Here is a 57,671-nt window from a genome sequence, read left to right as displayed (position 1 = left end):
TGTACGATCGCACCCGCTATCAACTGGATCAGCTACGGCATTTGAACCAGGCGAAAGATGAGTTTCTCAGTACCGTCAGCCATGAGTTGCGGACACCGCTCACCAGTATGACGATGGCGATCCGCATGTTACGACAAGTGGGCTTGTCCAGCGAGCGTAGCATCCGTTATTTAGACATTTTGGAACAGCAATGCGCTCAGGAAACCAATCTTATCAACGACTTGTTGGGACTGCAGGAATTGGAATCGAATCAGGTTGCGGTTCAGCTGCAAGAAATTGATTTAAAAGCGTTGATACAGGATCTGATCAGGCAGTTTCAACAAAAGTGGTCGTCCAAGGGGCTGACCTTAGAAACGAAGCTACCCAAGCGATCGCTACGCCTATTGAGCGATCGCGATAGCCTGCGGCGGGTTCTGTTTGAACTCCTGACAAATGCTGGCAAATACTCCAACCCCAACAGTCGCGTTCAACTCCATGTCACGCAAAGCAAAAATTCACCGAGCGATCAGATTATCGTGACGGTTAGCAACGTTGGACAGGGCATTGCACCTGATGAATTGCCCCTTATCTTTGAAAAATTCAAACGCTGTCAGGGTGCGACTCAAAATGCCGTGCAGGGCACTGGTTTAGGCTTGGCACTTGTAAAATCTTTAGTGCAGCACTTGAATGGTGATATCACTGCCTCCAGCCGCGTGACTGAAGATGCACACACCTACGAAACTTGTTTGACGCTCATCTTGCCGCAAACCCTTACCCACCATGAATTGCCTTAGACGAGATTGCATGGGCTCATATAACCATCGTGACAGCAGAGCCTGCTCAATCTATTGCCGGCGCTGTTCTAACCAGTAAACTTGAAATATCAGAGAAATAGCAGACGGCTCGGCTTACGACATGAAGTCATCGGCCTTTGTGAATTTGGACTCCGGACTCCCTCCCCGCTCCTGGAACAAGTAAGCAGTCAGTACTATTCAGGACAGCATTCTTTCTGAACGGTTAGGCTAAATGGAATATAGTCGATAGTATGCTCAAGTCCGCCACGCCTAAGTCACTTCGTTGGCAACGTGCTAAGCAGTCGCTGCTGGCACGGCAGACAGACATCTTTCTGTCCGCAGCGCGGTTGATGGGCTATTTGTGGTGGGATGGCACGATCGCCCGTCGGTTTCCGCAGCATCGCAATCGACGCGCCCAGTGGTTAGTGGGCACACTGCTTGATTTGGGCCCCACGTTTATTAAGATCGGGCAAGCGCTTTCCACACGAGGCGACCTGTTGCCGCCAGAATACATTCAAGCACTGGGTCAACTTCAGGATCGAGTGCCTCCCTTTGCTGCTGATGACGCAATTGCCACCATTGAAGCTGAACTGGGTGGTTCGCTTTATACCCTCTATGGAGATTTTGACCCTGTACCGATCGCGGCAGCTAGCCTGGGGCAAGTGCACAAAGCGCAACTGCATACGGGTGAAGAGGTGGTTATTAAAGTACAGCGCCCCGGACTTGAAACACTATTTGACCTGGATTTCAGGGTGTTGCGGCGCTTGCTCCGGTTTTGTCAGCGCTATCTCCCTATGACACGGGAATATGACCTGGATGCCATCTATGAAGAGTTTGCCCAGGTGCTGTACCAGGAAATCGACTACGTGCAAGAGGCGATCAATGCCGATCGTTTCCGTCATAATTTTCGTGACCACGCCCGCATTGTTGCCCCAAAGGTGTACCCGAAATACACCACCAAGAAAGTGTTGACGATGGACTATGTGCCAGGCATCAAGATTAACGATCGTCAAAGCCTGGAAGCAATCGGCATCAATGTTAAAGAAGTCAACCAACTCGGTATTTGCTCTTACTTGAAGCAATTATTGCAAGATGGCTTCTTTCAGGCTGATCCCCACCCCGGCAATATGGCGGTTAGTCCCGATGGCTGCCTGATCTTCTACGATTTCGGCATGATGGCAGAAGTCAAGTCGATCGACAAAGATCAAATGGTGCGAACCTTTTTCGCTGTCCTCCGCAAGGATACCGACCAGGTCATTCATACCCTTACAACGATGGGACTGCTGGAACCCGTCGCAGATATGATGCCCATTCGTCGCGTCATGGGCTTTGTGCTGGAACGCTTTACCGAAAAACCGATCGCGCTACAAGAATTTAGCCAGGTAAAGCAGGAGGTTTCGGCACTGTTTGCTCAGCAACCCTTTCGCTTGCCCGCTAAAATGACGTTTATTCTAAAGGCGCTGACGACGTTAGATGGCGTTGCGCGTGACCTTGACCCTCAATACAGCCTGATGGAATCCGCCAAGCCATTTGTGAAAAGCATTACGGTAGCAAAGGGACAAGGCAGCGGTCTTGGCGAATTGACGAAACAAGCGCGTGAGTATATTACCTATAGGCTCCGCCAGCCCAATGCCACAGAACGCTTAATTCAACGCCTGGAAGAACGCTTAGAGCAAGGAGAACTCGAACTGCAGGCACGATCGCTGGAAACCGATCGTGCGATCCAATCGATCAATCTCGCCCTTAAAAGCTTGATCTATGCTTGTTTAACTGGGTTTTCGCTGCTGTCTGGTGCTGTTTTACTGGTGGGCTCGTATAAACTATGGGCCTTCGCCGCCTTTGGGCTGGCTGGACTGGGCACACTCTTCTTAATTCGTTCCCTCATCACACTTGCTATTCGAGAGCGTGTTAGTCGGCTAGTCAGATAGAGCATCGTTTCTATGGCCCATCGGAGACAGCGCAGAACCTCTGCGCTGTCTCCGATGCTTAACGACTGCGACAGTGAGGTCGATCGCTCTAGGCTGCGTTTTGCAATTCAGCAGTCTGAACGGGCAATTGCTTCGTCACATCGCCGCGCTGCACTTTTACTTTCAGTGTTTGACCCAGGCGACTATTTTCCACGATCGTCTGGAGTTGTTCTGCTGTTGTAATCGTCTGTTCGTCGATTTGAGTGATCACGTCACCCCGTCGCAGACCCGCCTTAGCAGCCGGTGTATTAGGCAACACACGGACAACAATCACGCCGGTCACTTCTGGCACCATGAAAGCAGAATTGGGGTCGCTATTGTTTTGTCTGGCGAGTTCTGGAGTCAGCATCGTCATCTGCACACCCAAATATGGATGCACAATGCGTTCACCTTTTGCTAACTGGTCTTTGATGGTTTTCGCTTTGTTGATAGGAATGGCAAACCCAATACCCATCGCATCTGCCCGAATAGCCGTGTTGATGCCAATCACTTCACCCTGGTCATTCACTAACGGACCGCCAGAGTTACCGGGATTAATTGCGGCGTCAGTTTGAATAAAATCCAACCGCTTGTCGGGGATGCCCACCTGAGCACTGGAGCGCTTCAGCGTGCTGATAATGCCCAGTGTGACGGTGTTATCCAAGCCCAATGGATTGCCAACCGCGATCGCCCAGTCCCCAACTTGAATTTGGTCAGAATTTCCCAGAGAGACAACGGGCAAATTACTGCCATCAATTTTTACGACTGCCAGATCTGTCACTTCATCAGCACCGCGCACCTTTCCTTCGAAGGTACGTCCATCCTTCAGCGTTACTGTGACCTTATCAGCGCCATTAACAACGTGAGAATTGGTCAAAATAACACCGCTACGATCGACAATAAAGCCCGACCCCTGACCTCTCAGATGCTCCTCGCGGGGCGACTGCGGAAAGCCCTCTTCACCAAAAAAGCGGCGAAAGAACGGGTCTTCCAACATTGGATCGGGGGCGGCGCGGCGTGTAACTGTCCGTTCTGTATCGATACGGACGACTGCAGGACCGACCTGATTGACCGCCTTTGCTACAAAGCTACCCTTTCCAGCGTCATCTTTTAGCTGTGCCGGGTTGACAGCAGCGACTAAGGGTAAATCGTCTGCCTGAGCGGGTGTGACTGGCAGCGCCGTAAAGATGAATGTCACTGCCAGCACACCCATCAGAACAGTCTTCATAAAGGGGCGGAACAAGCGAGAAAGGGGTGAGAATCGCATAGCACCAACCTACTGGTATCAAACAGAGCTGAAATATCTCTACATCACATCTATTTTGACAGTCTAACCCTCAAACTGTGCTCGTGATGTCAACCAGGGTTTGACCTGGGCTAGAATCTTGAGTACCCATTCTGCTATTAGCCAACCTCAATGGCAACTTCTGAACGTACCAGCCGTGATCACGATCGCCTAGAGGATGCTCACCTCCATAAGCACAATCACAGTGCCTCTACACACACGCATATCCATAGTGAAGAGTCACTCAAGCGAGTGTTGAATCGTCTTTCCCGCATTGAGGGTCATATTCGTGGCATCAAAACAATGGTGCAAGAGAGTCGTCCTTGTCCAGATGTGCTGGTGCAAGTTGCGGCTGTCAGAGGAGCACTTGATCGAGTTGCCCGCATGATCCTGGATGAGCACTTAACGGAATGCATCGGTCGCGCTGCTAAAGAAGGCAAGATTGAAACTGAGATTGAAGAATTAAAGGCAGCCCTCGATCGCTTTTTACTTTAGAGGATGCTTGAACAGTCCTCGCTCATGGCATCATCCGCCCGTCATCTAAAACCACGGGCTCACTAATTGAAGTCTACTAAAGAGACTAAAAGGCTTATAGGGCGAGCATTTAGCCGTTTTAACGGGTTTCATATCATTCGCCCAACCTTCCAACCGTGGGCAGGATGGCAACTTTCTGTACTTTTCAAGCAGCCGCTGAGCGGCCCAGATTAACGCATCAACTCAGGCTAGATCATCAACCGTTCGAGTGCATGAGGGTCGGGAATCGTGAGCGTATCGCGTTCACGCACAATCAGCCCTTTCTTTTCTAGTTTGCTCAACACTCGCGTTACGGTTTCGCGCGCCAGTCCACTAAGACTACTCAGTTCACGGTGGGGCAGGTTCGGGATTTCAGTACCCGTTGAAACTTTTTTACCTTGTCCATCGGCCAAAAACAAAAGAATGTCTGCCACGCGTGAGGTGCTGTCAGATTCACGTAGCCGCAAGCGACGATTAACTTGCCGCAGGCGACGTGCCATCAACTGCGCTAATCGAATGCCTGACTGAGGTTCGGTGTGCAGTAAATTGACAAAGTCCTGCGCGGGCATGTTGCCAATTACGGTAGGAGCGAGAGTAATGACATCGGTCGATCGGGGTACCTCGTCCAGAGGTGCCATTTCCCCAAACAGCTCGCCTTTACCTAAGATGTTGAGCGTTACTTCCTTACCATCGAGATTGTAGGTACGAATCTTGACCCAGCCGTTCAAGATAAAGTACACCGAGCTTCCCCAATCATTTTCTAGCAAAATCACCTGGTTGGCTGGATGGCTCCGCATCACAACCTGAGCGGTCGCTTTTTCGACTACTGTTTCCGGGAGACCTTCAAAAAAAGGAGCGGAGCGAATCGATATATTAGCTTGAGCATCTCTGGGACTATACCGATCTTCCATGTGACTGCCGCGTCAAAATTCTCAAGTCAGGGTAAATGATAGTGCAAGGGTGCAAAGTTGTTTGACAAACTTTGACAAACCTGGCGATGAAGTCGGCATTCAAGCTAAGAGCCTTGCTAACGCTAGCCTAAGCAACCAAAATCTAGACCGTTAAAAGAGGGTTGCTTGCCGAACAAAGACCAGACCCTAACAATCGGAACTTTAGTTATGAACTGTTAGCGGCTAAATTTATATCACTTCACTGTATACATCACTGTAACGAGCAAGCATGTGACACAAATCAACCTTTAAGGCTTAGGTTCGGTGAAACCGAGTAGATGAGATTCATAGCAATAATAACCTAATGCACTGATGACATTTGGTTATTATTGCTGAATACTGCATTGTCTTCACACGTTAGGCATCCTGACTTGCCGTTTGGACAAGCGTACTGCTGTGTCTCTCCAATTAACTACAAGCGCTTGTAGAAGCGCTCTGGTCGTCGCTTACCGCAGGAAGGGATGGATCAACGCGTTAGACCGCTTCCCACAAGGGCAAACCCTAACGCCCCATGGCGTAGCCACACTCAAACGAGTATCGCTTTCGCTGTGGTACTGCGTAACGCTGTCACAGTTGGGCTAAAAGCGCTTGATGGGGTTAAACAGAGCCGTGTTTTAGTCATGTGTGGTTGGCCACGATCGACCAATGCTCTAGCGCAGCAATTTTCAGGAATTTGTCACTTTTTTACGTTCCTGACGTACACTTTGTCCAGATATAGTGGACATAAGGCATTTCAAACTCTCCTAAAAACAAGGATGATCTGTTAATGCCAGCCCGCTAGATCCAAAGGTAGCCTCCACTTTAACAGTCCAAAATCGTCGAAAAGAAGCCAGCCTTCCTCTTCATTATTGTGTCCTGTAAGGCTATTAAATGTTGAAGGTTACCAAACGTTAAGACTGTTTTTCCAACGCAGCCTCAGTTCAGCAGCGGCGCTACATGTTCGATCAGACTATTGTTTCGACACCTGCGATCGCCGTTTCAGGTCAATCTTTTTAGGTTTTGTCCGGGCGTAATTGTGGCTGTTCTGGGAAGCCTAACTATATTAGGAATAGATTAGGAATAATTAGGAATAGATTAGGAATAGCAGCTGTCTCCTAGCTCGCTTCTGCTCAGTACTCGTCAGGGGTTACATTGTGACTTCTCAGAAGGATCAAATTCAAGCGCTCATTACAGATATCGATGGTGTGCTCCAGAAAACAACGCCCCGTCTTCCGTGGGTTGTGTCTGGAGAAGTGACGCAGCAGCGCCAAGTTCTGGAGCGTGTGCGCAATTATCTAGTGACCTTTCAACGACGGCAGATCGTTGGTGAAAGCTATGGGCAAGCAGGAGACAGGCCAGACTTACTGGCGCATGACATTTACTCCTCGCAATCGCCCTACCAATCACCTCCATTAGAGGCTCAAGCTGAGCGATCGCAGGCCTATGGTCGAGACGAACTGTCAGCACAGCAAATGCTGCAGGCGATCGTGCAAGACATGGGCTACCTGCGCGCCAACGTGATGCAGCCGCTTCAATCCGATCTAGAGCTTTTACGCCAACAGCGAGAGTCACTAGTACAAGAGATTCATCAGCTTGAGTCACAGCGTCAGGGCTATGCAGGACAGCTACCTGGCAACCAACAGCAGATGATAGCGGAGTTCTTGCAAGCATTAATGAGTCGGCTGCAGGAAACGCTGCCTCAGCAAGTGGCACAGACCTTAAGAGGCAGCAATCAGCAGTCTTTACCCTACAGCGCTGACTTAGCACGTTCAGGGTCGGCTCCGCTTCAAGCAGCATCCAACTCGATTGCTCAAGGCTTGGGCAACATCCAGGTACCGCAGTCACAATCCGATGAGCTACTGATCAAGCTAGATTCCACCTTGAGCGTGGTGTTTGAGTCGTTACAGCGCAACGTACAAGCATACGAAGAGTCTCTTTCCCAGGGGCTGGATAAGATGCACAGTATGGGGCAGCAGGGTGAGATGATGTTCACGGCGCTGATTAGTCATTTGGCCAATCAGCTTGGGCAGGAAGCTTCGTCCTATCTACAGCCGCCTGCCACAAAAGGACTGGAGTCAGCCCGGTTAGCTAACCCTGCGTCTGGGGCAATGACACCTGGTTTCTCGCCGTCCTCCCCCCAACCGTTGAGTGTGGTGAATGCGCCCTTGTTTGAACAGCCCAGCGCTGGTGCAACCTCACAGCCTTTCACACTGCCGTTCCCTGGGACTGAAATCTCCAGCAATTTTACTGATGCAGTACCTGTGTCTGCTTTGGACACGCCTGCGCCGTCGGTAGACACGGCGATCGATTCCTGGTTGCGCTCTGCTAGTGGTGTAGACGCTACACCCACCGTTGATTACGAGCTTGCTGAATTAAACTTGGAAGGTTTTGACCTGAACCAGTTGGCAGCCCAAGACGTGAACGCTCTACTGGAATTGGATGCAAACTTACTGAGCACGAACCTAGCACCTCAGCCAATTTTAGCGCCAACAACCGCTTTACCAAGCACTAACGAGTCGAGCTCAGGGTCGGTCAGCGTTGAAGACACGGCTGATATCGATGCTGCGCTCAAGCTACTGGAGCAACTCAGTTCAGAATTGAAGGAACAGCCAGCGTCAGTGGCCGATGCGGATGCTCAAATTGATCGGATGTTGAGTACGCCCTCGCCACTCACAGAAGACACTACAGCGACGGGGATTCCTGATGATGCACGGGATGAACTGGACGAATTTTATGAGAGCTTATTTGGCAACGACGCGATCGCCGCTCAAGCATCGTTAGAGACGCCAGCAGCGATGGTCGACGTTAACCAACCCCCAGCGAACGCTGCCGTGGAGCCAGCACCCACGATCGCATCGCCAACCACACAGACGACGACAGCGCAACCTATTGATGTGCTTCCAGCTGACACACAAGCACCCAAAAGCACGCTAGTGCCACCAGAAATTGTTGCTGCACCAGCAGTGTCTGCGGTCGTTGACCCGACACTAGGCTGGGATTTGCTGGCGAAACCGTTAAGTACTCAAGCAGCAGCAGACATTCCAGTGGCCTTGCTAGACGATGAGCTACTCAGCGGTTGGGATTTTGAAGACGCTGAGATTGGTTTAGCTGAAACTGAACCAGTGACTGATGGAAATGAGCTGTTAGGCGTTGAAGAAGCCTCAACCAGCAGCGATCGCGACCCGCTAGTCGATATGCCTGCCGCTCCAACAGACACAAACGTTGTTTCTAGCGCTAGCCCGGTCACCGCCAGCGCCGAGACGCTATTGCCAGACCCAGCACCAGCCGTCGCGCAACCCATTAGTACAGACGAAATAACCACCCTTGCTGATTTGTTCGATGAGACGACGCCTGCTGAAGGACTGGAGGCCTCGATCGCGAATCCGATCGTCTTACCAGAAAACCTCAGTCAGCCTTCACCACCCCCCCCAGCTAGCGCGACCGAATTAACGTTGCCTATAACGGCTAACCAGGCACTCGCTGATCAAGCAGACGATCGTCGCCTAGGCGATCGCTACACACCTGCATCACCGGAAGAAGACTTGTTGCCGCTGGAAGAGCCCGTTGATGAAGCAGATTCCGAACTGTGGCTGGACGAAGGCACCTTAACACGCCTCAGCGAAGATCTTTTCAACTTAGAAGAGACGATCGTCGAGCCGTCGATACTACCGTATGGGGTTGAATCTGAAGTCAATCCGTCAGGGCTTTATTCAGATGCAGCGCCCTCAGAAGTAGTCGCTCCAGGAGAAGCCGCATTGACTGGCATTGCGTTCAGCTCTGACGACCCAACCTCCTTAGAAGACTGGAGTGCGTCGCTGAATGATTTTGCTGACGCCTTATCCACAAACGACTCTACGCAAGCTGCCACAGCATCCGAACTCAATGTGATTGCGGCCGAGCCGCCTGGGGCGTTCATCCTGGAGGGTATGGACGATCTCTTTGCAGACATCCCTGCCGCACCGCCTGTAACGGCCGTTCCACCTCCAGTTGTCTCCACGCAAGCCGATGCATCGGCTGCTTTTACGCTGGAAGGGATGGATGATTTATTCGCAGATGCCCCGACTGGCACCACGCCCTTGCCGCCGACATCCTTTCCAGAAACTGATCAGCCGCTGTTTACCCTTCAAGGCATTGACGATCTGTTTGACGGTGTGCCAATGGCCGGGTCAACACCGTTGCCATCGGCTCCAGGCTACCCATCAGACCAGTCATTACCGTTCACTCTAGAAGGCGTCGATGAGCTCTTTGCCGATGCGCCTCCGGTCAATGTAGCGCCGATGGGTGATGCCCTTCCAACTGCCGATGCGCTTCCACCGGTGCCCGAAACGGCGACCACAGACTTGCCTGTGCAGTTTGCTTTTGACTCTGATAGCACGCTGGAAACAACGGACGATATTTTCGTGCCAGCGCCGACCGCCAGTGTGCCGCCACCAGATGATGTGTCCAATAGAGCGATCGAGACATCATCAGACTTGTTACTAAACCAGTCCTCTGAGGTCGTTGCTCCATTCACCTTTGAACAAATAGGCGACTTGTTTATGGAGGTGCCGTCTGGGGAAGTGCCTTTGCATGAGCCAGTGGCTCATGAGCAAGCGGCAACCGGTTTCACTACGGCAGAACAACCCGTTGAAGTCGTTCCTGAACCGGCGTTGGCACCCTTTACACTAGAGCGAGTGGGCGATGTTTTTATCGAAAAAACCTTTGAGGAAGCAGGCTCAGACTTGCTGACCACTCCCAACCCACAATTGCCGTCCTCACCTCCCACAACTGAACCGTCAACATTAGAGCAAGCCTTTGCTAGCCTGATGGGTTCTTTTGACGACCCCATGCCAGCAACTGACGGGGTAGACACCCCAGACCCCGAAAAAAAAAAGTAGCTGAGCGCACTACCAACGCCTTAGAAGAGTCATTGCTCGTTGCCCAACCTGAGCTGCCATTGGAGCATGCGATCGAGCCCGTAGCAGAGACAGCTCTGACAGAACAAGCGCATGCGATCGCTGCCGTAGAGCCACCCAATGATGCTAGTGCTGCTGTTGCTGCAGAAACGGTTTGGTATCTGGGTATTGACGTGGGCACGACAGAAATTACAGCCGTTTTGTTGGATGCCCAGACAGGACAAACCTATCCTATTGTTTGGCAAGAGGTGGAAACACCCGATCAAACACCGTTGTCCAGCCTGCCTGCGATCGGTTATCTGGCGGCTCGACAACTACAGCACTTACCTGAAGCCCCGATCGCGTTGGGGTATCAGGCGCTGGAGGCTGAAGTAACCGCTGCGAGACAGCCCGAAGCACTGGGATTGTTGCTAAATAACTTCAAACCCTATCTCAAGGCTGCTACGCCTTATTTGAGCGAGCAGCAGCATTGGGAGCCGACCCTTCAGTGGTCTGACCAGCAAGCTTTAAGCCTGCAATGGTTACAGGAAGTGCTAGTGACACTCCTGCAGACACTACAAGGAAAGACGCTGGGGTTAACCAGTACAGCACCCACAATGGCACAAGAGGTCTTTCAAGCCGCGATCGCCCGTTTGACTGGCATAATCATTGGGTGCCCGACGGGGTGGTCAGATACCTATTGCTTTAATCTACGAGAAGCAGTGCTGGCAACGGGCTTAGTCACCCGTGCTGAACAGATCTACTGCCTTGAAGAGGCGATCGCTGCGTTGCTTGCCACTCTACCTCAGCGCTCCCCTTTAGAGAACCAAGACAGCATCGTTTCTGCCGCACCTTACAACCATCCTGATGACGCACTGCAAGGTGGCACCTTAGTCTTGAGTGCGGGTGCTACAACCACTGAGCTTGCGCTGGTGGATCTGCCGCCCGAGCGTGCCTTGCTCACCCGTAAACACCTGTATCTACGCAGTCTGGACTACGCAGGCGATGCGCTCGACCAGGATATCATTTGCCAAGTGCTCTACCCATCCGCATATAACTGGGACAGTCTGGATTTACAAAGCTTAGACTTGCCGTTACCTGGAGAACCAGACAGGGATGCTCGCGATCGCTTGCAGCAGCGTCTACGGAGTAGTGTGTTGGGACGACAATTGCTGAATGCTGCCAGGCAGCTCAAACTAGCGCTACAGCAGCAAGAAACGGCTACGTTCAGACTGAATGACCAACAGTGGACGGTCAGCCAGCAAGATTTGCACAGTCGGGTCACAACGCCCTACCTTCAGCAACTGAACCGAGAGCTAAACGTCTTGCTCAATCAAAGTGGCATTGCGGTGCAAGCAGTACAGCAAGTGATTTGTGCAGGCAGAACAATGGCGTTGCCCGCGATCGCTCACTGGCTCAAGCAAAAACTACCCAACACGCGCTTGCTTCAGGAACACGAGCCATCAACGGTGTCTAGCAGTCAAGTCGCCTTGGGGCTTGCAAGGCTGCCCCTCTATCCACAGATGTTGGATGTGGTGCGGCATCAGTACAGCGATTATTTTCTGCTGCATGAGTTGGTGCGGATTTTATCGGCTGAGGCGCTTTCGGTTGGGCGCATCCTGCAACTGCTAGAAAATCAAGGCATCAACACCAACTTTTGCCAACGCCCGATTCTCAGGCTTCTGGAAGGTCATTTGCCAGAAGGCTTGTTGCCTTCTGAAACGGCTGCGATGTTCACGCCTGAATCACAACAGAACTCTGATTACCAGGCATTAACCACACAACCGCTGTTTTTTAGAGAAGGCAACCAACTCTACGGGTTTAACCCTGAAACGCGCGATCGCCTCCAGCGTTATCTGACTGCAATTCTGGCAAACACTCATCAGACGCTGGCAGAGCCGTTGCTGATTGAGCTAGGTGTTGGGGTGAGGAGGGATGAAGGCTAAAGGATGAAGGCTAAAGCATGAAGGTTTACTTCAAGCGACGATTGGCTGCTTTTAGCATTACCTGAGCTTTTGGGTAGACACTGGTATTGGGTTTGACGGTTTCTAGCCTGTCGGCGATCGTGCGAAGCTGCCTGACCTGCGACGGGTTGAGTGTTTTTGCCTTCTATCTCCTGCCTTCTTTCTGCCTATATGAGGATTCTGCTACACCGTTGGTTGGTTAGGCTGCATACACAGAGATTTGCAAGGAGCCTATTCCATGAACATGGCAGACGATCGCGAATTAGATTTGCAAACCAACGATGCACTTGATGCTGACTCTGATCTAGATACTGATGAGTTCGATGACCTTGTGGAGCCAGATTCGGGCGATCTTCCTCAAGAAATTACGGAGTCCTATGGTACAGGCGTGCACGAGCAACCGAGTTCTGCAGTCGGTGGACGGGTAAGTGACTTCAATGAAGCCAGTCCGACTCTCACGGGTGGTGACATCGACGCTAACTACGAGCAAGCGAATGCGGACGGCGATGAGTCAGTAGGTGGCACTGTTTCTACCCCTGATATGGATGTTGTAGATGAACTGGGTGCGGCTGTGGGTTTAGAAATGAACGATCGCTCGTTTCTCCGCACCAACGACATGCTAGAAGAACGCGATGCTCGTCGTTGGGAGTTGGAGCCAACCTCCTCCGAAGATTACACCGAGCGGAGAGACGAGGAATAAGGCCAGCGAACGGTGACTGCTTGAAACGTGCCTTTGGCTAACACCGTGACTGCGTCAACAAAAAATATGGCTAGACAACGTAAACGCACGAAGCCGATCGTGCAGGCTGCTCAGGCGTACTTTGGTTATGAGATTTGCGGCCAGGACAGGAAGTAGCCATCCAATCGGTTTTGAATCGACAAGATACCCTTGTGGTGATGCCAACAGGGTCGGGCAAGTCGGCGATTTACCAGCTTGCGGCGGTGGAAATGGCAGGGGCAACTGTGGTCGTCTCGCCACTCATTGCGCTGCAAAAAGACCAGGTAGACGCGATCGAGAGCCAGGACTTGGGCGGTGCGGCACAGGTTAATTCGAAAACCCTTGAAGTTGGCATGGCTCTTTTGGGTGGTCTGCTACGACGAGTGGAATGAGGTATCAATACCTTCACACTTCGTTGCCGACCAGACGACGTTGCTGATTTACAGGATAGTTTTGTGGAAGCGGTTCGCGTTCCTTGTCTGTAGCAGGTCATACCCCTTAAGCCAACAGCAATGCAGCGAGCGGCTAACCGTCCCTACGATGGATCGCCTTTGCTATGAGAGCCATTCAAGTCGTTACAAGCTAGTTATGGAAATCTACAATGCAGCCATCGATCGACCCAGCGTATGGCAAAAGCGGCAGCCACGTCCGGTTACAAGTGCTAACCATTGTGGATTCCTCCAATTGGGTGGTCTGTATGGAGGATGGCGATCGAAGGCTCATACAGTTAAGACTGATGAGGCTTCATTCATAGTGAAGCTGCGTCATAATTAAGAAACGTAACGTCTTTTCATGAAGTTTTTTTGGGCAACTTTGGCCCATGCAAAGCAGTCAATAGATTGGCGTTCGGATGGGTTTTCAACGAGGCAACGTCTTGTGGCTTACGAATCACTTTCAAATGCAGAGAAAGCACAGGCAAGTGCAGAGAAAGCACAGGCAGCAGCGCAGGGACTGGGTGAAATAGAGACTTATGCAGCTTCCACCTCTGCAAAGATAGGTTCAACAGGTAATTGGCTAAGCGGTTGGCGTGGACTGGCGATCGGGCTGGGTGTCGGAGCCACCATAGCGACGGTTGCTACACACCTACCCTCTGGTTCGCAAACGCCTGCTCCCGCGCCCACTCCATCGAGTGTGGTAGCGGGTCAAAGTGTCACAATCGCGCCGGCTGCAATGACGAACGTTGCCCAGACGGTCGATACCACTGGCAGCGTTGCCGCGTTTGATATGCTGCCCATCCTGGCGCAGGCAACCGGATTGCAAATTCAGCAAGTGCTGGTCGAAGAAGGGCAAACGGTTGCTGCTGGACAAGTACTGGCCGTGCTGGATAATGCTGTCCTCACTGCTCAGCGCAATCAAGCACAGGCCGATGTTGCCTCAACACAAGCGATCGTCCGCCAAAAGCAAGCAACGCTTGGTCAAGAGCGGGCAACCCTGGCTCAGGCAGAAAGTAACCTGAGACGCTATCAGGAGTTGGCTCGATCGGGTGCCCTGTCGCAAAAGGATTTGGATTCTTACGTCACTGCCGCTAAAACCGCGCGTGAAGCCGTGAGTGTGGCTCAGGCGAATATTGCCAGTGCCCAGGCAGATGTACAGAGCAAAATTGCCGAGGTGCAGAAGCTGGAAACGCAGATCGCTCAAACTGTGGTACGAGCACCCTCCAACGGTGTCATTGCCGAAAAAGTTGCCAGGGTTGGTAATGTCACTGGCACCGAAAAGCTGTTTTCGCTCATTCGAGACGGCTCGCTGGAGCTGCAAGCAAAGGTACCCGAAACCGTGTTGCCACAGGTAAAAATCGGTGCCGTTGCCCGGATCACTTCCGATGCCGACAAACGCATCAACCTGCAAGGACGAGTACGAGAAATTTCGCCGCTGGTTGATCCACAAAGCCGACAGGCAACCGTCAAAATTGACCTGCCAGCCAGTGCGCTGCTGCGATCGGGCATGTTTCTTAAAGCCGCCGTTACCGTCCAAATGGCTCAAGCCTTGACCGTTCCCGCCTCTGCGGTGTTGCCCCAACCCGATGGGCGATCGCTCGTCTATGTCCTCGAAGGCGCTGACCTTGTACGAGCCAAACCCGTTGTGGTCGGTACTCGCCAAGCTTCTACCGATCTGACAAAAGCCCGCATTGCCATCAAAAGCGGTTTGAACGAGGGCGATCGCGTGGTGGTTGCTGGCGCAGGTTATGTGAAAGATGGCGATCGAGTCACAGTGGTTAGTCAGTAGTGGGAAAAGCTATCAGCGGTCAGCACCAAACTGGTAGTCGATGATCACCACTGCAAAGTCGTTAGTTGATTTAAGGACTGACCACACACTGCTAGCACGACCCTGATAGCTGAATAGCTGTCTGCTGATAGCCAACCATCAACGCTTACTCATCACTCACCAACCAAGCCTCTATGAACATCTCCGCCTGGTCGATTCGCAATCCGGTGCCGACGATCGTCCTGTTCCTGGTATTGACATTAGCAGGGCTGGTTGCCTTCCCGATGCTGGGGATTGATGAGAATCCCAACATTGACATCCCAGCGGTAACGGTAACGGTGACGCAACCGGGTGCTGATCCGGCGGAACTGGAAACTCAGGTCACCAAGCGCATTGAAGATGCAGCGGCAGGACTGGGCAATATTGATGAAATTATTTCCACTGTCACGGATGGCTCTTCCATCACGCAGGTGAACTTTGTTCTGGGTACCAACAGCGATCGTGCGACCAATGATGTCCGTAATGCCGTTGCTCAAATTCGTCAAAACCTGCCACAGGACATCAACGAGCCGATCATCAAACGGGTAGACTTTGCTAGCGGTGGCCCCGTCATCACCTATGCGGTTTCGTCTACCCAGCGATCAGTGGGAGAGTTGAGCAATCTGGTTGATCAAGACATCAGTCGTGCACTCCTGGCAGTAGCAGGCGTCTCGCAGGTCAATCGCATTGGGGGGCTGGATCGCGAAATTCGCGTTGACCTGAATCCCGATCGACTGCAAGCCTTGGGCATTACGGCGACCCAGGTGAATGATCAAGTACGGGCGTTCAACCTCAACCAGCCGGGTGGTCGGGGTGAGGTGGGTGGTACCGAACAAACCATTCGCACACTGGGCAGTGCCCCGACGGTGGAAGCGTTACGGACGTATCAAATCCCTTTACCCAAAGGTGGCTTTGTCCCGCTGGCTAGTCTGGGCACAGTGACTGATGCCGCGGGCGATATCCGTCGCATTGCTCGTCTTAACAACCAACCTGCTGTCGTCTTTTCAGTGCTTCGCAGTACGGGAACCGTGCTGGTGACGGTCGAAGAAGGCGTGCAGGCAGCCGTTAAGGAACTGCAAAAGACCTTACCGTCCGACATCAAACTAGAGCTTGTCAATAACGTTCGTGCGGACTATACGCGAGAGTCGTATCTGGCTTCTGTGGAAGCCGTCTTGCTGGGCGCACTGCTGGCGGTTGTGACGATTTGGATCTTTTTGCGCGACTGGCGAGCCACGCTGATTACGGCAGTGGCGTTACCGCTGTCGCTCATTCCCACCTTTATCGTGCTGCTGGTGTTGGGCTATACGCTCAACTTCATGACCCTGCTGGCGATGGCGTTGGTCGTCGGGATTCTGGTGGATGACGCGATCGTGGAAATCGAAAACATCGAACGGCACCAGCAGATGGGTAAATCGCCCTTCCAGGCTGCGATCGATGCGTCGGATGAAATTGGGCTGGCGGTTGTTGCTACCACGATGAGTATTGTCGCTGTGTTTGCCCCAGTGTCACTCATGACAGGCGTCAGTGGTCAATATTTCCGTCCGTTTGGGGTCACGGTAGCGGCATCTGTACTGTTCTCGTTGCTTGTCGCGCGGATGATTACGCCGCTGATGGCAGCCTACATTCTGAAAGACAAACCCCATCACGCTGACAACCTCAAAAAAGATCACTTGTCGTATCAGTACCGCCGAGTGCTGACTTGGGCACTGAAACATCGGGTCGTAACTCTGGTGGCATCGCTGGTGTTTTTAGTCGGCAGCGTCATGCTGGTGCCACACATTCCAGTGGGGCTGTTTGGCAGTGATGACGCGGGGCTGTCGATCGTCAACATGGAATTGCCGCCCGGCTCGACAATGGAAACCACCGATCGCACCACGCAACAACTCACGACCCTGCTACTCAAAAATCCGAATGTGACTGGCATTCAGACCGATGAGCATGTCAACAAAGCCACCCTTTACGTAAAACTGAAACCGAAAGGAGAAGGGCGCAACATTTCCCGTACCCAGTTTGAAAATGAGATACGCCCATTATTTCGTCAGATTCCAGGCGTTCGCCTCAGCTTTCAGGGCAACGGCTTTGGTGGCTCCAAAGAGCTGTCGATCGTCCTCAAAAGTGAAGATGCTGAGGCGCTGACTCGCGTTGCCGAGAGCCTGGAAAAACAGATGCGTCAGGTGCCTGGCTTAGTGGAGGTGTCTTCCAGTGCCAGTCTTGTGAAACCAGAGATTTTGATCCGTCCTAAACCACAGCAAGCAGCCGATCAGGGTGTGACCGTTCAGGCGATCGCCCGTACCGCAAATCTGGCAACGCTAGGTGATTTTGACGCGAACTTGGCAAAGTTCGACTTACCCGATCGCCAGATTCCGATTCGTGTGCAGCTTGACCCTCAAGAGCGCAATAACATCGACACTATTCGCAACCTGCAAGTCCAGAATCAAAGCGGGGCGCTCATTCCACTCCAGAGTGTGGCAGAGGTCGGCTTTGGCAATGGGCCTTCACAGGTTAATCGCTACAACCGATCGCGCAAAATCTCGATCGAGGCCAATCTGCAAGGTGCGTCATTGGGCAATGCTCTAGAAAAAGTAAACAACCTGCCTGCCCTGAAAAATTTGCCACCCAACGTAAAGCAAGAGAAGTTTGGCAACGCCAAAATCATGAACGAACTCTTTACGAATGTAGGTACGGCTCTGGGAGCAGCCGTGCTGTTTATCTACGCGGTACTGGTGCTGCTCTTTGGCGATTTCCTGCACCCGATGACCATCATGGCAGCGCTGCCGTTTTCGCTCGGTGGTGCGCTGATGGGGCTGCTGATTACCCAAAAGGAACTGGGTCTATACGCCCTGATTGGGATTGTGCTGCTGCTGGGTCTGGTAACGAAAAACTCCATTCTGCTGGTCGATTATGCGCTGATTAATCAGCGCGAGGGCAAACCGTTATTCAGTGCCGTCCTGGATTCCGGCGTTGCTCGTTTGCGTCCCATTTTGATGACGACGATCGCCATGATTGCCGGGATGTTGCCGATCGCCCTGGGTATTGGAGCTGGCTCAGAAGTGCGAAGCCCGATGGCGATCGCGGTCATTGGGGGCCTGCTGACGTCCACGCTGCTGACGTTGGTCGTTGTGCCCGTCATCTTCACCTACATCGATTGGTTCCAGACATTCGTCTTTGGCCGCCTTCTGCATGGTGCCAGCAAACGCCGCCATGCCGACACTGCTGCCGCAAATGGCAACGGACATACCGCTGCAACCTACTCTGCCGCGACAGGAAGCTCGTTAATGCCTGACCCGGATCACCCAGTACGCTAAGCGTATCCGCCACATCCAACCGACGTATCAGCCCTCAAACCTGTATCGCTGTAGTCATGACATAATCCTTGTGCGCTGCAATCATTGCAATACAGTGTTTCAGAGTATGAGGATTTACCGCCATGACATTGAATCGTCGTCACTTTTTGAGCTTGCTAGGCGCAGGTACAGGGGCGATCGCTGCAGGTATCTATGCCCCCGGTTTCACCTGGGCAGCCGAGTCTCCTGAAAAGCCAGCCGCTCAAGCCGCTTTTACGTTGCCGCCGCTTCCCTATGCGTACAACGCTTTGGAACCGCATATTGATGAACGAACGATGCAGTTCCACCACGATAAGCATCACGCTGCTTACGTCAAAGGCTTGAATGCGGCGGTCGAGAGATATCCCCAACTTCAGGGCAAAACCGCTGAAGACCTCCTTCGTAATCTCAATCGCGTGCCCGAAGATGTGCGTACCAGCATCCGCAACAATGGTGGTGGACACGTCAACCACACCATGTTTTGGTCAATCATGGGTCCCAAAGCAGGCGGCGAACCCACGGGTGAACTCGCAACAGCCATTCAAAAAAACTTTGGCAGTTTCGCTGAGTTCCAGAAGCAGTTCAACGAAGCTGGCACCAAGCGTTTCGGTAGCGGCTGGGCGTGGCTTGTACGCACCAAAGAGGGCAAGCTCCAAATCACCAGCACCACCAATCAAGACAATCCCTTGACAGATGGACTCTATCCCATTCTGGGCAACGACGTTTGGGAACACGCTTACTATCTGCTCTACCAAAACCGTCGCGCTGACTACCTGCAAGCCTGGTGGAATGTCGTCAACTGGAAAGCGGTGGGCGATCGGTACAAGCTGGCAGTCACAGCAAGAGTCTAAAAAGTCACAGCAAGAGTCCAAAAAGGGAGGGATGAGGGGTGGAGGATTGCGATCGCAATGCCCTTCGTAGAGCCAAGCGCGATCGATCATCGCTCTGTGAAACGTACGCCAAAGTATTTCGCAGCCCTGCCTTTCATCACTCCTCCCTTCTCCTGTGGGTATCGTTCAGTGGCAGAACATCATCATTACAAGGTGAATATCGTTGGTTCGAATCCAATGACCTGCTTTGAGGTCAAATCGTCCAACGATGTTCTTTGACGCACGATTGCCCTCACACTTGACGCTGGTCTACGATGGCATCTAACAACGGCTGCGCGCCTAACCGCACTGGATCAGTACAGGGCAGATGTGTATCCTGCTGTACCTGGTCGATCGCCTGTCGAGCCTCATGCTCGTCTAAATGGGCCGTGTTCAGTGCGATCGCAGCCACCCGTGCAGGTGTAAATGCTCCCGCTGCTGCTACTACCGCTTCATAGAGCTGCACCACATCCGGCAACGGTGGAATTTTAAAAGCGGGAGCATTGCGGCTGTGGGTCTGCCCCGCTCGATGCACCAGCACCAGATGGGTTGGTTGGCTACCCCGCATCAAGGGCAACGTTGCCGTCGATGCCGGATGCAATAGAGAACCCTGTCCTTCAAGGTGCAAAATATCGCGATCGCCACTCGCCTGCAAAACAAGCTGTTCCACCGCTCCGGCTGCAAAATCTACCCTGATCGCATCCAGCGGGATGCCAGGCCCCGCAATCATCATCCCCGCCTGACCGGATGCCAGAAACGCCGATCTCAAGCCACGTTTGAGGGACGCACGGTGCAGTTCCAGGCTGGTTGACATCTTGCCAACGCTCATATCGGTACCGACTGTGAGCACCCGCAGACAGGAGAGTTGCCGTGCCTGTCCCGTGCCAACCGTCAAACCCGGTGGCTCTTGCCGCACGTCCCAGATCCACTGTCCCGGTTTGAGTAAGGCTTGAAGTGCCGGATCACGGTTTAAGGGCGTATGCAGACCGTTGACGATCGACAGCCCAGACGCGATCGCCTGCTGCACATCATCCTGCCAATCGGCGGGTAAAATGCCGCCTAGCAGCGCAATACCAATCACCAGCACCGTCGGTTTATAGAGAAGTGCCGCTGCCACCGAGTCAACAATCGGGACTTGTCGCGGAATGTTGGTTAGCTCAGGGAGCGGCTGACCAGCCGTGGCGCGATCGATCACCGCCACGATCGCTGCATCGCTATAGCGCAACATTGCCAGCCCCGTTTTGCCTTGTGCACCCAGAACGCCATCATGCAGCAGTATGGCCACCCGATCTCCAGGACTCATCATACGCCGGACCCCGCTTCTTTCCCTTGTTAAATCGATGCGCCGTTTACCAGTTTAAACGCCACAAAGGCGCGGTTACCCGCGCCTTTGTCACAGCTTGAGTGTGTTTACACCCAAGCGTTATGCATCGTCCACATCGATATCGTCCACGTCATCGACCTCATCAACGTCATCGCTGATTAAGTCGTCGTCTTCCAGGATGGGTGAGAACGGCTCGGCATCAACGGCAGGCACGCCAAAGTTGTCGAAGGTGTAGGTAGGACGTTCATCAAAACTGTCTAACCCATACGAACGAGCGGTGCGATCGTCTAGCACAACGTCCTTCAGATCCGCATCATCATCAAACACGCCAATGCCATCGTAGGAGAGATCCACATCGGGACTACTCTGCTCTTCGTAGGCATTAAACCCTGTACCCGCAGGAATCAGGCGTCCAATGATCACGTTTTCCTTCAGGCCCCGTAGCCAATCAGACTTGCCTTCGATCGCCGCTTCAGTCAGCACCCGTGTGGTTTCCTGGAAGCTGGCCGCTGAGATAAAGCTGTCGGTGTTTAGCGAGGCTTTGGTGATACCCAGCAGCACGGGCGTATATTCCGCTGGTGCGCCGCCTGTAATTGCCATCGCTTCGTTGACTTGCTCCACCTGATACAGCTCCACCAGTTCGCCGGGCAGCATGGTTGTGTCACCACCGTCATCCACCCGTGCTTTAGAGGTCATCTGACGCACGACCACTTCGATGTGTTTGTCCGAAATATCAACCCCTTGAGACTGATACACCGACTGCACCTCGTTCACCAGGAACGTCTGCACCATTTGTAAGCTGACCAGAGCCGCATCATGTACCCCATCGGTTTCCCGACGGTATTTGAAGAAGACCTCCAAAATTTCGTGAGGGTTGGCGGGACCGTCGGTAAGCGGCTCAGCTGCCAGAACCTCCTGACCATCCGACACAATCACGTTTTGTCCGGGTCCAATGAGATACTCAGCAATCACGCCATCGGTTTCAATCACCTTGACCTTCACCGAATCGTCGTCACCGTAGACCACTTGAGCAGTCCCTGGTCGTGCCGCCAAGACGCAAGCCTCTTTGGGTTTACGCGCTTCCAGCAGTTCTTCAATCCGAGGCAGACCCTGGATGATGTCTCCCGTCTTCGTGCGCTCAAACACCAGGATGACCAGGTTGTCACCCCGCTGCACCAGGTCGCCGTCATCAATATGAAGGACGGCGCCGGGCGACACCCGATACGGGCGGGCGTGGCGGAGGGTAACTTCAGCATCCCCAACGCTGACAATCTGACCTGATTCCTGCAACGCAACTCCAGGGGCAAGGTCAGACCCTGCAACGAGCAGATCGCCAACCTTCACAGTCGGTGGTTTGCCCTTGGTCGTTACCGTAATCATGTCCGCAGGCCGTACCACCAGAATTCGGCGGATGGCTTCGGCCGCCTCACGAATCCCCTGTACTTCACCCGCTTCTTTACACAGAATTTCGGTACGGGCGACCACCGCTCCGGGTGCAATTTGGTCACCGTCTTTCACGAGCACACGAGTCTTCGTCGGGCCCTGGGTTGGATCAGCCGCAATATCACGACGGATCACCAGCGATTCTAGGATAACCAACTGTAAACGCATCGTTTCCGAGTCTGTTTCGTCAGGCACAAGCTCAATGTCAGCAGCAAGCTGAGGGGCGTCCTGACCGATCTCCAGCACAAGCTGAATCTTCAGTAACTCTAGACCTTCAACGGATTTGACCCGCTCACCATCTTTGTAAGGCAGACGTTGCACAGCCCGCAAGCGAATCGATCGACCCGATTCCTCATTCGCCGACTCCTGACTGGGCACTGAGGGCTCGTCGGGCACGGTAAATTCGGTGACTGGGCGCAGCAGTAGGGCTGGGCCTTCAGGCGTTTCCACATACTCGACGTAACGCAGCTCATCCACCGTCAACCCTGCCATAACGGTTTGACCAGGGTTCACCAGAATGCTTTCCTTGGTGATGATGTCATCCAGGTTATCCACCATATGGAGGTCGCCTGGTTTGACGACAATTTCGCGCAGGATGTCATTCTTTTGAGTGACTTCAACGACCCCGTTGCTCTGGCAGAAAATGTCTTTTACAACCTCAGTGCCCGCTTCGACGTATTGACCGTCTTCCACCATCAAGAGTGAAATGTCTTTGTTGACTTCGTGGGCTTCTTCTGGAATCCATAGCAGCGTGCCGCCTTTAACCACCTCGTAGCCTTGCTTTGCCTTACCGCGTTTGGCAACTTCAACACCAGAGTATTTGATGATGCCGCCCGTTTGGGTGCGATAGTGGTCGTCAATCAGTTCTGCAACGACCTGATTGTTGGTAACTTTGGTTCCAGGCGTCGCTTTGAGCGAGAAGAGCTGATTGTAGTTAGTCTCAATCAGGTAATGGTCGCGCCCTTGAAAGCTCTCTGCCCGCACTTTTGCTTCATCCAGCAAGACAGACGCAGTGATGATTTCTACTTCTCGTCCGCCCTTGCCATCCGCATCAGCAGGTAACCGCACCACGCCGCCATGTTCGGTAACGAGTTTGGTTTCGGCAATAACACCGTTGGCATCAATGCGATCGCCGTTCTTGACGATCGGCTCAGCACCAGGGGGAAGGTTATACACTTCACCAGAGCGAATCCAGACCAGGCCACCGCGCTGCGCGATGCGGGTCGTGTTACCTTGACGGTCTTTTTTCTCTTCCGGCACGAGATCAGCAAACTGAACTTCACCCGCCATGTCGGACGCAACGTCCTTAGCCGCTTTCTCAGTGGTTTTGCGCGCCCGTCCGGTGAGAGGGACTTCGGCTAGAATTTGTCCTTCTTTAACTTTCTGGCCGTCTTTGACCAGTAGCGTTGCGCCCTGCAGTACTGAAAACGTCTGCTGCCGACCATCTTTCGCTTCTAAGGTCAATTTGGAACTGGCTTCCACCGACTCAACGGTGTAAGCATCTTCACCGTGACGAGTCCGATAGGGTCGAATCCTCAGCTTCTTGGGAAACTTCAGCGTGCCATCAAACTGAGCTTTTTCCTGACGCGCCATTTCACCTGTAAACACACCACCCGTATGGAAGGTGCGCATCGTCAGCTGGGTACCCGGCTCACCGATCGACTGCGCGGCAATAATCCCCACTGCTTCACCGATATCAACCATATGGGCATGGGCCAGACTCCAGCCATAGCAATGTTGACAGACCGATCGCGTAGCTTCACAGGTCAGCGGCGAACGAACAATCACTTCCTCCAGCTTCGCTCTACCGATGTGGTCAGCCATTTCATCCGTAATGGATTGATTGCGTTCCACAATCACTTCGCCTGTCGCAGGATCAACCATGGGTTCGGCTGCAACCCGACCGAGTAGACGATTTTTCAGCGGGATGAGGACGCGATCGCCATCCATCATGCTCCGCACCGGGATGCCGCGCTGGGTGCCGCAATCCAACTCGCGGATGATGACATCTTGAGAAACGTCGACGAGTCGACGAGTAAGGTACCCCGAGTCGGCCGTCCGCAGGGCGGTATCAACCAAGCCCTTACGAGCACCATACGATGAGATGATGTACTCAGTAACTGTTAGCCCTTCGCGGAAGTTCGTCTTAATGGGCAAGTCAATAATCTCACCTTGAGGATCGGCCATCAGGCCCCGCATCCCAACCAGCTGACGCACCTGAGAGATGTTTCCCCGTGCGCCGGAGAACGCCATCATATAGACTGAGTTGAGCGGATTATTCGATCGAAAGTGGCGTACAACCTCATCTTTCAGCTCTTCACTGGCACCGTTCCAGGTATCAATCACCTTTTGGAAGCGCTCAACTTCAGTGATTTCACCCCGCGTATAGCGTTCTTCAGTGGCGCGAATGGTTTCTTCGGCCGCCTCTAACAGCTTGCGCTTGCTGGGAGGAATTTGCAGGTCATCGACGCTAATCGAAACGCCTGCTCTGGTGGCATAGCGAAAGCCCAAATCTTTCAGTTGATCCGCCATCTGAGCGGTGCGAGCCGAGCCATACGTGGTGAATGCCCAGGAAATCAACTTTCGCAGTTGCCCCTTATCCACAACACGGTTACGAAAAACTGGTTGGTTATTTTGCTCTACCATGAGTTACCCCGCCTCTCCCATGAATGAATGTTCGATTTCAGAGCATCGCGATCGGCATGATTGCCCAACGCCACGCTCTAAAATCACTAATCTAAAACTGCCTTAAACCGCCAAAGCATCCTGGATCGCTTTGTTGTAGATGATCCGTCCCGGAGTTGTCTGAATATATTGAGACAGCAGATTGCCGTCAGCATCATGCCGTGAGCGACGGAACTTGTAGAGCCTGGTGACGACGCCATCTTCTGACGTCTGCTCTTCTACCACTTCAGTGTCCGCTTCATCCGTTTCCACGTCCCCATCAAAGCGCACCCAGACATGAGCGTGAAGATCCACCTGCTTTTGTTCATACGCTGTAATGGCATCATCCAGACTAGAGAAGTAGCGGTTGATGCCCGTCTCTGCACCAGGGTTTTCTGCCGTCAGGTAATAGCAGCCCAAGACCATGTCTTGGCTAGGCGTAATGATTGGACGTCCCGTTGCTGGCGATAAGATATTATTCGATGCCAACATCAGCAAGCGTGCTTCGGCCTGGGATTCGATCGACAGCGGCACATGTACCGCCATTTGGTCGCCGTCAAAGTCAGCGTTGAAGGCTGGGCAAACTAACGGATGGAGCTGAATCGCACGTCCTTCAACCAGAATGGGCTCGAAGGCTTGAATCCCCAAACGGTGAAGTGTGGGTGCCCGGTTGAGTAGCACGGGATGCCCGTCGATAACCTCTTCCAACACATCCCAAACAGTGGGATCGTTCCGCTGAATCAGCTTCTTCGCGGCTTTGATGTTGTTGACCAAGCCTTGACGAATCAGGCGATGAATCACAAAGGGCTGGAAGAGCTCGATCGCCATTTCCCTGGGCAATCCACACTGATGAATTTTGAGCTTGGGGCCCACCACGATGACAGAACGACCAGAGTAGTCCACCCGTTTACCCAACAGGTTTTGGCGGAACCGTCCCTGCTTCCCTTCAATGATATCGGAGAGCGATTTCAGAGGGCGATTGTTCGCGCCAACCACCGTGCGGCCACGACGACCGTTATCGATCAACGCATCCACTGCTTCCTGAAGCATCCGCTTCTCGTTGCGAACAATGATTTCGGGAGCCAGAATTTCTTGCAAGCGCGCCAAACGGTTGTTCCGGTTAATTACCCGACGATACAAATCATTCAAGTCCGAGGTCGCAAACCGTCCACCGTCCAACTGCACCATGGGGCGAAGATCAGGTGGAATCACAGGAATCACTGACAGCACCATCCAGTCAGGTTGGGAGCCGGTTGCAATGAAGTTGTCAATGACCCGAAGGCGCTTGATCAGCTTGGCTCGCTTTTGTCCTTTAGAGGTCGCAATTTCCTCACGCAGTTGCTCCGCTTCTTTTTCAAGCTCGATATCTTGCAAGAGGCGCTGCAACGCTTCCGCACCAATACCAACCTCAATACCTGACAACTTCGAGTCTTCGCTGTAGAGTTCGTCCTCAATTTCAATCCACTGATCTTCAGTCAGCAGTTGCTTGTAGGTGAGATTTTCCGCATTGCCAGGGGTCAACACCACATAGGCGTTGAAGTAGACGATCTGCTCAACATCCCGTAACGGCATGTCTAACAAGATTGCCATATAGCTGGGAATGCCTTTGAGATACCAAACATGGGCAACCGGAGCTGCCAGCTTGATATATCCCATGCGATGCCGCCGCACGCGAGATTCTGTTACCTCTACACCACAGCGTTCGCAGACAATACCCCGATGGCGCACTCGCTTGTATTTGCCGCAGTGGCATTCCCAATCCTTCGCAGGACCAAAAATCCGTTCGCAGAAAAGCCCGTCCATTTCAGGCTTCAGCGTCCGGTAGTTGATTGTTTCTGGCTTGGTTACTTCACCAACCACCTGTCCATTCGGTAGGGTACGTTCTCCCCACTGACGAATCCGTTCTGGAGATGCCAGACCAATCTTCACGTAGTCAAACCGCTGCTCTAGCTTTGGCATCGTGTCTTTCCTTCTTTACTGTGGCGACAAAGATTTCATGCATTAAGAGAGAAGTTTGAGTTTCCAGAATGGGAGAATAGTCCGTCCTCCCATTCTGGAAACCCAATACCTGACACCCTAGTTATTCGTCACTTTCGTCGATCTCATCGCGCGAAATAGACTCATAGGTTGGTCGGGAGGGTGCACGACGGCTGCTAACATCTGCCATCAAGTCGACCTCACTATCGCGACTGGTGCCATCTTCTCTAGTGTCGAGTTTGTGCACCGCAACGTCTAAGCAGAGAGACTGCAGCTCTCGCATCAGCACTTTGAAGGATTCTGGTGTTCCCGGTCGGGGAATTGCTTTACCTTTGACGATCGCATTCAACGCTTCATTACGTCCCTGCATATCATCCGACTTCACAGTCAGCAACTCTTGCAGCGTATAAGCGGCACCAAACGCTTCTAGTGCCCACACTTCCATTTCACCAAAGCGCTGACCACCTTGCTGCGCCTTACCACCCAACGGCTGCTGGGTCACCAGTGAGTACGGGCCAGTCGAACGAGCGTGAATCTTGTCATCCACCAGGTGAACGAGCTTCAGCATGTAGGCTTTGCCAACGGTGATGGGGCGATCGAACGCCTCACCCGTACGCCCGTCATAGACCAGCGTTTTGCCCGCATTGTCTGGGTCAAAGAGCCAGTCCTTTGCCAGAATCTCGCTGGCTTCATTCAGCTTGCCGTGAACCGTCTCGCGCGACTTTTCTTCCCCGTGCATTTCATCAAACGGCACGACTTTGAATCGCACATCCAGATTCTCCCCAGCCCAGCCCAGCAAGCACTCGTAGACCTGGCCTACATTCATCCGGGACGGTACACCCAGAGGATTCAGCACAATATCTACAGGAGTGCCATCCGGCAAGTAAGGCATGTCTTCAGTCGGCAGGATGCGGGAAATAATACCCTTGTTTCCGTGGCGACCCGCCATCTTATCCCCAACCTGAATCTTGCGCTTCTGCGCGACGTAGACCCGTACCACCATGTTCGCTCCAGGCGGCAGTTCATCTCCTTGTTCGCGGGTGAACACACGCACGTCTACGACTCGACCTTTCTCACCGTTAGGCACACGCAAGGAGTTATCGCGCACATCTCTCGCTTTTTCGCCAAAGATGGCACGCAGCAACTTTTCTTCAGGCGGTTGGTCAGATTCACCCTTGGGTGTCACTTTACCGACCAGGATATCACCCGCTTCCACCCAGGCACCGATGCGAATGATGCCCGTCTCGTCCAACTGGCGTAGAGAATCTTCACCGACGTTCGGAATTTCACGGGTAATTTCTTCGGGGCCGAGCTTGGTTTGGCGTGCCTCAATCTCAAATTTTTCAATGTGGATCGAGGTGTAGGTATCGTTGGAAACCAGGCGTTCGCAGATCAGGATGGCATCCTCGTAGTTGTAGCCTTCCCATGGCATGTAGGCAACCAGGATGTTTTGACCCAGTGCCAACTCACCTTTCTCAGTTGCAGAGCCATCAGCCAGCACCTGACCAGTCACCACTTTGTCGCCAACGAACACGATCGGACGCTGATTTAAGCAAGTATCCTGGTTAGAACGCTGATACTTCTGTAACTGGTACTCAATTTCGCGCCCTTCAGGATTGCGTACCTGTAGCCGATCAGCGGACACATAGGTCACTTCACCATCAGTACGACTCACAATGACCATCCCAGAGTCGCGTGCTGCTTGCGCTTCCAAGCCAGTGCCAACTAAAGGACGCTCAGGGCGCAAGAGTGGCACCGCTTGACGTTGCATGTTCGAACCCATTAGCGCTCGGTTCGCATCGTCGTGCTCCAAGAACGGAATTAACGATGTCGCCACAGAAATAATCTGCACGGGTGAAACAGCGACATAATCTACCTCTTCCCGCGTTGTGGTGGTGAACTCTTGTCGATAGCGCACAGGCACTGTTTCGCCGAGAATATTGCCCGCTTCGTCCATCGTGACGTCGCCAGCTGCAACGCGTAGATCATCTTCTTCATCAGCCGTCATGTAAACAGGAGGACGATCTTTAACGACACGCCCCGCTTCAACTGGATAGAACGGTGTTTCAATGAAGCCATAGGCATTTACCCGCGCATGGGTTGCGAGAGAACCAATCAGTCCTGCGTTTGGTCCTTCTGGCGTTTCGATCGGACAGATACGACCATAGTGAGAGGGGTGAATATCCCGTACCGCGAAGCCAGCACGTTCTCGTGTCAGACCACCCGGACCAAGAGCGCTGAGACGCCGCTTGTGGGTTAGCTCTGCCAATGGATTCGTTTGATCCATGAACTGAGAGAGCTGAGAGGAACCAAAAAATTCCTTGATGGCTGCGACCAGAGGCTTCGGGTTGACCAACGACGCGGGGGTCAGGGACTCCGCATCCGACACCGTCATCCGCTCACGGATAATGCGCTCCAATCGGTTAAGACCAACCCGCACCTGGTTTTGCAGCAGTTCGCCAACTGATCGCACGCGACGGTTACCCAAATGGTCAATGTCATCGATGCTGCCGATGTCAAATTCCAGGTTGATCAAGTAGTCGATCGCCGCCAGAATATCTTGCGCTGTCAATACACGAGTGGGTTCTGGTACGTTCAGCCGCAGCTTCTTATTGAGCTTATAACGACCGACTTTACCCAAGTCATAGCGCTTTGGATCAAAAAAGCGAGAATCAAGTAGCTGCTGCCCACCAGAAACCGTTGGCGGCTCACCAGGACGCAGCTTGCGGTACAGCTCCATCAGCGCTTCTTCTTCGCCGAACTGTCCTTCTTTCTCGATCGTCTTCTGAAAGTATTCAGGGTGGCGCAGCGCATCGAAAATTTCGCCATCGCTCAGACCGAGCGCTTTCAGCAAGACTTGGGCCGACAGTTTACGCGTCTTGTCAATCCGAACCCAAACCAGGTCGTTCTTATCGGTTTCAAACTTAAGCCAGGCACCCCGATTAGGAATTAAGCTGGCGTTGTAGGTGCGGCGACCGTTCTTGTCCGTTTCTGACTTGTAATAAACACCGGGGCTACGCACGATCTGGTTTACGATGACGCGCTCAGCACCGTTAATGATGAACGTGCCACGATCGGTCATTAAGGGCAAATCACCAATAAAAACTTCTTGCTCCTTAATTTCGCCCGTCTCTTTGTTGATCAGACGAGTAGGAACATACATTTGAACGGCATAGGTACTGTCCCGCCGCTTTGCTTCGTCAACATCATATTTGGGGCGCTTTAACTTATAGTCTTTGCCCAAGAAGTGCAGCTCCAGCTTGCCCGTATAGTCGGTAATCGGGGAGAAGCTATCGAGCTCTTCGATCAGACCTTCTTCAAGAAACCAACGGAAGCTTGCCCGCTGAATTTCAACTAGGTCTGGTAACGTAAAGGCGGGGGGGGTATAAATCTGCTCAGTCATGCGTCTCCTCAAAGGGGTCACGCCCAGCGCGAATCCCAGATTTTACGTGGTTTGTACAAAAACGTCAATACAAAATGCCTGGGTTCCACCAAGAACCCAAGAGTCAAATTATTCAGTTAAATCGGCGGTTGACAGTTCAGGGCAGTCTCCCATAGATGATTGATAAACGCGAATCGTGCATCGTTCAGTGAACGCATCAAACAAGCTGTAATGGCGCATCCGCTCAAACACAATTACTCCAGTAGCGGAAAGCGCGATCGATCAAAGCAATTAGTCATTCAATATACAAGCCTTCATTCATTATGGCGCAGAGAAACTCACTTTGTGGGCTAATCAATAGCAAAAATTGGCAACTCAGTCAACAGTGCCACGGACGATTCTCTCTATCAACACAGCGACAAGGGCACCTGGCTTACAGAAGGGGAAAGGTCAGGCTTCGGTAAACGAAACAGATTACAAGCATTTTGGGTGGTTCGCACCGCGAGCTCATCCAATGATATTTGTCGCAACTGGGCAACTTGCTCGGCCACGTATTGTACGTAAGCAGGCTCGTTTCGCTTACCGCGTTTAGGCACAGGTGCCAAAAAAGGGCAATCAGTCTCAATGAGCAAGCGATCGCTCGGCACCATTTTTGCCGACTCATGAATTTGAGTCGCCTTTGGAAACGTCACCGTCCCGCTAAAGCTAATCAAAAAGCCCAAATCGAGGAACCATTGGGTTTCTTCTGGAGTCCCCCCCCAGCAGTGCATGACACCACTTACAGAACCATGCTGACACCAAAAGCGTTGCAGACTGCTTGCCATCGGCTCGGCAGCGTCACGGCAGTGGATAATCACTGGAAGATCTAGCTGCCGAGCAATCAAAAGCTGCGCTTCAAAAGCTTGTTGCTGCTGCTCGTAATTGCTTGCCTTAAAGAAGTCCAATCCCATCTCACCGATCGCAACGACTCGCGCATCAGACTGAGCAAGAGCTGAAATCTCGTCGGCAGACGTAAATAGCCACTTTTCTTCGACATCAAGTGGATGCAAGCCCACAGCAAAGAAAAGCTCTGGAAAGCGATCTGCCAAGGCTTGGATTACTGGGAACTCCGAGGGCTCAACACAAGAATGAACCAGACGTACGACACCAGCTTCACGCCAACGAGATGCAACCGCATCAATGTCTGACTGAAACGAGTCGAAATTGATATGGACATGAGTATCAATTAGCGTCATGAGCGTAAAAATTAGGGCTAACGGCCGGGCAAAAAACAGCTAAACAAGACTACTTAGCTGTCAATCAACACCTGAAACCCGAAATCTAATCTTCAAGACACTGACTGGGGTGCTTCATGTTTCTTCAACGCCCGCGCTATGAGCGACTTCTTGCGTGCGCCAGTATTTGGATGCAGTGCACCCCGCTTGATCGCTTTATCAATCTTGCTATACGCCGCAGCCTGACTTTTCTGAACTTCTTGCTCTAGCTCAGAGCTGGGGCTTGCCGCGTACTTGCTTACCACAGCAAGATACTTCTTAGTCAGTGTTTTAACCGCTGACTTGTAGCTTTTATTCCGTAGCCGATTGCGTTCGGCAATTTCAACGCGCTTAATGGCAGACTTAATATTAGCCACAGTAAATCCCGAGAACTCTTCTATTGGATATGACTTGAACGAACGTGCTAGACGCTAGACAAATAACTATAGCATCTCCTCTTAATGATAACGCGATCCCCAAAAAATCCAGGTTAAGCTAGAGTAGCGATTACAGATGCATCCGCTATCCACGGTTTCCGCGATGCTGATTGACTTCTGTTCTCACTAGGCAATCTCTTAAGACTGGCATTCCTACTCCATGCTGCGAATCATCACTCAGCGGGCTGAGGCACGAACCGAATTGCGACGGATTTGCGATCGCATTCACGATGATCAGGTCGTTCACAAAGAGGCGACGGTACGGGAAGTGCTTCAGGCTGTGAAGCGACAGGGAGACCGAGCCGTCCTGCATTACACTGCCGAATTTGATCGGCTAACGTTCAAAGCTGAAGATTTGCGTGTCAGCGGTTCCGAGCTAGATGCGGCGTATCAGCAGGTCTCTAAGGAGCTGTTGGATGCTATTAGGCTTGCCTGTCGGCAGATCGAAGCGTTCCACCGTCAGCGTATGCCCAAGAGCTGGGTGCAGTTTGCCGAAGACGATGTGGTGCTGGGTAAGCGCTACACGCCTGTTGACTGCGCTGGCTTGTATGTGCCGGGTGGGCAGGCTGCCTATCCCAGCACTGTACTCATGAATGCCGTGCCTGCAAAGGTAGCCAACGTCCCTCGGATCGTCATGGTGACGCCGCCGGGTGCTGAGAAAACGATTCACCCAGCAGTGCTGGTAGCCGCGCAAGAAGCCGGCGTCGAGGAAATCTACCGGGTTGGCGGGGCACAGGCGATCGCAGCGCTTGCCTACGGAACAGAAACCATTCCTAAAGTGGATGTGATTACTGGACCTGGCAACATCTACGTCACGTTGGCAAAGAAGCTGGTTTATGGCACCGTCGGTATTGATTCCCTGGCGGGTCCATCAGAAGTGTTGATTATTGCCGACAAAGTGGCGAACCCCGCTCACGTGGCAGCGGACATGTTGGCACAGGCAGAACACGACCAAATGGCAGCCGCAATTCTGCTGACGGACGATTCGGTGCTGGCACGCAAGGTCGTTGATGAGGTTGAACGTCAGTTAATTGACCATCCTCGTCGGCTGTTAACCGAAAAGGCGATCGCGCACTACGGTCTGGTTGTCGTCGTGGAATCGCTTGCTGATGCGGCTGACCTGTCCAACGAATTTGCCCCTGAACATCTGGAGTTAGAAATCGCTGATCCCTGGGGTCTACTGGACCGGATTCGTCACGCCGGAGCTATTTTTCTGGGCTGTTCTACCCCTGAAGCAGTGGGAGACTATTTGGCAGGGCCCAACCACACGCTGCCAACCTCTGGTTCTGCACGCTATGCGTCAGCCCTGAGCGTGGAAACCTTTATGAAGCATTCAAGCCTGGTGCAATATTCCCAGGCTGCTTTACAAAAAGTGGCAGGCGCGATCGATGTTCTAGCAAAAGCCGAAGGGCTGCATTCTCATGCTGATTCGGTTCGACTCCGCGTGCGGGGCAATCTCAATCCAGAGGCCTAGACCTCTAGGCAGGCAAGATTATTGGTAGAGCCTTTAGAAATTGCGCGAGCCCTTGTAGGTGGAGGCGTTTGCTAGATCGGTCAGCTCCTGGGCTCCCTCATAGGTCTTGCCCTTAATTTTCCACGTAGGATAGCCTTCAATCTTTGCTGCTTTGCAGAGATCAGGTCGTGCATTTTTACCGTCTTCAGCGCATTCAACGTAGGGAAGTTGAGTCACGGCTTTTTGTCCAAACAGCTGGAGTTGCTCATGGCAGTGAGGGCACCAGTAGGCTCCGTACATTTTGGCCCCTACACTTTTGAGATGCTTCGCTAGCGCAATCGCCGCCGCACTGGATGTCGTTGTGACTGGAGGTGCAGTGGCTTTGGCTTGAGTAGCGGTCATTTGGGCGATCGCCGTTTCAGGCTCTTTCGCGCCCACTTGATCACTGGGGATCGGGCCTGATCGTGATAGACCGATCGCCAATGCTAACCCTGTACCGACCAACGTAGCTGCGATGCCTAGAGCGTGAAGTAATTTCATTAACAGTTCCTTAAAGCTTGATGCTTGCTCATACCTTCAATGTTTAGGCAAACCGACTCATTCCGAGAGAAACTGTCGGAGCCTTAGCAGACTGCCAGTTTGCGCCAGGTTCAACGGCAGGAGCGAAATCCCTTCTAAGCGAGATTGTACCCAACCATCGCCCCAATACCATTCATGAAAGCCATCGATGCCTTTGCTCAACAGCAGCCGTAAATTGTTTGATTCCACTTGATCAACATACTGCTGAATGGCGATCGGTCCGACCCAACTAGTAAACGTAAGCCCTGGCTGCAGTTGCTCGGATAGCCCCCGATCCAAGCGCACTGGCGCTAACCACTCCTGCAATTTGGCTGAGTTAGTCAAGCTCTGCCGTAGAACCTGCTCTGAAGCCGCGACTTCAATTCGGAGGCTACTCTGCTGAAAAATACCAAGCATTGGGTAAAGGCGATCGTAAGAAGACTCCTTAAGTATGCCAAACGTGAGAGGCAGGAGACTGGAAATGGCATTTGCCTATTTGCTCCTACGGCTTCTTCAAGCGTCTAGCCTCTAGCGTCTTAGAATAAATAGAGAAGACTATTAAGAAACGTAAGGGATTTTCATGGCTGATCAGCTCATTCGCGCAACTGCAGCTGGGGGTGGTATCCGGGCAGTGGGAGCGATTACAACGCGTCTGGTCGAAGAAGCTAGACGTCGACACAACCTTTCCTATGTGGCTACAGCAGCGTTAGGGCGCACGATGACAGCCGGACTGCTCTTGGTATCAAGCATGAAACGGGCTGAATCGAGGGTCAATATTCGCATTCGGGGCAATGGGCCCTTAGGCGGCATTTTGATCGATGCTGGTTTGGATGGCACCGTGCGCGGCTATGTTGATAAACCCACAGTAGAACTGCCGCCTAACGCGAAGGGAAAGCTGGATGTTGGTGGCGCAGTCGGACAGGAGGGTTTTGTTTACGTCGTGAGGGATGTCGGGTCTGGCTACCCCTACTCCAGCACTGTAGAGCTGGTATCTGGCGAGATTGGGGACGATTTAACGCATTATTTGGTTACATCAGAGCAAACCCCGTCCGCACTCGTCTTGGGAGTGTTTGTTGAAGCCGATGGCGTGACAGCGGCTGGCGGCTTGCTGATTCAAGTGTTGCCCAAAGCTGCTAGCGACGATGCCTTGGTGGAACTTCTAGAATCCCGTCTTTCATCGCTCTCAGGCTTTACACCCTTATTGCAAGAAGGCAAGACGCTGCCCGCTATCTTCGAACAACTGTTGGGCGATCTGGGGCTAGAAATTTTGCCGGAAGTACAGCTTGTGAGGTTTCACTGCCGCTGTTCGTTCGATCGTGCCCTCGGTGCACTCAACCTGTTCAGTACCGCAGAACTACAAGATATGATCGATTGCGACAATGGGGCAGAAGCAATCTGTGATTTCTGCGGTAACGTCTATCGTGCCAGCAGTGAAGCACTAGCTCAACTAATTGACGATCGCCAAGCGAATCCGTCGCAGGGTTGATGGCAAAGACTCAGCTCAGCATGGCACTGTTAAGACTGAACATTTGGTTTCGAACAGCATTCCAGGCAGTCTTGTGCGCTTTGGATTCCTCGCCGTACCATTGAATAGCGGAATTAAAAGCAACCCGATAAAGGCTTTGCGAGGTCTCCGAGAGACGATCGCGCACATCAATGGGTAAATCTTGGTTTGTTAAATATGACATAACCGTTAGCCCGTGCAGTGGCAAATGGGATAATGGCATGATAAGTCGCCACGGAAAAGCGCACACCCTCTTTAGACTGATCCTTTCCTTAAAGTGAAAAACCCAGTCCAGTGAACGTTAAGGAGTCAATTTTGATTACCAGCAGCTTGAATACGACCAAATCAGAAGAAATTTTTGCCGCCGCTCAAAAGCTGATGCCTGGCGGTGTTAGCTCCCCTGTACGTGCTTTTAAGTCCGTCGGTGGGCAGCCGATCGTCTTTGACCACGTGAAGGGTGCCTACGCCTGGGATGTTGACGGCAATCGCTACATCGACTATATCGGCACCTGGGGGCCTGCGATCTGCGGTCATGCTCACCCCGACGTCCTCAAGGCTCTGCATGAGGCGCTAGAGAAAGGCACCAGCTTTGGCGCACCCTCTAGCCTAGAGAATGTCCTTGCAGAAATGGTGATTGATGCGGTTCCGAGCATTGAGATGGTACGCTTCGTCAACTCAGGAACAGAAGCGTGCATGTCAGTGCTGCGCTTGATGCGTGCGTTTACCGGACGGGAGAAAATCATCAAGTTCGAGGGATGCTATCACGGTCACGCGGACATGTTCCTGGTCAAAGCGGGATCAGGTGTAGCAACGCTCGGCTTACCTGATTCTCCTGGCGTGCCCAAATCGACGACCGACAACACGCTAACGGCTCCCTTCAATAATTTGGAAGCGGTCAAAGCCTTGTTCGAAGCCAATCCTGGTACGATTGCCGGAGTCATTTTAGAGCCGATCGTGGGCAATGCAGGCTTTATCCCACCTGATGCAGGCTTTCTGCCAGGTCTGCAGGAAATTACCCGTGAGCATGGTGCGCTACTGGTTTTTGATGAAGTCATGACAGGCTTCCGCATTGCTTACGGCGGCGCGCAGGAAAAATTTGGCATTACTCCCGATCTGACCACTCTCGGTAAGATTATCGGTGGCGGGCTACCAGTCGGTGCCTATGGCGGGCGACGAGACATCATGGCGATGGTTGCCCCAGCCGGGCCCATGTATCAAGCAGGCACACTGTCGGGCAATCCCCTAGCTATGACAGCTGGCATCAAAACGTTGGAGCTACTGCGGCAACCCGGCACGTATGAGCAGCTCGATCGCGTTACCAAACGACTCGCCAATGAGCTTTTGAAACTTGCTAAGGATGCTGGACACGCAGTCTGTGGTGGACAAATTAGCGGTATGTTTGGCTTTTTCTTCACTGAGGGTCCCGTTCACAACTATGAAGATGCGAAACTGTCAGACCTGAATAAGTTCAGCCGCTTCCACCGTGGCATGTTGGAGCGTGGTGTTTATCTAGCGCCATCCCAGTTTGAGGCAGGTTTTACCTCACTGGCGCATACGGATGAGGACATAGACTTTACGCTAGAGGCAGCTCAGGCGGTACTGTCGAGTCTCTAACGCTTGTCTGTCGAGGCGTTCCATAGAGCGCCCCGACAGACAAATAAATGTTCACTCCCATTGCGTGATGAGACCATCGCCTTCAACACGGAGTTGTCGTCCACGCCAGTAGACACCCTGACCAAACGCACCTGCGAACCAGACAACAAAGTTCAGTACATCCCGCAAAGGCAAAGCCCAGAGCCAGGGCAGAAGTTTGAGACAGTTGATGCTGAAAATGGCAATCAATACCTGGATATAGCGGATTACGAAGGTGACACTGCTCAGCGCGATCGCCCAATCTGCAAACTCCGATAGGAGCAACAACGGAAAACAGTAGGCGGTGCCGTAGCAAAACACCATACTGTAGTACTGAGCGCCCCGGTTAAACCGAATCGTTCTTGCCCAGCGCAGCTCTCGCTGAAAGACCTGCGCGATGTTCTCGTAACCCGTATCAGATTCAAGGACATGCAGGGATAGCTCAATGCGGTAGCCTGCCTGAGCGGCTCGTTTGCCCAGGTTATAGTCAGAGCCAATCCGGTTGAAGTGCAAGCCGCCAAAGCTAGCGAGGGTCGCTTTGCGTGTGGCGATCGTCGCCCCTACAGCGCAGCGCAGCCCCTGGTCGAGCGTACGGGCAATCAGCAAGCTAGGGATAAAGTCAAAGCAGCGACCAAAGGATGCCATCGCGGCCCCTACTGACCGGGGATGATAGCCAATGAAGGCACAGGTGACCAACCCCACTTTCTCATCTGCTAAAGGAGCCGTGACGGTGCAAATATAGTCTGCCTGAACGCGAATATCGCTGTCGGCAAAGATGATGACCTCATGACGAGCGTCCTCCAGTAGGTAGCTGAGGTTACTGTCTTTGTAATTGATGCCGCGTGGCTCTAGACCACAGAACAAACGCGCGCGATCGGGATACGTTTCCACAACTTTTTGCAGCATTGGAAGTGCTGGATCGTGTGGATCGGTCACACCAAACAGCACTTCATAATCGGGATACGCTTGCAGACAAAAAGACGACCAGTTGTCCCAGGCTCCAGCATCAAGACCGCAAACCGGGACGAGGATTGAAACGGGTGGACTAGAGTGATCGGCTGTGCTGCCGTGTTTGTTCGTCGGAGTAAAGAACTGGTGCGTAAAGACAGCACAGGTGAGATAGAAAACAATCGAACTACCGATTAACAAAACAAACAAGATTTCCAGAAGCGTAGTCATCGTTCTTTGTGTTTGACACGAACAACCAAAAAATTAACCTTCTTAAAAGAATAATTAAAAGTTGTAAACGGAATGTGAAGCACAGCGAGTCAACATCAACGTTGAAACTTCAGGAGCTAAACCCTAACGAAGGGGTTACCAGAACAGTTGGCCCCAACACGCAGGACTCGAATCCACGATCGTTTGAGGCCACTACACGTTCAAGCACTTTTCACATGTCCCCTCATGCCACGCTTGCACCCAGAGGGTAACAACACCTAGCGAAGACTCTCTGCCCTTGGTGAGTGAGAGAGTCTCAAGCATTTAGTCACTAGATAAATTCTGCCGTTCACTATGCTGATGATAACCAGCTCAAACTGCCGAATTTCTGGAAGGATTGTCGTGCAAGCATGACTCTGATGAGCATAAAGGGGCTAATCGAATGGATTCGATCGTGCCTCATGTTGTTGATACGATTCAATCTGTCCATAGTTCAGTTTGAGGACGCGATCGCACAGATGAAAGTAATGGTCATCATGACTGATCACAATCACTGTCTTTCCTTGCTTCCGCAGTTGCGGCAAAAATTCCGTATAAAAAAGGTCTTTAAAGGTTGGATCTTGGTCTGCTGCCCATTCATCAAAAAGATAAAGGGGACGGTTCTCGAGATAGGCGGTAAGCAGCGTTAAACGCTTACGCTGTCCCTGAGACAAGGCCGTAGTCGAAAGCTTGCCTTGAGCCACCGTCACTTTTCGATCAAGACGTAAGCGCTGCAAATAGCGCTGGGCTTGGGCATCAAGGTCGTCTTGATCTAAGCCTAAGAGACGATCGAAGAGGTAAAAATCGGCAAACACAACCGAGAAGTGCTGACGATACCATTCCTGGTGATCGGCATCGATTAACTGCTCATCCAGGTAAATTTCACCCATTTCTGGAGTGTACAACCCTGTGATCAGCTTTGCCAAGGTCGATTTGCCGCTACCGTTACCACCCACAATGAAGATAATTTCGCCGCGCTGCAGAGTTAGGTCGATCGGTCCCAACACAAAACAGGCATCGTCCTGATCAGTTTGGTAGGTGTAAGCGACGTTCTTGAGCGTCACTGTCTGCCAGTTACCAGAGACAGGCTCTGGCACCGTTGTCAGTTCCGCCCGACTCGTCAAAGACAGCCCCAACGAATTAATCTTGCCGAGTGCAATGCCCGCCCGACTAATGGTTGGCAATTGACTAACCAGGCGATCCATTGGCAACATCAGGTAGGTAAACGTCAGCACATATCCCGAAACGGTCTGTGGATTCAGCGTCATAAATTTGGGTAGCGCAAACAGCACAAACCCAAGGGCAAAGAAAAAGATCAGCTTGCCCCAACTGGCTGTCACAGCAAACAACACCAGTCCACGGACGCTATAGCGACGGAAGGCTGCCGCGGTGGGCTGCAGATCCTCCTGCAGAAACGCCTGTCGTCGCCAAAAATGCAACTTCAGTTCTTTCGTGCCTTCCGTCACGGCACGAAAGTGCTTAAACAGGTGATCCTCCTCTTCACGTGCGCGCGCCAGTAGTTGCTTGCCCCGTCGCAGCAGCCAACCGCAGCTACTGAGCGCTACGATCGTGAGCCCCACAACGAGGAAAAACACCTGCCAGGAGAGCCAGGCAATGTAGACCAAACAGCCTGCCACCGTTGCCAAATCAATACAAAGAAAGGGCACTAGCCGCACTGCATCGGTCACAGCCTGCACGTCATCCGTTAAGGTCGCCAGCAGACGAGGGGCACCCAGTTTTTCGAGATGGGCAAGCTCAGAGGTGAGAATTTGGCGGCTGAGGCTAAGGCGCAGTTGAAAGACCGCCTGCTGCGCCAATTGAATGAGCATTAGCTGCGAAATAACGCTCGTCACCAAGGCAATCAATGACAAGCCCACAAACACCCAGGCGATCGCGGTCAGCGAATGCAGCGATCCCTGGCTTAGCGATCGACTGATCAGAGCGATCAGGCTCGCGGTGCTGCCGCCACTCAGAAAACCCGTCAGAATGGCGATCGCTACCATCCACCAGGAAGAACGCAAGAGAAAAACAATCAAACTCATTAGCTGTCATTACGCTCTGCCGCAGAGACCCCTCTGAGACAAGATGAACTTTACACTGAAGAACACTAAATCCTATTATTCTGGCAATTTAGGATTGAAAATCAAAGTATGGATAACAATGCCATCCGTCAGGAGCCAAGAAGAGACCTGGCGGAGGTTGAATCTCTCGCGTCATTAGCCCTGATACCCTTTGCTTTGTAGGAGTAGCCAATGCAATCAGTACCTATAGTACCAGTCAAAAAATTGCCAAGTTTTTCCTTAGTGTTGGAGACAGAGAACTTAGCGAATGCTGATCTAGACGGTTTATTGCAGTCATTAGCATCCCTGGCACAACAGGATGTGCCACTCACGACGGCTAATGAAGTGTTGATTATTGACAGTGGCGATACGCCAACTCAGTTGTTGGATCAACTGTGCGATCGCTATCCCTGGCTGAAGGTGCACTCAGTGCCCTCCACAACAGGCTACTACAAGGCAAAGATGCTAGGAGCAGCAACGGCTACGGGGCAAGTGATTGTGTATGGCGATTCTGACTGTACCTATGAGGCGGGCTGGCTGCGATCGCTCTTGACGCCTTTTGCACAAAGCAATGACGTTCAAATTGTTGCTGGCGAAACAATGACGCGCGGGGTTGGTTTCTACGGCACAGCCATGGCACTGACCTATATCTTCCCGCAATATTCAGGCGAGAACGCGTTAGCACCGACAACCCAGTACTTTCTCAATAACGTCGCCTTCCGGCGCGAGTTCCTACTAGAACACCCGATTCCAGTCCTTTTACCCCTATATCGAGGCAATTGCGTGATTCACGCAAAAAGCTTAAGGCAGCAGGGTCGCACGATCTGGCGACAGCCTCAAGCAAGAGCCACCCACGCGCCACCCAGCAGTTTGTCTCATTTATTTTGGCGCTTCTTACTCATTGGACACGATTACTACTGGCAACAGCGATTGTCAGCCCAGACCGTTGGCGAAGCAACCCCATCAAGAGCAACTCAGTCAGTGCCCAACGATCGCGATCCCATGTCTGGCTTCAAAGGCAAAATGGACATCTTTTTCGATCGCATCCGCAAAATGGCAAAATACGACCGTCGCCACCTGTTCTACCTCCCTTTCACCTTTCCGATCGTGCTTGCCTCCGCCATGCTGATTTTCATCGGCTACACGATTACGTCGCGCCAACCCGACTATCTACTCAAAACCTACAGCCATCTCCTCGACGCTTAGAGGCTGTAAAGGAAGAAGGTCATGGTTTGTAGCATTGAGCGATCAGTGGTTGGTGGTCAGTGGTGAGTCGTTAGTAGTAACACTCGTGAACCACTAAGGATCGTGGATTAAATAAAATCGACAAATTATTTGCCGTAGTGATTAAATTCTTGTTCCTAAGCAGTTCTAAAAGAATTTCTCAACGCTCACTGAAGCGGTATTTTTACTCCACCATCTAAGGCAGGGGGCTTGAAGAAATCGATCGGGTCGATGGCGGCTGGCTTCCGATCGGAGTTAGAAAAGCGTTGGATGAGGGACTCGATCGAGTTTTTAGGCTGTGGCGCAGCCGTTTTAGGGTTTGCCTGGATGGTGCCTAAAAGGCCATTCAATTGGTCAGCCGTATAAGGCTTTCCAGAACGACCAGAGTCGATTGACACGGGCTTAAGAGACGCTGGTTGAGTTACCAACGGTGCACTCTGCTTTGTTACCGGAGTAGCAGCCTTGGGAGCAAGCGCTTGAGCGTGAGCAGTCGTGCCATTCGTGACGATCGCGGTCATTGTCAGCAGTACACCAATCAGCAAATATTTCATCAGCCTTGCTCCTTTGTATGCCTGAGATGAGAACAGCGTCTTCTCAAAGATAATGCATCTCTACGAGAGTTCTATGAGAGTTCTATGAGTCTTCTCATGGCTCAAAAATGTTACGTTGAGTGAAGCATTTTTGAGCGATCGCCCGTGTCACCGACTCAACCGTCCTCCAAACAAGCATCCGTTGCTGTTGTAGAAACCAAACTGGCAGCAATTCTTTACGATTTAGACGGCACGTTGGTCAACACAGACCCGCTGCACTTTCAAGTTTGGCAGGCAATGCTGCGAGAGTTTGGGCTGGATATTGATGAAGCGTTTTATCAAACGAAGATTAGCGGACGCTTAAATCCGGCGATCGTAGACGATTTGTTGCCACACCTTTCCTCAGAGGAACAGCAGCAGTTTATTGACCAAAAAGAAGCTCGTTTCCGTGAACAGGTGCCTCAGCTAACCCCTCTGGCTGGGCTTATGGAGATCATCCAGTGGGCTGACCAGCAGGAGATGAAGCAAGGTGTTGTGACCAATGCACCGACTGAAAATGTCTACCACGTCCTGAAGGCACTGCATTTAGAAGACACGTTTGATCAGGTCGTCATCTCAGACGTGCTTGGCATCGGTAAGCCTGATCCCGCTCCCTATACTCATGCCTTGAAGCAGTTTGGACTCTCTCCTCAGCAGGCGATCGCGTTCGAGGATTCACCCTCTGGCCTACGATCAGCTGTCGGCGCAGGCATTCTTACCGTTGGCATTGCGTCTACTCACTATCCTCAAGCACTGTACTCGCTAGGAGCCACGCTGGTTGTTGCCGACTTTTCTGCCCCCGAGCTTTGGCAATTATTGGGAGTAACCGTTAACAGCCTTTAGTTTTAGTTACCAAGTCTGGTAGGGGCATGACACTGCCATGCCCTACATTGGTATTTAATCCGAAAATGCCTAAGAACCTTTAAATGAACTCTGCCGTCAAGGTAAAAGTAGTCTCCATACTGGCTCCTGGGCCTAAGTGAATTAGCCGATCGCCCGTATTCATGGCATTACGCCCTGCTGTCCAGGGTTCCAGGCAATAGAACGGTTTGCCTTTGACCGTCCAGAAAACAATGATCGAGAACTCGTCGCTTTGGGTCAAGGTCAGGCGGAGACCTTGGGCGCGATCGGTAATGCTTGCAGATTGGCGAGACAGGTTCGTGAAGGCAACGTCGATTTCGTCTTGCTCAAAGTCAAACTTACCGCTGAAAGGATGTTCGCTCTTGGTCGGCTGGTCTAGTAGGCGATCGGCAGGGATATCAACCTCTAGCTGCGTCTTGTCTAAAACTTGAAAGTAGGGATGGAAGCCAGCACTGAACGGCATGGGTTCATCCGAGTGATTGGTATAGCGTTGATGGGCAATGAGCTGATTGCCGTCCAGCGTGTAAGTAAAGGTCAGCTCAAAGTCAAAGGGATAAACGGCATGAGTCCGGTCATTGCTGGTTAATGAAAGGGAAAGACTGGCGCGATCGCCCACCGACTGATCAACCACTGTCCAGGGCAGTTCACGGGCAAAGCCATGCTGCTTGAGCGTGTAAGGTTGCCCATGATGCGTATAGGTGTTGTCCGGCAGATTGCCGCAAAGGGGAAACAGGATGGGAATGCCGCCCCGTACGGTCAACGCTGGGTCGGTCAGACGGGCTTCATCCAGATAAAAAATATCCTGCCCTTGCACTCGCCAGCGCGCCACGATACCGCCTCGCTCTGGGATCACCTCTAGCGATGTTTTCGTCGCTGAGTCAGAGAGCGTATAGGTCTTGTATTGACCTTGTTCAACCGCGATCGCAAACATCCGCTTACCTCACCATGCCATCGCTGCCAATAATGACACATCTGGAATCAGTTCAGCGCCCACGTGTTCTGAAGCAACCCAATCATTGCGGTGCTTTTCAGCAGCAGACGTTTGCTTTTGCGGCGCTGGCGTCGGATGCGGCTGAGGCACAGAGTGTGAATGAGAGGCTGGGCTTGCTGCCACGGTGCGGCGCTGCGTGGAGGGCACAAAGCTCAACAACTTCTTTTGCGGTAACGAGGCGTGGTCTGGCTCTGCTTCAGACGCAGGCGCGTTGGGCTGAGCAGGCTCCGTTGCAGGCACCATTGAGTCAGACGATGGGGTTGCCCCCTGAAAACCATTTGCCCCAGGCTGCATCGAGTCAAGCGGCGTGCGGTTTGGCGAGGTAATAAACGAATCGCTAGGATTGGCGAACCCAGGCTGCTTTTCCTTTTGAAGCGGCGTTGGCTGCACGCTCTCATTAGGGCTGGGAGATGGAGCCACTGTCTCTGTAGGCGTTGACGTTGCAGGCGCTTCCGGCGAGGCGATCGCGCCAGTGGGCTGTACTGGCTGCTCGGTTGGTGTGACGGCAGTCGTTGCAGGCACGGATGGACGAGCCTCTAAGGCAATCGGCGATCGCAACGGCTGCTGAAAACCACTGGAAAGATCCGCAAGGTGATTCAGGATCTCGGCACTACGCTCACTGGCCACTTTCGGCTGGTAGCCCCGCACTTCCACTGGGACAAATTCAACCTTCATCTGCTTGTCTTTCAGCGCCACTTTCAAGACAGCGGTATCGTAGTCACTGCGCGGATTGCCGCCAAAAATAAAGTTACCCATTGAGTAGGCGATCGGGCGGCCTTTATAGATTTCTGCACCTTGTAACACATGGGGATGATGCCCCACGACAACATCAGCGCCCTGGTCGATTGTGAAGTGCGCTAAATTTACCTGCCAATCGGCTGGGTGGGTCGCCAGTTCTTCCCCCCAGTGATAGTTCACAATCACCCAGTCCACCTGACTGCGAACGGCCTTGATATCCTCTGCAATGCTCTGCTCGTCGGCGTAGTTAGTGCCTGCTCGATTTTCGTTAGCGCTTTCAAAGTCAGCGCCGTAATAGCCAAAGTAGGCGACCCGCTGGCCCTTTACGTCAATGATTTCGGGTCGACGCGCTTCTTTGACATCTCGCCCTGCACCAACGTGCTCAACGCCAGCGTTTTTAAGTGTTTCTAGCGTCTCTAACAGTCCAGGTTCCTGGTAATCCATAGCATGGTTGTTGGCTAAATTCACTAAGCTGATACCGCCGCTGGTGAGCGCTTTCACTGAGTCTGGATCGGCTTTGAAGTTGAACTTTTTATCGGGTAACGGAATCGTTGCCCTCGTCAAGGGATTTTCCAGGTTGACCATACCCACGTCTGCCTTGCGGTACTCATCCATGTTGGCAAAGGTGCGCTCGTAGTCTTGCCCGATCGCATCAGCAAAGTGATCAGACAGCGTGACATCACCCGCAAACATCAAAGTGACGGTAGGGTCGTTGGGGTCGGGTACACGATCGTGCTTGGTCACAGGCACCGTTTCTAGCGCAGTCTGAACGGTGTCAGGACGAACGGCTGGGTTCGGACTAGGGGTTGCTTTGGGGAGTGAGGAAGAGGCGATCGCGTTGGTCTCTTGAGAAGGCGCCTTAGAAAGCCCTAAAACGCAGCCAAAGACAAAGGCAAAAATGGGTGGACCGCTAATCAGCATTGATCGCATGGTCTTCATCTGCGATCGCTGTTGCGCTGCTTGACGAAGCTCAGTACGAAGCTGCTGCGATCGCTGTTTTCTGGCACGACGCGCGGGTGAAACAACCCGTACACCCTGTTCCCAGAGCACTGCTTTTTCATGCGCCAGTTTGCCAGCAATCCGCACGCCCTCAATTTGGGCAGAATTGAGCTTCCAGATGCGGTGACAGATCAAACGAATCAGTTGACTGCGCCACGGATCAGATAGTTCATGTTGCTCTGGCGATAGAGCAAATTCGACCAGTACCTTCAAACACCCTGGACGAATGCCACCCACAGACGCGCGCATGCCGTGGGGCATGAGCACCGAGTTAAGCCAGTGTGCGATCGCCTGAAAATTGCCCGCCCGCGCTAGTTCCACTAGCGATGGATGGTGAACACCATCTGTATAAACCATGAATTTCCAACCTCACTCGCCGCCGCCGTCACACCTAGCACTACGGTTTTTGCTGCTAGTTGGCCAACATTACCGCAATCATTAGTTCATTAATACTCCATAATTCTCAACTTTCGGCATAAAGGTAACAGCAAATCGCCTAAATCTTAAGATTTTAACCACTACGGCAAATTGCAGTCAGCGCTGCCAACCCTCGCAATTCACTGCAGAATAAAGGAGGTGATTCTTAACAATGCTTTGATATGGCTACCTTGCCCGCTCATCTGAAGGACTTGCTTGCTGACCTCATGACGCGCTATCGCACTCGCGTAGACTACCTGGCAGTACGCCTGGAAGCAGCCGAAGGAGCCGATATTCTCCTGCGGGGCGAAAAAATTGAAACATTGACAGAAGGGATTGCGATCGGAGGGCAGGTGAGAGCCTGCCACAAAGGGGGCTGGGGGTTTGCCAGCTTTAACCAACTCTCCACGCTGAGCGATCGCATTGAAGAGGCGATCGCGGCAGCCCATCTCGTTGGCGATGACGAAACGCTGCTAGCACCAATCACGCCCATTCAAGATACCTGTATCCTCCCTCTCACAGGCACCGATCCCCGCCAAATCCCTCTGATACAAAAAAAAGCGCTTTGCCAACACTACAGCGAGATTCTCCGCAGCATCAGCCCCCAAATTGCAACCGTTTCTGTCCGTTACGGCGATAGTGCTCAGCACGTTATTCTCGCCACGTCTGAAGGCACATTATTAGAGCAATCGTGGGTTGACATGGAAATGCGGTTTGCTGCCACCGCGCGCAACGGTGAAACGGTTCAGACTGGACGCGAAACGACAGGTTCTCGCAAGGCGTATGAAGATCTCTTGGGCTTGGATGCTCAAGTTCGCCATGCGGCGCAACGAGCAGTCGATTCACTGGCACTACCGCCCGTACGAGGCAACACCTATACGGTTGTGATTGACCCCATTCTCACCGGGCTATTTGTGCACGAATCGTTTGGGCACCTTTCTGAAGCCGACATGACCTACGAGAACCCGGACTTGATGGAAGTGATGAGCATCGGACGGCAGTTTGGCTCTGCTGATTTGCAAATCTTTGACGGTGCGTCTCCCGCTGGTCATCGTGGCAGTTACTTTTATGACGATGAAGGCACCCCAGCCACTACGACGCAACTCATTAAGGATGGCGTGCTAGTCGGACGGCTTCATTCTCGTGAAACTGCAGGCAAGTTGGGTGAAGCCGCTACTGGCAATGCTCGTTGCCTTAATTACCACTATCCACCGATCGTCCGTATGACCAACACCTGGATCGAACGGGGTAAAACTCCTGTTGCCGATCTATGCAACGGCATTCAAGAAGGCGTCTACGCCCGCAATTGGCTAGGCGGCATGACCAATGGCGAAATGTTTACGTTCACCGCTGGGGAAGCCTGGATGATTCGCAATGGTGCAATCGCTGAGCCTGTTAGAGATGTCACTTTATCAGGCAATGCTTTTAAAACACTGGGAGATATTGAGGCGATCGGCGACGATTTTTTCTGGGACGAATCCGGCGGCTGCGGCAAAGGTGGCCAAAGCGGCTTACCGGTTGGCTGTGGCGGCCCCAGCTTGAGAATTCGTAATGTCGTCGTGGGTGGGGAAGCTGTTGAAGACTAACGACTTTAAAAGAAACCGGGTTTTGGGGCGCGGCTTGAATTTGCAATCAGCTTCTCGTTGAGAAACCCGGTTTCTGCAGCAGGCTAATCCTCTTGACTAACCTTTACTCTCTGGAGGATCTTCGCTCTCTGAGGGCAACCTGCCCCGTCGCTTGCGGGCTTCCATCGCTCGTTCGAGTACATCTAGCAGCCCGGGAGATTCTTCCTGTAGCTTCAGCAGCAGTCGTTCTCCCTCCGTGACATCACCAGGGTCTTCACCTGTTTCCATAACCGTTTGCAAACGAGGCAACGCAATTTCATCCACCAGCTCAACCAGGCTAAACAAACAGCGATTGAACTGCCGCTCGGTCAGCGTGGAATCTTCTAGAGGAAACTCAATGATGGCGCGAATTTCACCGTCCGACGGATCGTACTCCCATTGCAGCATTTTGGTTTCCCAGGAGATACAAAGCATTGTTTGGAGAATGGCTGCTTTGTGAGGATGATTATTCACCCCAGAAAGAACGCGTGGTGCGAAGAGCTCAAAAAATTCACCATCTTCATCAAGCTGGATGACAATGAGAAATTCTTGAATGTTTTCGGCATAAACGCCTGTGAGAATACGGCATTCGTCTTCGTCAAGCTTATACTTCCACCCTTTGTTATCCAGATAGCCAGCGATTTGTTGCAGCGTCGCGCCCATATAAAAGTCTCGATAAAAACCCCCAACGCCTTCATGTGCTTCAGGTGACTGGTTGTGAACATTAAAAAACGAAGGATGAAAAACCTTACGGCTTGTCTCCAACCAATTATCGTCTAAAGTCAACCCAAAGCAGAATCCGTTGTCATGCTGCAATGGATTGATGGCAGTAACAAACGATCGCACCCTTTCAGACTTAACGCTAAGGCCATCACTTACCCACGCGGTGCGGTTAAGTGAATGGGCTGCTTTAACAACCCAGCGTCCACTTGCCGAAAGAGATGTTCTAGCGTTGATGCATTGTCCAGCACCAGATCAGCATGAGCAGCCTTCTTTTGAATCGACATCTGACTGTCAATACGAGCGCGGGCTTGCTGTAGGCTAAGGTGATCGCGCGCAATCAACCGTTCCATCTGTTGCGCTTCGGGACAGCGCACCACCCAAGTTTCAGTCACGAGATCAGTCATGCGTGCTTCAAACAGCAGCGGAATCACTAGCACAACAATGGATGGCGACGGCTCTTGCCTCGACAAAGCGTGCATGGCTTCGATCAGACGATCGCGCACATGAGGATGAATCTGTTGTTCCAACCACAACCGCTCTGGCGGACTGCTAAAAATAATGTCGCCCAACCGATGACGATCCAGCGTCCCATCCGGCAACAGTACACCGGCCCCATAACGTTCAGCAATCTCTACCAGCACCGGCAAACCTGGCTCAACCGCTTCTCTGGCGTAAACATCAGCATCCAAAACGGGCAGTTTGTGAACGGTCGCCAAGTAGTTCGAAACGGTCGTTTTGCCCATCCCAATGCCACCTGTGAGACCAATGAGGCGTTGAAATGGCTCGACTTGGTTGCGAATGTTCATACGTAAACACCGGAGAATGTTGAGGTGATCTGCCAGCAAGGACTCTCTTATAGGGTTACTGTTTTAGTACTCTCAAGAAAGTTAAGGACTCTCAAGAAAGACGTGCAGTCAATGCAGACAGCTAAAACAGCCCTTCTGTAGTCGCCGTTGAAAGTCTTACTTAATTTTGCCAGTTTTCTTACTGATGAACTGAAACTCGGCAAAATGGGCAGACAACGCTCACCAGCATCGATACCGATCGTGGAGTGAGCCAGTAGATAGCACAAAGCATTGGATAATTGTAGTCTTAGCCTATGGTGTCTTGTGGTCTAGCGAAGCATCGACGAATACGATTGCAGTCGTTTGGCACGGTTTTTGCCGTCAGTTCAACACTGGCTACGGCGCCCCTTCGCACTCCACTTTGCACAATAGCAAAGTTATCTGACTCCAAGCGGCAAGAAGTTTATTGTGTCAGTATTGACAGACTGCCGCTTATTGTCCTTCTAGCTCGGCACCGCTTTTCACTGCAAAAAACAACTGAGCAAAAGGTGAAATCGCCCTTTACAATGAAGAGCAGAGCTTTGCCCAGTAACCAGTCCAGCGGAGTTTACGCCATGCTGTTAAAATCCACCACCCGACACATCCATATTTTTACGGCTGTCGTCGAAAAGAATGAGCTCGTACCCAGTGACAGCGTGTTAACGCTCGATATCGACCCAGACAATGAATTCAACTGGAGCGAAGAGTCTGTACAGAAGGTGTACCGAAAGTTTGATGAGTTAGTAGAAGCCTATGGTGGAGCCGACTTGACCGACTATAACCTTCGTCGCATTGGCTCTGATTTAGAGCATTTCGTGCGATCGCTTCTGCAAAAAGGCGACATTTCTTACAATCTCAATAGCCGTGCGCTCAATTACAGCATGGGCTTACCACGTGTGGTGCCCGCTGAAAGCTAGCAATTGCGGTTAGGTACGCTGATTCGGCGAGATCGTGGCGACGGTTACATTTTGTCAGTAACATAGACTTGATGTGGAAGTGTATCGTTCGCGACGCATTTGCACTCGTAAAGCGTTTGCGATCCTTATCTTTTTCGTTCGGGAACGCTTACACAGTAGCGATTTGCTTTAGATTTTTTAATAAAAACTCTCATCAAATCAGTCTACCGTAACAATTGGGTGGCTTATTGAAGAGGTTAAATCGCGCTTACCGATCGGCGCATCGTCCACCATCGAGTCAACGTTAGATTTAGAAGATTTAGCATGAGCAGTAATTTAGCAGCAAAGCTACGTGAGGGCACCAAAAAGTCGCACTCAATGGCTGAGAATGTTGGTTTCGTGAAATGTTTTTTAAAGGGAGTCGTTGAGAAAACCTCCTATCGCAAGCTTGTATCCAACCTTTACTTCGTTTATTCAGCGATGGAAGAAGAAATGGAGCAGCATCAGCAGCATCCATTGCTTGCCAAAATTTGCTTTCCAGAGCTGAACCGCAAAGCGGCCTTGGAGCAGGATCTGTACTATTACTTCGGCAGCAATTGGCGTGAGCAAGTAGCACCTTCCCCAGCAGCTGAAGCCTACGTACAGCGCATTCGGGAGATCTCAAAGGAGGCTCCTGAATTGCTGATTGCCCATTCTTACACCCGTTATCTGGGTGACCTCTCGGGTGGTCAAATTCTGAAAGGCATCGCACAACGGGGCATGAACCTTTCAGAGGGGAATGGAACAGCGTTCTACGAATTTCACAACATTCCCGACGAGAAGCTATTCAAAGCCAACTATCGTGAAGCTATGAATGCTCTCCCGATCGATGATGCAACCGCTGATCGCATTGTGGACGAAGCGAATGCTGCCTTTGGTATGAACATGAAGCTGTTCCAGGAACTAGAAGGCAACCTGATCAAAGCGATCGGTGCCATGCTGTTTAACACCCTCACACGCCGTCGTACTCGTGGAAGTACTGAACTAGCAACCGCTGACTAATGCCCACCGCCGACACACTCTTCCAGCTCTAACGTCTTCCCTCGAATCCTGGGGGCTTGGTAGTCAAAACCCTATCAAGTCCCCAGGATTCACCATTTGAAGGCAGAGGGCTGAAGGCTGAAGGCTGAAACTTAAAACTCAAAACTCTATACATGGCAGCAAAAATTCCCGTAACGATTATCACAGGCTTTCTCGGTAGCGGCAAAACAACGCTCATTCGCCATCTCCTGCAAAACAACCAGGGCAGACGGATCGCTGTGCTGGTCAACGAGTTTGGCGAACTGGGCATCGATGGCGATTTGCTGCGATCGTGCCAGGTTTGCGATGACGACACCTCGACCGACGAATTAGCAACCGCACTCACCATTAGTCCATCCAATATTGTCGAACTGACCAATGGGTGTCTCTGCTGTACCGTACAGGAAGAATTTCTCCCTGTTATGTTAGAGCTACTCAAACGTAGAGAGAGCCTGGATTGTATTCTGATTGAGACCTCAGGGCTGGCACTCCCCAAACCTTTAGTGAAAGCGTTTCGTTGGCACGAAATTTCTCATGCGGTCACGGTAGACGGTGTGATCACGGTGGTTGATTGCGAAGCTGTTTCTACAGGCACGATCGCGACTGATCTACAAGCGCTAGAAGCCCAACGTCAGGCCGATCCCAGTCTAGATCACGAAACTCCTATTCAGGAACTGTTTGAAGATCAGCTTGCCTGCGCTGATCTGGTCATCCTCAACAAAGCCGATCTAGTGGATGCCCAAACTCAGGGTCAGGTTGAGCAACTCGTGCGACAAGAGCTTCCTAAAGGCGTCAAAATTGTCTCTAGCCAGCATGGGCAACTTGACCCCAATCTTCTGCTCGGCTTTCAAGCTGCCGTTGAAGATCATTTAAGCTCCCGGTCGAGCCACCATGATGAGGAAGAAGACCACGATCACGATGATGAAATTACCTCTGTTCATCTGGTGCTCGATCGCGCATTTGATCCCACATTATTGAGGCAACAGCTAGAAACCCTGGTGCAGGAGCAGGAAATCTATCGGATTAAAGGCTTTGTTGCCGTGCCGCAGAAGCCAATGCGTCTGGTGATGCAGGGCGTGGGTAAACGCTTTGATCAGTTCTACGATCGCCCCTGGCAGCCTGAAGAACTAAAACAAACCCGTCTTGTTTTCATTGGTCGCGCTCTGGATGCTGCTCAAATCGAAATTCAGCTCACCGCTTTGCCTGTGTGATAGGAAGGGACGTTTTGAGTCACTTTTTCGGTTCCCTAGCCCCTATCCTCTAAAGGGTCTCCCCGCACACATCAACCAGATAGCACATGGAGCGAAAGCGAAGTCCCACGAGCTGATCGTAAAGTGGGTTGAGTTTGCAGAGGGGAGGAATATGGGCAAGTTTGCGACCGAAGACAACAACATCACGCTCAAAGGGGCACTGACCAGGAATAAGCTTGTAGAGAAGCCGGGCTAGTGCTGGATTGCTTACAGGGAACCGATCCAGCCACTGGCGGACTGGCTGCAACACGTTAAGGCGAAGAGTGTCGGATGTTTTTTCAGGGTGCAAACTGGCATGAAACGCTAGGTCTAAATCAGACATGGTGTTAACCCCCTATTGTCTGTATGGTCTCAATCAGTTACTCAGGCACTTATGTGCTTTGATGCTGTAACTAATTGATTGTTCCTCTCTACAAGATACAAATCAGGATCATTTTTTCCGTAAAGCTAAGGCTAGATTTGCGAGAATCCTGATAAATTTCTAATGAATTTCTCATCCTCACTTGTAAAAATCAAGCCCTAGTTTTGGCGATTTAAAGTGAAAAAGAGAAGAAAATTTTTAGTGCGGGAGCTGCCTTGAGGTTGTACTTATTCTGATGACACACGATCGCATTTAGCTGCATAATACAAGCAATAAAGAAACCGTAGTATACGATACAGACGACTGTTCTGTAGAGCCTTCAGTCATCGTTACTGCAAAATCGCGAGCAAACAAAGTCTGATGATGCTGGTATCTAAACCTTCTTGTATGTCCTCAGCAAAGTGATAAAAAGATTTTCCGTAAAAGCAAAAAACCGAAGCCGGTAAATTACACTATTCAACGATAAAAAGAAAAGCTTACTATTTACATTGATCAGAAATAATCGACTTGAGTTACTGAACCTTACAGCACTGTGATCTGAATCACGGTTGTAGTCGGATCGCGATCGCAAAATTATGCTTTAAAGTTGTGTTTAAGAAAAGGTGGAGTTTTGGTAAACTCAATGTGCGATTGTTTTGGGTGCATCAATGACAAAAGATCTTCATCTACACTGTCCTGACATCGAACAGATGGTGAATCGAATTACCGCCTGCGGCAGGATTAGCCGCAAAGACCAGCAGCAGTTCATGTCCGCACTACTCTCTCAAAAGACCATTAGCCCCACTGAGCAAGAGTTGATCAACCGAATCTTTGAACGGTTGCGGGCAGGTCGATTACGGGTGGTTGATTAAGACCGATTCCCTCTATAGCATCCTCTATAGCATTAGAACAGCGTTACAAGCCTAAATCGGTTGCCACACGATGGGCACAGGCAAAACCAGAAAAAGCAACAGCATTAAGCCCCTGCCCTGGGAACGTACTATCCCCGACGCAATAAAGCCCAGAAACTGCTGTGCGATTAAAGGGCATGCCTAGTAGGCCTGCTAATTTGCGTCGAGGGATCGGTCCGTAAGTGCCATCATCGCGTCCTAAAAAGCGTCGGTGAGTGCGTGGGGTGCCAATTTCCTGATAGTCCACAGAAGCGGCAAGATTCGGAAAGAGGCGCTCTAGTCGCTGCATCAGGTGAGCCGCTGCTGCTGCTTTGCGGGCTTTGTACTCGCTGGGCGAGAGATGCTGCCAGGCCTCTATCCAACTGGGTGTAAAGGTATGGATAATGTGACGTCCCGGAGGAGCCAGCGACGGATCGAGCAAGGTGGGGATGGAGACAAAAATGGTGCCCTCAGCAGCTTCCATGCGCTCCCAGTCTTCTAGCAAAATGTGGTGGCATTCTGTTCTTAGAGGCAGTGCTTCGGCCTTAACACCCAGGTGGAGACTGAGGAAACTGGGAGATTTCTGATAACGGCGCTGCCATCTGTGTTCGGCCGCTGGCATTTGTGTGGGTGGAATCAGTTTCTCGAACGTGTCCCAGCGAGTCGCGTTGGAGATGATCCGTTTGGCATAGTAACTCTTGCCAGATGCCAACTCTACGCCGATAGCACGCCCGTTTTTTTGCAGGATTTTAGTGACTCTGGCCTTGTACTGAATCTGCCCACCACATTTTTCTAGACCTTCAACCAGCTTTTGGGCGATTTGACCCACGCCACCTTTTGGGTAATTAATGCCACCGTAGTGTCGATCGCTAAAGACCATCCCTGCATTGATCATTGGGGTGCGATCGGCAGGCACCACCGACCAGCAGTAGCACTCTATATCAATAAACTGCAGCAAGACTGGGTCGCTAATATAGCGTCGAGCAATGTCGCCAGCGTTTTGAGGTAAATACTTGACTAACCCTAGACAAGCAAACGGATGCTGAAAGAAGACGCGTGCAAGATAGCGTGGTTCTTCTAGCGAGAGCAACTCCATCACGTTCAAGCACTTAAAAACGCGCCAGCACTCATCGTAAAACCGGCGAATACCTACCGCTTCATGGGGAAAACAAGCAATCAGTTCTTGCAAGAAGTTCTCATAGTTCCGATGCACTTTCAGCTCTAGATCATCGGGTAAGTGGTAATGAATCTGCACAGGATCAGGAATGGTCTCCAGGCTCACGTTGACTGCTTGCAGAGCACGAGTAAGGAGATTAGTGGTGCCTTGCTGCCCAAACCCAAAAATCATCGATGCTCCAACATCAAATCGATACCCTTCTCGCTCAAAATAGCCAGCACTACCGCCAGGTATCAGGTAGCGCTCTAGCACCAGCACACTGGCTCCCTTTAACGCTAATTGGGTAGCAGTGACTAATCCGCCAATGCCTGAACCAACCACGATCGCGTCAAACTCGGTGGCAGATGACAGTAGAGACGATCGCTCAGAAGCCGATGGAGAAGATAAAGCCATGAAACCCACGATGAACAAGTCTTCTAACAGTTTATCGGAGTTAATGCGCCCAAAGGGCTTTCAGCGGTCAACCGACAGTAGATAGTTTGTCATCAAGAAGGGGTGAAGCAGTCACAGTGATGGCAGCAACAAAAAAAAGAGGCTTAGTCTTTTGCTGCTGACCAAGCCCCTACTGAATCCTTCAGAGAGGAGAACACTAAAAATAAGACTAGCCCTATTGAGAATACTGTCAATATAATCTGCCGTTTACGCAGTTGTGCTTTCAGGCTGTAAGAAGCGGCTGGTTGACTGATAAAACTTCTGCAACCCTGCAACCTCGTAAGTTGGGTTAGCGTTAGCGTAGTCCAACAAATTAAAGCCAGCGTTGGGTTTTACGCTGTTCAACCCAGCCGACAAAAAAGATCTGTCAGTCAACCAGGAGAGGGGGAGTGCGATCGACGGTAAGAGCCTCCGGGCAATGACACAATTGGGTATCACAGGAAGTCCTGAGGCGAACAAACTAAGGTGTATTAAGAGAGTATGATGGGTCAGACTTACGCCCTCTGAGACTAGTCTCTTCCCTTCTTTGTTCTTCTCAACGTTATGACTCTTCAACTGCGCGTCTACGTCCCGCCGCATCCGCTCATCCAACATTGGCTAGCTGTAGCCCGTGACGCCTCGACACCGTCAACGCTCTTTCGCAGCGCCATGACCGAGTTGGGTCGCTGGCTGACCTATGAGGCTATTCGCGACTGGCTGCCCATTCAGGAAACAACCATTGATACGCCTCTAGCGCCCAGCCCGGCGACCTTTATCGATCCAACGGTTCCAGTGGTAGTGATGCCAATTTTACGTGCAGGGTTAGCGCTGCTCGACGGGGCTCAAGCATTGCTGCCACTGGCGTCGATTTACCATATTGGTTTTGTGAGAAACGAAGAGACCCTGGAGCCAAGCTGTTATCTCAACAAGTTGCCAGCAAAGTTTGATCCCCAGACGCGCGTTTTAATTACAGAACCCATGCTCGCCACTGGCGGCACTAGCATCGCAGCTATGGCAGAATTGACACAGCGGGGAGTTGATCCGGCGCTAGTACGCATTATCTCAGTGGTTGTGGCACCAACCGCGTTGCAAAAGCTGAGTGCTGCTTATCCTAGTCTCAACATCTACGCTGCAGCGATCGACGAAGGCTTGAACGAAAAGGGCTTTATTGTTCCAGGACTGGGTGACGCGGGCGATCGCACATTTGGCACGTGAGGTGCTAACCTAAAGCCTTAATGGTCGTCCAGGCAGTTCAATGTGACAACGGTTATGCTAGAGATAACAGAGCAACAGTTGATTTCAACGATGCAATTGGGATTTTGATCAGCGATGAGTCAGCGAGACAATTTTTCAGGCGGATTCTTAGTGGGTGCAGTTTTTGGCGGCATCGTTGGCGGTGTTTTAGGTGCGGTCGTTGCGTCTAGAGTGCTGAACCCGCAGTCTGAGGAGCCACTGCTAAATGCCAGTCAGGCAGACCCACGCTTGAGTAACAAACCGAAGCGGCGATCGCTGAAAGCTTCGAATGGACAGGCTGATATGGAAGGCGCTCGCCGCAGCCTGGAGGATAAAATTGCCCAGCTCAACGATGCCATTGATGACGTGCGCCAGCAGCTTGGCGGGGTGAATGGGGCTGAGTCAGGTGGGCGATCGATCGTTAGAGAACCATAACCTCACTACTCGTAGCAGCCGATCTAATTTGAGGTGATAAACTCTATTTGGCTGATTCAAGCGCTGCTAATATTCGTTAGATTAAGTCCAGGTACCAATGAACTTCGTCGTGTAAGGAAGCAACACCCCTATGAGTTCTCTGATTCCTCTTCTGTTTCAAACAATCGTAACGTTCATTAATATTTATACTGCTCTGCTATTCATTCGGATTCTCTTGAGCTGGTTTCCCAACATCAACTGGTTTGACCCGCCGTTCTCCATTCTAAGTCAGTTAACCGACCCATACCTCAACGTTTTTCGATCGATCATCCCGCCCCTGGGTGGCCTCGACTTTTCTCCTATCCTGGCACTGCTTCTTTTACAGGTGGTTCAGTCTGCCATTTTGCCCTCTGTTGCTCAGTTGCTTGCAGGTATGCAGTCAGGCTTGCCAATGTAAGTGCTGAAGGTACTCGGCGGATCTAGCGACTGAACAAGCATTACTTTCTTTTGCTTAGAAATCAAAAAACTGCCCTACAAAACACTATTGTGGGGCAGTTTTTTGATTTCTGATCTACTTTCTAACGGCGCACCATGCCAGTAAAACCTGCTGCTTTGAATTGTTCTAGCTTGAGTGGCGTTGGCTGGCTAGCTGGAACTGAAATTCTTAGCTCAAAGGTGCCAAGCCCTGGTGGAACTTCGTCAATTGCACCCAGACGAGTGCGGTTTTGCATA

Annotated in this window: 42 protein-coding genes, 1 tRNA gene and 1 pseudogene (2 of these 44 only partly in view); 24 read left to right on the top strand and 20 right to left on the bottom strand. The window is 51.9% G+C overall.

Annotated features, from left to right (window positions below):
• Both C7B82_RS16185 and C7B82_RS16180 read left to right on the top strand, forming a co-directional pair.
• Positions 1 to 773, top strand: the end of a protein-coding gene (locus tag C7B82_RS16185) for a sensor histidine kinase (protein WP_106257315.1). The gene continues 1,255 nt to the left of window position 1, outside the view; 773 of the gene's 2,028 nt are visible here — the last part of the coding sequence; its start codon lies off the left edge, out of view; the stop codon is at positions 771 to 773.
• A 251-nt stretch (positions 774 to 1,024) separates the two neighbouring features.
• A complete protein-coding gene (locus C7B82_RS16180) occupies positions 1,025 to 2,701 on the top strand; it encodes an ABC1 kinase family protein (protein WP_106257314.1) in 1,677 nt (558 codons plus the stop codon).
• An 88-nt stretch (positions 2,702 to 2,789) separates the two neighbouring features.
• On the opposite strand, the gene C7B82_RS16175 is transcribed toward C7B82_RS16180, so the two are convergent.
• Complete coding sequence (locus tag C7B82_RS16175; RefSeq protein ID WP_245939933.1) at positions 2,790 to 3,947, bottom strand: HhoA/HhoB/HtrA family serine endopeptidase; 1,158 nt, start codon at positions 3,945 to 3,947, stop codon at positions 2,790 to 2,792.
• 189 nt (positions 3,948 to 4,136) lie between these two features.
• Here C7B82_RS16175 and C7B82_RS16170 point away from each other — a divergent pair, with 189 nt between their 5' ends.
• On the top strand, positions 4,137 to 4,499 hold the full coding sequence (locus C7B82_RS16170) for a metal-sensing transcriptional repressor (RefSeq protein WP_106257312.1): 363 nt from the start codon (positions 4,137 to 4,139) through the stop codon (positions 4,497 to 4,499).
• 227 nt (positions 4,500 to 4,726) lie between these two features.
• On the opposite strand, the gene C7B82_RS16165 is transcribed toward C7B82_RS16170, so the two are convergent.
• On the bottom strand, positions 4,727 to 5,428 hold the full coding sequence (locus tag C7B82_RS16165; protein WP_106257311.1) for a Crp/Fnr family transcriptional regulator: 702 nt from the start codon (positions 5,426 to 5,428) through the stop codon (positions 4,727 to 4,729).
• Positions 5,429 to 6,600: 1,172 nt separating this feature from the next.
• Here C7B82_RS16165 and C7B82_RS16160 point away from each other — a divergent pair.
• The 8 genes from C7B82_RS16160 to C7B82_RS16125 all read left to right on the top strand — a co-directional run bounded on the left by C7B82_RS16160 (position 6,601) and on the right by C7B82_RS16125 (position 19,643).
• The gene (locus C7B82_RS16160) at positions 6,601 to 10,323 is read left to right on the top strand and encodes a hypothetical protein (RefSeq protein WP_106257310.1); all 3,723 of its coding nucleotides are present in this window, start codon (positions 6,601 to 6,603) and stop codon (positions 10,321 to 10,323) included.
• 32 nt (positions 10,324 to 10,355) lie between these two features.
• A complete protein-coding gene (locus C7B82_RS16155; RefSeq protein ID WP_106257309.1) occupies positions 10,356 to 12,266 on the top strand; it encodes a hypothetical protein in 1,911 nt (636 codons plus the stop codon).
• Positions 12,267 to 12,522: 256 nt separating this feature from the next.
• Entirely contained in the window at positions 12,523 to 12,984 is a 462-nt protein-coding gene (locus C7B82_RS16150; protein WP_245939932.1) for a DUF6335 family protein, read from the top strand.
• 134 nt (positions 12,985 to 13,118) lie between these two features.
• The gene (locus C7B82_RS16145; RefSeq protein ID WP_106257308.1) at positions 13,119 to 13,394 is read left to right on the top strand and encodes a DEAD/DEAH box helicase; all 276 of its coding nucleotides are present in this window, start codon (positions 13,119 to 13,121) and stop codon (positions 13,392 to 13,394) included.
• A gap of 484 nt (positions 13,395 to 13,878) precedes the next feature.
• Positions 13,879 to 15,225: an efflux RND transporter periplasmic adaptor subunit gene (locus tag C7B82_RS16140; protein ID WP_181357520.1), complete on the top strand. Its 1,347-nt coding sequence runs from the start codon at positions 13,879 to 13,881 to the stop codon at positions 15,223 to 15,225.
• A gap of 173 nt (positions 15,226 to 15,398) precedes the next feature.
• Entirely contained in the window at positions 15,399 to 18,548 is a 3,150-nt protein-coding gene (locus tag C7B82_RS16135) for an efflux RND transporter permease subunit (protein WP_106257306.1), read from the top strand.
• A gap of 122 nt (positions 18,549 to 18,670) precedes the next feature.
• Positions 18,671 to 19,417 carry a superoxide dismutase gene (locus tag C7B82_RS16130; RefSeq protein ID WP_106257305.1) on the top strand — a complete coding sequence of 249 codons (747 nt, stop codon included), beginning with the start codon at positions 18,671 to 18,673 and terminating at the stop codon, positions 19,415 to 19,417.
• A 154-nt stretch (positions 19,418 to 19,571) separates the two neighbouring features.
• Positions 19,572 to 19,643, top strand: a tRNA-Val gene (locus tag C7B82_RS16125).
• A 45-nt stretch (positions 19,644 to 19,688) separates the two neighbouring features.
• On the opposite strand, the gene C7B82_RS16120 is transcribed toward C7B82_RS16125, so the two are convergent.
• The 5 genes and pseudogenes from C7B82_RS16120 to rpsT form a co-directional block, all read right to left on the bottom strand.
• Positions 19,689 to 20,741 (bottom strand): N-acetyltransferase DgcN family protein, encoded by a 1,053-nt coding sequence (locus C7B82_RS16120; RefSeq protein WP_106257304.1) that lies wholly within the window; start codon positions 20,739 to 20,741, stop codon positions 19,689 to 19,691.
• Between the two features lie 117 nt (positions 20,742 to 20,858).
• A pseudogene (locus C7B82_RS16115) lies at positions 20,859 to 26,825 on the bottom strand (DNA-directed RNA polymerase subunit beta').
• Between the two features lie 121 nt (positions 26,826 to 26,946).
• Complete coding sequence (gene rpoB / locus C7B82_RS16105; protein ID WP_106257301.1) at positions 26,947 to 30,246, bottom strand: DNA-directed RNA polymerase subunit beta; 3,300 nt, start codon at positions 30,244 to 30,246, stop codon at positions 26,947 to 26,949.
• A gap of 386 nt (positions 30,247 to 30,632) precedes the next feature.
• Positions 30,633 to 31,460 (bottom strand): TatD family hydrolase, encoded by an 828-nt coding sequence (locus tag C7B82_RS16100; RefSeq protein ID WP_106257300.1) that lies wholly within the window; start codon positions 31,458 to 31,460, stop codon positions 30,633 to 30,635.
• Positions 31,461 to 31,552: 92 nt separating this feature from the next.
• Entirely contained in the window at positions 31,553 to 31,855 is a 303-nt protein-coding gene (gene rpsT, locus C7B82_RS16095) for a 30S ribosomal protein S20 (RefSeq protein WP_106257299.1), read from the bottom strand.
• A gap of 220 nt (positions 31,856 to 32,075) precedes the next feature.
• On the opposite strand from rpsT, the gene hisD reads away from it, so the two are divergent.
• Complete coding sequence (gene hisD / locus C7B82_RS16090; RefSeq protein ID WP_106257298.1) at positions 32,076 to 33,389, top strand: histidinol dehydrogenase; 1,314 nt, start codon at positions 32,076 to 32,078, stop codon at positions 33,387 to 33,389.
• A 33-nt stretch (positions 33,390 to 33,422) separates the two neighbouring features.
• Here the strand turns inward: hisD and C7B82_RS16085 are convergent, their stop codons facing one another.
• Both C7B82_RS16085 and C7B82_RS16080 read right to left on the bottom strand, forming a co-directional pair.
• Positions 33,423 to 33,908 (bottom strand): thioredoxin domain-containing protein, encoded by a 486-nt coding sequence (locus tag C7B82_RS16085; protein ID WP_106257297.1) that lies wholly within the window; start codon positions 33,906 to 33,908, stop codon positions 33,423 to 33,425.
• Between the two features lie 57 nt (positions 33,909 to 33,965).
• Entirely contained in the window at positions 33,966 to 34,343 is a 378-nt protein-coding gene (locus tag C7B82_RS16080; protein WP_106257296.1) for a hypothetical protein, read from the bottom strand.
• 163 nt (positions 34,344 to 34,506) lie between these two features.
• Here C7B82_RS16080 and hslO point away from each other — a divergent pair, with 163 nt between their 5' ends.
• A complete protein-coding gene (gene hslO, locus C7B82_RS16075; protein WP_106257295.1) occupies positions 34,507 to 35,412 on the top strand; it encodes an Hsp33 family molecular chaperone HslO in 906 nt (301 codons plus the stop codon).
• Between the two features lie 10 nt (positions 35,413 to 35,422).
• Here the strand turns inward: hslO and C7B82_RS16070 are convergent, their stop codons facing one another.
• Positions 35,423 to 35,653 carry a ChaB family protein gene (locus tag C7B82_RS16070; protein WP_245939930.1) on the bottom strand — a complete coding sequence of 77 codons (231 nt, stop codon included), beginning with the start codon at positions 35,651 to 35,653 and terminating at the stop codon, positions 35,423 to 35,425.
• 92 nt (positions 35,654 to 35,745) lie between these two features.
• Between C7B82_RS16070 and hemL the strand changes: the two genes are divergently transcribed.
• Positions 35,746 to 37,044, top strand: a complete 1,299-nt coding sequence (gene hemL, locus C7B82_RS16065; protein ID WP_106257329.1) for a glutamate-1-semialdehyde 2,1-aminomutase — start codon at positions 35,746 to 35,748, stop codon at positions 37,042 to 37,044.
• Positions 37,045 to 37,095: 51 nt separating this feature from the next.
• Here the strand turns inward: hemL and C7B82_RS16060 are convergent, their stop codons facing one another.
• Together C7B82_RS16060 and C7B82_RS16055 are read right to left on the bottom strand one after the other, a co-directional pair.
• A complete protein-coding gene (locus tag C7B82_RS16060; protein ID WP_106257293.1) occupies positions 37,096 to 38,241 on the bottom strand; it encodes a glycosyltransferase in 1,146 nt (381 codons plus the stop codon).
• Positions 38,242 to 38,654: 413 nt separating this feature from the next.
• Positions 38,655 to 40,301: a cyclic peptide export ABC transporter gene (locus tag C7B82_RS16055; RefSeq protein ID WP_106257292.1), complete on the bottom strand. Its 1,647-nt coding sequence runs from the start codon at positions 40,299 to 40,301 to the stop codon at positions 38,655 to 38,657.
• A 210-nt stretch (positions 40,302 to 40,511) separates the two neighbouring features.
• On the opposite strand from C7B82_RS16055, the gene C7B82_RS16050 reads away from it, so the two are divergent.
• On the top strand, positions 40,512 to 41,525 hold the full coding sequence (locus C7B82_RS16050) for a glycosyltransferase family 2 protein (protein ID WP_106257291.1): 1,014 nt from the start codon (positions 40,512 to 40,514) through the stop codon (positions 41,523 to 41,525).
• Positions 41,526 to 41,710: 185 nt separating this feature from the next.
• Here C7B82_RS16050 and C7B82_RS16045 read toward each other — a convergent pair whose 3' ends face one another.
• Positions 41,711 to 42,094, bottom strand: coding sequence for a hypothetical protein (locus C7B82_RS16045; protein WP_106257290.1), 384 nt, complete (start codon positions 42,092 to 42,094; stop codon positions 41,711 to 41,713).
• A 144-nt stretch (positions 42,095 to 42,238) separates the two neighbouring features.
• On the opposite strand from C7B82_RS16045, the gene C7B82_RS16040 reads away from it, so the two are divergent.
• On the top strand, positions 42,239 to 42,955 hold the full coding sequence (locus tag C7B82_RS16040) for an HAD family hydrolase (RefSeq protein WP_219904464.1): 717 nt from the start codon (positions 42,239 to 42,241) through the stop codon (positions 42,953 to 42,955).
• Positions 42,956 to 43,034: 79 nt separating this feature from the next.
• Here the strand turns inward: C7B82_RS16040 and C7B82_RS16035 are convergent, their stop codons facing one another.
• Together C7B82_RS16035 and C7B82_RS16030 are read right to left on the bottom strand one after the other, a co-directional pair.
• Positions 43,035 to 43,904 (bottom strand): aldose epimerase family protein, encoded by an 870-nt coding sequence (locus tag C7B82_RS16035; RefSeq protein ID WP_106257289.1) that lies wholly within the window; start codon positions 43,902 to 43,904, stop codon positions 43,035 to 43,037.
• Positions 43,905 to 43,913: 9 nt separating this feature from the next.
• Positions 43,914 to 46,058 (bottom strand): CapA family protein, encoded by a 2,145-nt coding sequence (locus tag C7B82_RS16030; protein ID WP_106257288.1) that lies wholly within the window; start codon positions 46,056 to 46,058, stop codon positions 43,914 to 43,916.
• A gap of 242 nt (positions 46,059 to 46,300) precedes the next feature.
• Between C7B82_RS16030 and C7B82_RS16025 the strand changes: the two genes are divergently transcribed.
• A complete protein-coding gene (locus C7B82_RS16025) occupies positions 46,301 to 47,704 on the top strand; it encodes a TldD/PmbA family protein (RefSeq protein ID WP_106257287.1) in 1,404 nt (467 codons plus the stop codon).
• 96 nt (positions 47,705 to 47,800) lie between these two features.
• Here the strand turns inward: C7B82_RS16025 and C7B82_RS16020 are convergent, their stop codons facing one another.
• Both C7B82_RS16020 and coaE read right to left on the bottom strand, forming a co-directional pair.
• The gene (locus C7B82_RS16020; RefSeq protein WP_245939929.1) at positions 47,801 to 48,568 is read right to left on the bottom strand and encodes a hypothetical protein; all 768 of its coding nucleotides are present in this window, start codon (positions 48,566 to 48,568) and stop codon (positions 47,801 to 47,803) included.
• Positions 48,569 to 48,597: 29 nt separating this feature from the next.
• Positions 48,598 to 49,251 carry a dephospho-CoA kinase gene (coaE, locus tag C7B82_RS16015; RefSeq protein WP_106257286.1) on the bottom strand — a complete coding sequence of 218 codons (654 nt, stop codon included), beginning with the start codon at positions 49,249 to 49,251 and terminating at the stop codon, positions 48,598 to 48,600.
• 593 nt (positions 49,252 to 49,844) lie between these two features.
• On the opposite strand from coaE, the gene ndhM reads away from it, so the two are divergent.
• The 3 genes from ndhM (at position 49,845) to cobW (ending at position 52,435) form a co-directional block, all read left to right on the top strand.
• Positions 49,845 to 50,186, top strand: a complete 342-nt coding sequence (gene ndhM, locus C7B82_RS16010) for an NAD(P)H-quinone oxidoreductase subunit M (RefSeq protein ID WP_106257326.1) — start codon at positions 49,845 to 49,847, stop codon at positions 50,184 to 50,186.
• A 303-nt stretch (positions 50,187 to 50,489) separates the two neighbouring features.
• Positions 50,490 to 51,206: a biliverdin-producing heme oxygenase gene (locus C7B82_RS16005; protein WP_106257285.1), complete on the top strand. Its 717-nt coding sequence runs from the start codon at positions 50,490 to 50,492 to the stop codon at positions 51,204 to 51,206.
• 152 nt (positions 51,207 to 51,358) lie between these two features.
• A complete protein-coding gene (gene cobW, locus C7B82_RS16000) occupies positions 51,359 to 52,435 on the top strand; it encodes a cobalamin biosynthesis protein CobW (RefSeq protein ID WP_106257284.1) in 1,077 nt (358 codons plus the stop codon).
• A gap of 49 nt (positions 52,436 to 52,484) precedes the next feature.
• On the opposite strand, the gene C7B82_RS15995 is transcribed toward cobW, so the two are convergent.
• A complete protein-coding gene (locus C7B82_RS15995; RefSeq protein ID WP_106257283.1) occupies positions 52,485 to 52,796 on the bottom strand; it encodes a Mo-dependent nitrogenase C-terminal domain-containing protein in 312 nt (103 codons plus the stop codon).
• A gap of 686 nt (positions 52,797 to 53,482) precedes the next feature.
• On the opposite strand from C7B82_RS15995, the gene C7B82_RS15990 reads away from it, so the two are divergent.
• Positions 53,483 to 53,686, top strand: a complete 204-nt coding sequence (locus C7B82_RS15990; protein ID WP_106257282.1) for a hypothetical protein — start codon at positions 53,483 to 53,485, stop codon at positions 53,684 to 53,686.
• A gap of 43 nt (positions 53,687 to 53,729) precedes the next feature.
• Here C7B82_RS15990 and crtH read toward each other — a convergent pair whose 3' ends face one another.
• Positions 53,730 to 55,274 carry a carotenoid isomerase gene (gene crtH, locus C7B82_RS15985; protein WP_106257281.1) on the bottom strand — a complete coding sequence of 515 codons (1,545 nt, stop codon included), beginning with the start codon at positions 55,272 to 55,274 and terminating at the stop codon, positions 53,730 to 53,732.
• Positions 55,275 to 55,856: 582 nt separating this feature from the next.
• Here crtH and upp point away from each other — a divergent pair.
• The 3 genes from upp (at position 55,857) to C7B82_RS15970 (ending at position 57,396) form a co-directional block, all read left to right on the top strand.
• On the top strand, positions 55,857 to 56,507 hold the full coding sequence (gene upp / locus C7B82_RS15980) for a uracil phosphoribosyltransferase (protein WP_106257280.1): 651 nt from the start codon (positions 55,857 to 55,859) through the stop codon (positions 56,505 to 56,507).
• Positions 56,508 to 56,621: 114 nt separating this feature from the next.
• On the top strand, positions 56,622 to 56,960 hold the full coding sequence (locus tag C7B82_RS15975; protein ID WP_106257279.1) for a ssl2009 family thylakoid membrane protein: 339 nt from the start codon (positions 56,622 to 56,624) through the stop codon (positions 56,958 to 56,960).
• A 130-nt stretch (positions 56,961 to 57,090) separates the two neighbouring features.
• Entirely contained in the window at positions 57,091 to 57,396 is a 306-nt protein-coding gene (locus tag C7B82_RS15970) for a YggT family protein (RefSeq protein WP_106257278.1), read from the top strand.
• A 121-nt stretch (positions 57,397 to 57,517) separates the two neighbouring features.
• On the opposite strand, the gene C7B82_RS15965 is transcribed toward C7B82_RS15970, so the two are convergent.
• A protein-coding gene (locus C7B82_RS15965) for a hypothetical protein (protein WP_106257277.1) crosses the window boundary here: on the bottom strand, positions 57,518 to 57,671 show its final stretch. Its footprint extends 281 nt past the window's final position; only the last 154 of its 435 coding nucleotides appear in the window; its start codon lies off the right edge, out of view; its stop codon occupies positions 57,518 to 57,520.

Origin of the sequence: Stenomitos frigidus ULC18, from assembly GCF_003003795.1 — a bacterium.
Lineage (GTDB): Bacteria > Cyanobacteriota > Cyanobacteriia > Leptolyngbyales > Leptolyngbyaceae > Stenomitos > Stenomitos frigidus_A.
This window is presented reverse-complemented; position numbering and strand designations above follow the sequence as displayed.

What these genes read in the sequence shown, in the direction of transcription:
- coaE (WP_106257286.1), bottom strand. Translation starts at nt 49,251, where the DNA reads ATGAACATTCGCAACCAAGTCGAGCCATTTCAACGCCTCATTGGTCTC.
- C7B82_RS16175 (WP_245939933.1), bottom strand. Translation starts at nt 3,947, where the DNA reads ATGAAGACTGTTCTGATGGGTGTGCTGGCAGTGACATTCATCTTTACG.
- C7B82_RS15990 (WP_106257282.1), top strand. Translation starts at nt 53,483, where the DNA reads ATGACAAAAGATCTTCATCTACACTGTCCTGACATCGAACAGATGGTG.
- C7B82_RS16035 (WP_106257289.1), bottom strand. Translation starts at nt 43,904, where the DNA reads ATGTTTGCGATCGCGGTTGAACAAGGTCAATACAAGACCTATACGCTC.
- C7B82_RS16060 (WP_106257293.1), bottom strand. Translation starts at nt 38,241, where the DNA reads ATGACTACGCTTCTGGAAATCTTGTTTGTTTTGTTAATCGGTAGTTCG.
- C7B82_RS16080 (WP_106257296.1), bottom strand. Translation starts at nt 34,343, where the DNA reads ATGCTTGGTATTTTTCAGCAGAGTAGCCTCCGAATTGAAGTCGCGGCT.
- C7B82_RS15975 (WP_106257279.1), top strand. Translation starts at nt 56,622, where the DNA reads ATGAGTCAGCGAGACAATTTTTCAGGCGGATTCTTAGTGGGTGCAGTT.
- C7B82_RS16150 (WP_245939932.1), top strand. Translation starts at nt 12,523, where the DNA reads ATGAACATGGCAGACGATCGCGAATTAGATTTGCAAACCAACGATGCA.
- C7B82_RS16005 (WP_106257285.1), top strand. Translation starts at nt 50,490, where the DNA reads ATGAGCAGTAATTTAGCAGCAAAGCTACGTGAGGGCACCAAAAAGTCG.
- C7B82_RS15995 (WP_106257283.1), bottom strand. Translation starts at nt 52,796, where the DNA reads ATGTCTGATTTAGACCTAGCGTTTCATGCCAGTTTGCACCCTGAAAAA.
- hslO (WP_106257295.1), top strand. Translation starts at nt 34,507, where the DNA reads ATGGCTGATCAGCTCATTCGCGCAACTGCAGCTGGGGGTGGTATCCGG.
- C7B82_RS16030 (WP_106257288.1), bottom strand. Translation starts at nt 46,058, where the DNA reads ATGGTTTATACAGATGGTGTTCACCATCCATCGCTAGTGGAACTAGCG.
- C7B82_RS16045 (WP_106257290.1), bottom strand. Translation starts at nt 42,094, where the DNA reads ATGAAATATTTGCTGATTGGTGTACTGCTGACAATGACCGCGATCGTC.
- C7B82_RS16070 (WP_245939930.1), bottom strand. Translation starts at nt 35,653, where the DNA reads ATGCCATTATCCCATTTGCCACTGCACGGGCTAACGGTTATGTCATAT.
- C7B82_RS16135 (WP_106257306.1), top strand. Translation starts at nt 15,399, where the DNA reads ATGAACATCTCCGCCTGGTCGATTCGCAATCCGGTGCCGACGATCGTC.
- C7B82_RS16050 (WP_106257291.1), top strand. Translation starts at nt 40,512, where the DNA reads ATGCAATCAGTACCTATAGTACCAGTCAAAAAATTGCCAAGTTTTTCC.
- C7B82_RS16130 (WP_106257305.1), top strand. Translation starts at nt 18,671, where the DNA reads ATGACATTGAATCGTCGTCACTTTTTGAGCTTGCTAGGCGCAGGTACA.
- C7B82_RS16120 (WP_106257304.1), bottom strand. Translation starts at nt 20,741, where the DNA reads ATGATGAGTCCTGGAGATCGGGTGGCCATACTGCTGCATGATGGCGTT.
- crtH (WP_106257281.1), bottom strand. Translation starts at nt 55,274, where the DNA reads ATGGCTTTATCTTCTCCATCGGCTTCTGAGCGATCGTCTCTACTGTCA.
- C7B82_RS16100 (WP_106257300.1), bottom strand. Translation starts at nt 31,460, where the DNA reads ATGACGCTAATTGATACTCATGTCCATATCAATTTCGACTCGTTTCAG.
- rpoB (WP_106257301.1), bottom strand. Translation starts at nt 30,246, where the DNA reads ATGACTGAGCAGATTTATACCCCCCCCGCCTTTACGTTACCAGACCTA.
- upp (WP_106257280.1), top strand. Translation starts at nt 55,857, where the DNA reads ATGACTCTTCAACTGCGCGTCTACGTCCCGCCGCATCCGCTCATCCAA.
- ndhM (WP_106257326.1), top strand. Translation starts at nt 49,845, where the DNA reads ATGCTGTTAAAATCCACCACCCGACACATCCATATTTTTACGGCTGTC.
- C7B82_RS16055 (WP_106257292.1), bottom strand. Translation starts at nt 40,301, where the DNA reads ATGAGTTTGATTGTTTTTCTCTTGCGTTCTTCCTGGTGGATGGTAGCG.
- C7B82_RS16180 (WP_106257314.1), top strand. Translation starts at nt 1,025, where the DNA reads ATGCTCAAGTCCGCCACGCCTAAGTCACTTCGTTGGCAACGTGCTAAG.
- C7B82_RS15970 (WP_106257278.1), top strand. Translation starts at nt 57,091, where the DNA reads ATGAGTTCTCTGATTCCTCTTCTGTTTCAAACAATCGTAACGTTCATT.
- cobW (WP_106257284.1), top strand. Translation starts at nt 51,359, where the DNA reads ATGGCAGCAAAAATTCCCGTAACGATTATCACAGGCTTTCTCGGTAGC.
- C7B82_RS16025 (WP_106257287.1), top strand. Translation starts at nt 46,301, where the DNA reads ATGGCTACCTTGCCCGCTCATCTGAAGGACTTGCTTGCTGACCTCATG.
- C7B82_RS16170 (WP_106257312.1), top strand. Translation starts at nt 4,137, where the DNA reads ATGGCAACTTCTGAACGTACCAGCCGTGATCACGATCGCCTAGAGGAT.
- hisD (WP_106257298.1), top strand. Translation starts at nt 32,076, where the DNA reads ATGCTGCGAATCATCACTCAGCGGGCTGAGGCACGAACCGAATTGCGA.
- C7B82_RS16165 (WP_106257311.1), bottom strand. Translation starts at nt 5,428, where the DNA reads ATGGAAGATCGGTATAGTCCCAGAGATGCTCAAGCTAATATATCGATT.
- C7B82_RS16085 (WP_106257297.1), bottom strand. Translation starts at nt 33,908, where the DNA reads ATGAAATTACTTCACGCTCTAGGCATCGCAGCTACGTTGGTCGGTACA.